This is a genomic window from Actinomadura sp. NPDC049382, assembly GCF_040677125.1.
Lineage (GTDB): Bacteria > Actinomycetota > Actinomycetes > Streptosporangiales > Streptosporangiaceae > Spirillospora > Spirillospora geliboluensis.
The window spans coordinates 224,220-264,610 of sequence record NZ_JBFARO010000003.1 but is presented as its reverse complement, the minus strand read 5'-3'; the positions used below and the strand labels follow the sequence as shown (position 1 = coordinate 264,610).

The window sequence follows — 40,391 nt, the reverse complement described above, 5'->3', positions numbered from 1 at the left end:
AGCTGCGCCAGGCGATCTCCACGCTGGCGCGGTTGGTGATGCTCTCCAGTGCAGCGGACCGGCTCCGGCGCGGGCGGCCGCCGCACCGCGTGCCCGAGGCCCCGGGCGGGCTCCCGCGCGACGGGGACGCGGCCCGGGTCGATGGCCTGGGTGATCTCCTCGCTGCACGCGACGGCGACGATCTTGTCCTGCAGCGTCGCGCAGTCCCGCACGACGGGGCGGACGAGCCGCGCGGCGTCGTCGCCGAACGCGGCGTAGGCGTCCGCGAGCAGCCCGGCGGCGGCGGACAGGTCGCCCTGCCGCGCTGCGGCGTCGCCGGGCCGGACCTCGCGCGGCCCCTCGTGCAGCGGCGGCCCCTCCAGGCCGCGTTCGCGGAACGCCACGGCCGGCTCGGTCCGCCCGTCGCCGCCGGTGAGCGGCGCCTCGCAGGTGGAGAACGCGGCGCGCCAGCCGTCGAGGGGCCGCCCGTCCGCGTCGGTGAGCAGCGGCTTCAGGATGCGGCGCGACGCCCACAGCAGCGCCAGCGCGCGGCTGGCCGCGACCGGGCTGCGGATCTCGTCCGGGGGCAGGATCATCGTCACCGGGCGGGCCGGGTTCTCCAGGACGGCCGCGATGAGCGAGTCGAGCCCCGGCGCCCGCCGGGCCCGCCGTTCGAGGTCCTCGGTCGCGACGGCGTTGCCGACCAGGTGGGTGAAGCTCATCGGCTGGAGCGGGGTCCCGCGGCCGACCTGCCCCGGCAGGCGGCTGAAGATGCCGCGCGGATCGGAGGCCGCGACGAGCATCGCGATCTCGGCGGTCAGCGTGCTGCCGAGGCCGATGAGCGCGCGCGCCACCAGGTGCAGGCGGTCGGCGCCCGCTCCTCTGGCCGCACTGGACGCCGCGTTGCCCGGACTCATCGCCCGTGGGTCGACACTGCGCAGGATGAGCGCCGCCATCCCGTCCGGGTAGGTGAGGTAGACGGCGCTGGACGGCGCCTCCGCCGCCGCCGTCCGGCCCCGCGCCGACACGCCCGCGTGCTTCTTCAACCGGTTGTTCCAGCTCTCGAACTGGGTCCGCGACTCGAACGACCAGGCGATGCCGGTGAGGTCGTAGTCGGGGTCCCAGCGGAACTCGATCTGGTGGATGGGCGTCTCGGTCATCTCAGATCCCCACGTCCTGGGCCTCGGCGGAGGCCAGCAGCCCGGTCATCGCCATCAGCGCCACGAGCGGGCGCAGCACGCGCAGCGGCCGGACGCCGCGCTCGATCGCGTCCGTCCCCGTCGCCGAGACGACGTGCAGGGTGGCCCGCTCGCACTCCTGGTAGGGCCGCGTCCACGCCCCGGCGTCCCGCTGGTGCAGGTAGCCGAACACGTCGGCGCTCTCCTCCAGCACCTCGGCGGCGTCCAGGGCCGGGGCGTCGCGGCTCAGCCAGTGCGCCACCGGGTCGTCGAACTTGTACAGGTCGGCCTTGTTCAGCACGATCGCGGCGCTCACCTTCGACAGCCGCCCGGTGGACCGCAGCAGGCTCAGAACCGTGTTGAACGCCGGGTCGCCGAGGCTGCCCGGGGTGAAGCGCTTCGGGTCCGCCACGAAGATCAGCCCGTCGGCGATGTCGAGGAACCGCTTGGCGTCGCCGACGTTGCTCAGCTCGCCGCCCGCGACGTCGAACAGCGCCATCGCGCGCGGCCGGCCGGCGCCCGACAGCACGAACGCGTCGGCGAACGCGACCTCGCCCTCGCGGGTCGGCGCCAGCCAGGCCGACTCGCTGAACAGCGGATGCACCATGTCGCGCAGGAACGCCTGGTGCCGGTCGAGGTCGACGGGCTGGGCGGTGAGGCCGTAGGCGCCGAGCGCGCCGCGCTCGATCTCCGCGACCATCGCGGCGGCCAGGTGCGTCTTGCCCGACGTGGTGCCGCCGATGAAGCCGTAGACGGCCGGGGACCCGTACTGCCCGTAGCCGGCGGGCAGGTAGTGCACGCCGGTCGTGCCGCCGGGGTTGGGGCAGCGCACCGCCGCCGTGCGCACCAGCCGCGCCCGCTGCTCGGCGTTGGTGCCGCGCGGGACGGCCAGCTCCACGTACTGGGCGAGGTTCTGGTCGAAGGTGTAGAGGGGCAGCTCCCCCCAGTCGAGCCGGCCAAGGCAGATCGGGCAGGAGACCTGCTCGCGCCCGCGCGCCGTGGACCGTGCGGCCTTGGGCTGCTCGGCTTTGGGCTGCCGGGGCTTGGACTGCTCGGCGTTGGGCGGGGCCGCCGTGCGCCGCTCGGGCTGGGGCGGCTCGGGCCGCGGGGCGCCCGGCGCCGCGGGCGCGGGTGCGGGCACGGGACGGATCTCCATCGGCTCGGCCACGAGTTCCTCCGCCGTGTCCAGCAGGTGGGTGACGCGCCCGCTCATCGTGTCCAGCTCGGTCAGGCCGCTGGTGGCGCGCAGCTCGCGCAGGGCGTCCGTCCCGCCCCGCGTGTACCGGCGGGCGAGCGCGAGCGCCGCCGGCAGCGTGCCGCGGCAGGGCGGCGGGTCGGTCCCGTCCCGCCGGAACCGCAGGAACAGGCCCGGCGGCGGGTCGGCGCGGGGGTCCCGCGCCGCGAACGTCTCGAACCCCGGCGCCCATTCGGGCCAGTCGCCCAGCCCGGAGCCGAGCACCGTGCAGATGTCGGCGACCGCCCACAGCAGCGGCATGGTGTCGGGACCGACGGCCGCCTCGACCGTGCGGGGGCCGTCCAGGACATGCGACAGCAGGACGGCGAGCGGCCGCTCCAGGGCGCGGGCCCGCGCCTCGTCGGTGAGGCCCGACCGGTGCGCCATCAGCGCGTTCGGGTTGACCATCGGCGCCCGGCCGGGCAGGTCGGCGGCCGCCCACGTCCAGTCCCGCAGTTCGAGCGCGAGCCGCGGGGTGAGCACCCCGGCCGCGCCGGACAGCAGGTGCGCGGTGGCGCTGCGGACGGGACCGGGCTGGCTGCGCCTGATCAGCACCGCCTCGTCGCCGAGCACGGCGTAGCAGAGGCCGGACTCCGGCCTGCCGCCCTCACCGCACCGCAGCCACGGCCCGACGCGGGCGTGCAGGCGGCGCAGCTCGCCGGCGGGCGAGGCGTCCAGGGAACTGGCGACCGGGAGCAGGCCCGGTTCGGCGCTCGTGCCGAACCGGCTGTTACGGCCCCAGCGGAACAGCGTCTGGTGCAGCAGCGACGTGGCCATCGGTCACCGCCCCAGCATCAGGTAGCCGGCGACGACGACCAGCGCCGCGATCCCCGCCCACAGCACCCACGAACCCGCCGACCCCCGCAGGGGCGCCTGCGCCTCGGGACGGGCCGGGGCCGGGGCCCGGGGTTCGGGCGCCGGTTCCGGCGCGGGCGCCGTATGCGGATGCTTGCGCTGCCGCTGCGCGAAGAACTGCTCCCGCCCCCGCAGGAACGCCGGGTCGGGGGGCAGCGGGCGCGGCGGCGGGTCCGCCTCGCCGAGCCGGTGCAGCAGCGCCTGCGCGGACGGCCGCCGGTCCGGGTCGCCGAACACCCCGGCCAGCAGCTCGGCCAGCTCCGGCCGGTCGGCGAGCTTGTCCCGGTCGTCGAGGTCCTCGCCGGTCAGCACGTGGAAGATGAGCCGCCCGGCCGCCCACACGTCGTCGTTCGGACCGACCGTGCCGCGCTCCCAGCCGTCCGCGACCCGCGGCCGCTGCTCGGGCGCCTGCCACGGCGGCGTGCCCGCGACGGTGCGCGGCGCCCCGATCGGCGCGGCGTGCGAGAAGTCGGTGAGCTGCACCTCGTCGCCGTCCCAGCGGACGGTGTCCGGGCCGATCGCGCGGTGCGCGATGCCGGCCGCGTTCAGCAGCCGCACCGCGCGCAGCAGCCCCACCTGGAAGCGGCGCCGCTGGTCGGTCGGCAGCGTGCCCGCGTACACCGCGACCTCGACGCCGCGCAGCGGCTCCAGCAGCGCGAACGGCTCGGCCGCGTCGGCGTCGTAGCCGATCAGCCTCGTCACCGCGTTCGGGTACGGGGCACCGTCGCAGAGCCGGGCGAGCCGCAGCCCGGCGAGGATCTCGCCGTCCAGCAGCCGGTACCCGGCGGCGCGCCCGCCGGGCCCGCGGTCGACGGGCCGGACGCAGCGGACCGTGCGGGTCCGGTCGTCCAGTTCCAGCTGGAGCCGGACGGCCTCCAGCGGCGGGCGCAGCGGCGGCTCCGACCCGCGCACCTCGACGGCCTTCGCCTCGACGTCCCCGCCGTGCACGTCCCGGTAGCGCAGCCTGACGTTCACGCCGTCCTCCCGTCCCGGCCCGCCTCGACCGATCCGCCGTCGTCCTCCTCGGACCACGTCCACTCCACGACCCCCGCGTGCAGCGGGACGAGCCGGAGCACGCCGCAGTGCGCCGCCGACGGGACGGCCACGGTCCCGGCCGGCAGCGCCCCGGCGCCGCCCGCCGACCGCGGCGCGAACCGGACCGCGCGCGGCTCCGGCGCGGTGTCCAGCAGCGCCAGGTCCTCCGGCGCGCACAGCTGCCACATCTCCCCCGCCGGGTCGTGGCCGGCCTGCTCGGCGGCGAACGCGAGGTCCTCGGCGTCGATGAGCGGCACCGGGCGGGCGTCGGTGACGAACGGCGCCGCCTCCGGGGCGTGGCCCCGCTCGACGGCGTGCTCCCAGCCGTCGAGGAGCCGCCGCGCGGCCTCGCGCACGTGCGGGCCGGCCTGCTCGCCGCGCTCCCCGTGCGGCGCGCCGCGCACCGCCTCGGCGACCAGGTCGCCGAGCCAGCACTGGACGGCCTCCGGGTAGCGCAGCGGGGACCGGGCCGGGCGGCCGTGGTCGTCGGCGTCCAGCTTCGCGGCGCGCTCCACCAGTTCCTCGCGGACGCCGGCGAGCGCCTGCCGCAGCGCGTTCAGTTCGTCGACGACGTCCAGCCGCCGGTTCAGCCGGGCCCAGTCGGTGACCGCGCCGCCGAGCAGGTGCCGCATGTCCTGCAGCGCCGCCTCGGCGCGGTCGAGGCCCGTCTCGTCGCCCCAGCGGATCGCCCGGGACCGCCACGACTGCGCGATGACGGCGAGAGCGCCCGCGACGGCGACGGCCACCGCCGCCGCCCACGCGGCGGGCGGCAGCCCGGTGTCGCCCGCCACGCCGCCGCCGATCGCCCCGGCGAGGGCGCCGAACGCGTTCAGCCCGAGCGCGCGGGAGTGGTCGGCGAGCCGCCCGCCGGGGCCGCGCAGCACCGTCAGCGCGACCAGCGCCGTCCACAGCAGCGCCATCACCAGGCCGCCCGCGACGCCGAGCGGCGACAGCCCGGCGAGCGCGGCGGCGACCGCGCCGGCCGCCGGCAGCCACGGCTGCGGCGGCGCCATCGGCGCCGGGGCGCGCAGCCCGTCGAGCAGGTCGCCGGGGCACGCGGTGCGCAGCCGCCGGGCATGGCCGCCGCGCCCGTCCAGCGCCGCCGCCGAGGCGCGCAGGTCCTGGTCGAGCCGCGGCAGCGACGCGCCCCGGTGCAGGCCGTCGGCGAGCCAGGCGTGCAGCCCGTCCCGGTAGGGCCGGGGCTCGAACGGCTCCGGCGGCGGCGGTTCGACGCCGCGGGCGGCGACCGCGGCCCGCCGGTCGTCGGTGAGCCGGTCGCCGTCCGGGACGGCGCCGAACAGGTCGGCGAGCCGGTCCCGCAGCGCGCCGAGCCGGTCCCCGGCGTCCCGGACCGCCGCGTCGGCGGGCAGCTCCCGCAGCAGCGCGCCGGCGCCGGGCAGCTCGACCGCGGCCTCCCGCGCCTCGGCCAGGGCGCCGTCGGCCTCGTCGAACGCGCGCCGCAGGGCGCTGCCTGCGGTGAACCGCACCGGCACCCTGCTCCGCGTCTGCTCGTCCGCGCGCTCGGGTGGCGCCGGGGACGCCGGGTCCAGCGCGCGGCGGATCGCCGCGCGCAGCGCGAGCAGGAAGTCCTCATGCCCGGTGCCGCCGTGCCCGGCCAGGTGCAGGCCGGGCACGGCCGCGCCGAACGGCACCTCGCCGAGCACCCGGTGGGTGCGCTCGAACAGGGCGGGCAGCCGCAGCAGCTCGGCCAGCCGGGCGAGCCCGTCGCCGTCCCGGCCGTCGCGGCGGCGGGCGCGGGCGGCGGCCCGCAGCGGCCAGTCGACCCCGGTCTCCTCGATCACCCACAGCGCGCGGCGCTGGATGTTACTTGGCAGCCGCAGCACCGCCGGGTCGGCGCCGGGGGCGGCGGGCGCGGCGGGCGGGCGCCCCGCGACCAGGCACAGCAGCCGCGACACCTGCCGGGAGGCGTCCAGCGCCTCGAAGGCCGCCCGGTGCCGGACGACCGCCGCCGCGGTGTCCACGACCAGCAGGAGCTCCAGGTCCTGCGAGGTGTGCAGCAGCTCCGCCACCAGGTCCGCGGCCTCGGCGGCGTCGCGGTCCCGCAGGTCGAGGTGGGCGACGCGGGCGGCGCCGGCGCTCATCGCTCCCACTCCGGCCTGGTCGGCTCCGGCCCTCCGGCGGGCCCGTCGGGGTCGCGCAGGGCGGGTCTCTCCAGCGCCCGCAGGTTCGCCCGGACGGCCGACACCTCGGTGAACTCGGTGTCGAGCGCGGCCGGGTAGGTGCGCACCCAGAAGTCGCGCAGCTGCAGCGCGCGGGCCCGGCTGGAGGAGTGCAGCTCGCCAATCATGCCGTCGATCCGGCGGACCTGCGCGTCCGCCATATCGCGCAGCACCAGGTACAGCTCGCCCGGCGGCTTCGGCATGCTGCCGACCCCGTAGGGCGCCTCCCGCATCAGCTGCGCGCAGAAGTCGCGGCGGATGCCGGCGTTGTCGGCGAACGTCCACAGCTCGTACGCCTGGAGCAGGCTGCCCCACGACGAGGCGTGCTCCAGCGGCTTCAGCTCCAGCGTCATCGACACCCCGCCGGACAGCCGCACCGACACGCTGATCGGGGACGCCGGGTCGCCGTCCACGGTCACCTTGTCGTTCCACATGGCGCACAGCAGCCGGTGCAGGATCTGCACCCGGTGCTCCTCGTGGGTGGCGAGGTAGCCGAAGTCGTAGCCGAGCCGCTGCCGCCACTTCAGGTAGTCCTGCCGCTGCGGCCGGTCCATGGCGTCGGCCCAGGTCCGCAGGACGTCCCGGACCTCGCGGACGTCGGTGATGCCCATCGACGACCGGAACAGCACCACGGTGATCGACTCGGCCGTGGTGTGGGTGAAGTCGTAGACGAGGTCGGGTCCGGCGGGCAGGTTCACCGCCTCCCGCAGGTACGCCTCGATCGCCGGGTCGTCGGCCCCGGCCGGGTAGGACACCAGCACCTTCAGCCGGCCGGTGCCCTGCGGGCTGAAGTTCGCCGGCACCAGCCCGGCGAGCTTGCCGCGGAACTCCTCCAGCTCCGCCTCGCTCAGCTCCCCGGGCGCCTGCCCGGCGGCCTGCGCGAGCAGGTCGTGCAGCGTCGGCAGCAGCGGGGCGCGGCCCTGCCCGGCCATCCGGAAGTAGGTCTTCACCTCGGCCTTCACCCGCTCGCGCAGCTGCGCGACGGCCGCCTCGGGGTTGCTGTCCCACGCCGTCCGGTACGCCTCCCGCCAGCCGTCCCCGCCGATCAGCAGGGCGAGCAGCTCCGCCCCGGACGCGCTCGGCCGCAGCTGCCCCTTGCCGACCAGGTCGTCGGTCATCCGCCGGACGACCCGCGTGTAGAACTGCTCCAGCTCGCCGCCGGGCGGCAGCAGGTACGACACCCCGACGCGGGACTTCGACAGGTCCGCGGCCCGGTCCCGGAACCGGTCGCGGTCCTGCGCGGCCTGCTCGCCGAGCGCGCGGGTCAGGCCGCGCAGCACCGCCTCGACCTGGTCGAGCGGCTTGCGCCAGCGCGGCGCGAGCTGCGACCAGGGCTCCGTCCACTGCACGTGGGTGCGCCAGCGGTACCAGCGGTCCTGGTCCTCGCGCGCCTCGACCGGGTCCGGGTCGGTCCACTTGACCTTCACCATGCCGAGCGAGCGGTCCCGCAGCGTCGGCAGCGGCGGCGGGTTCGGGCCGAGGCCCTCCGGCGCGGGCGGCTCCACCCGGCGGCGCTGCAGCAGCCCGACGGCGCCGCCGCGCTCCACCTCGTCGGCGGCGTCCGGGTTGCCGAACAGCGCCCGGGTCAGCCGGAACGGGTCGGTCGCGGCCAGCATCCGCGGGACGGCGTCGCGCGGGTCGAAGCCGCTGACCCGGTCCGGGATCTCCCGGTCGAGCCGGGTCCGCAGCCGGGCCAGCGCCGCCCGCATCGCCTCCGCCCGGTCGTTCAGCGCCGCGGTGACCTCCTTCGCGCCGGTGACGGGCTCCGGCTCGGCGTGGTCCTGCGCGGGCCGGGTGAAGATCTCGGAGATGTTCGCGACCGCGAGGAACTCCTGGATCAGCGACCGGTTGGACTCCTGGCCGGACGGGGCGCCGCGCAGGTCGTCCACCCCGGCGCGCAGCAGCCGCCCGGCGACGAGGTCGGCGAGCTCGTCCACCGGGACGGTCAGCGACGCGACCAGCGCGGTCGACACCCCGCGCCCGCCGATGCCGTTCTCGGCGGGGATCTGCCGGTCGACGCTGGCGTTGATGAAGCTGTCGGCGAAGGACTGGTGCTGCTCCCCGTCCTTGCTGGCGCGCTGGTCCAGCTCGGTGCCGATCAGCGACAGCATCAGCGAGACCACCGACCGGCGCAGGTCGCCCGGCTCGGCGCCCACCGGGCGGCAGAACAGGAACCCGGTCTGCGCGGTGCCGGGCCGCAGCGCGATCCGGCCGTCCACCGGGTAGTGGACGGCGACCTCGTCGGGGTCGACGGGCGCGTGCGAGGTGTGCCCGCGCAGGTCGCGCCGGGCGCCGCCGCCGTTCTGCCGGTCGACGAGCCGGAACAGGTCGAGCAGCGCCCGGCCCGCGTTGAGCTGCGCGGGGCGGCCGCCGCCGAGGCCGTCCACGAACGCCGACGGCATCAGCACCAGCGGGTAGATCTTGGGCCGCAGGTCGGTGCGCTCGAACAGCTCGCCGATCAGGTGCAGGTAGTCGTAGAAGATGCCGGCGCCGGTGCCGCCCGCCACGGAGAACGCGACGAACACGTCCACCGCGTTCTTGTTGCTCGACCTGCCGCCGATCTTGTAGAGGTCGGTGGCGGCCTGCGGCCCGGACAGCCGGCCGACGGCGTTGTTCAGGTCGGCGGTGGCGTGCGCGATGCCGCTGCGGAACGTCTCGAACAGCGCGGCCCGGCCGATCGTCGGCAGCTGGCCGGCGCCGCGCTGCAGCGGCGTCACCCGCGGCTCCCCGACGTCGGGCGGCAGCCACGCGGCGACCTCGCGCTCGGCGGTCAGCCGCAGGTTGCGAGCCACCTCCGGGTACGTGTCGACCCGCGGCACGAGGCCCCGGACGTAGTGCGCGGTGCGCTGCACCGCCGGGACGTGCTGCGGGCCGGGCACGACGCTGGCCGGCAGCCGGTCGAGGTCGGCCTGGTTGACGTCGGCGTACACGAACTGGGTGCAGTCGGGCAGCTGGTAGGGCAGCGCGTCCTCGCGGACCCGCTGGAACGCGGTGCCGTCGGGGCCGCAGAACTCCTCGCGGAGCCGGCGCTCCAGCTCCGCCCCGATCAGGCAGCCGGTTCCGCCGAGTCCCACGAAAAGAACTGACTGGTAGAGCTTCATGGGGGGGCTTCCTTGTCATCGGCGGGCTAGAGCCAGGGGTCGTCCTCGTAGGCCGGTTTCGCGGTCGTGGCGGGCTCGGTCCGTGCCTCGCCGGAGGTGTCGCCGCCCCGGTCCGGGACGGTGTGGTCGGACGCGGTGCGGTCGGACGCGGTTCGGTCGGACGCGATACGGTCGGCGGCGGTGCGGCCGGGGGCGTCCCGCCGGGTGCCGGTGCGGCGCGCGGCGCCGCGGCCGGGCCGTGCGCGGCGCGGCCGGTCGTCGCTGAAGGCGAGCGTCAGGCCGGTCTCCTCCAGCGGCTCCCCGTCGCCGCCGACGGCGATCTCGTAGCGCGGGCCGTCCGGCAGCTGGACGACGACCTTGCCGGGCGCGCCGCGGCGGGCCCGGACGGGCCGGTCGCCCGCCCTGGGGTAGTCGAGGCCCGGCTCGCCCGCCGTGCCGTCGTGCACGACGAAGCGGAACTCCTGCGCCCACTTCGACGGGGCCTTGAGGCGGGCCAGCTCCTCGCCGTCCTGCCGGAGCGACGCGCGCAGCCACCGGACGTCCACCCCGGCCTTCCAGGCGCGGCGGCGCAGGTGGAGCAGCAGCGCCAGGGCGAGGAGGAGCAGCACCGCGCCCGCGATCGCGTACCGGTGGCGCTCCAGCCAGCCGGGCGGGTCCTCGACGGTGACGGTGAGCTGCCCGTTCGCGTACACCTTCGACAGGTCGGCCGCGTCGACGACCTTGACGGTCATCGAGGTGCCGCCGAGCGCCGCGTCCTCCGGGAACCGGACGGTGAACGGGCGGGTGCTGGTGCCGGTCCCGATCGCCAGGTCGGTACCGCCGCCGAGCGTCGCGCCGCCGGCCTGCCCGGCCCCGTCCATGATGATCCGGCCGCGGACCGGGGCGCCCGCGTTCTCCATCGTGACCTTGCCGCGCACCTCGGCGCCGGGGTGCACGACCGGGTCGGACGAGAACTCGACGCGGCCCTGCAGCACGGGGGCCTGCGCGCTGACCGCCACGGTCACCGGCAGCCTGTCGGCGTGGACGCCGTACCCGCTGACCACCCCGGTGAAGGTGAGGTCGCCGGGCTGGCTCGGCGCGGTGAGCGTGCCCGCGTACCGGCCGTCGCCGGCCCGGTCGTCGGGGGCCTTGCCGTCGTCGCGGATGACGATGCTCTGCGGCGCGCCGAGCGACGGCCCGGTGGCCTGCACGGTGAAGTTCAGCCCGCTGAGCGCCTTGGCGTCGGTGACCGCGCCCTGCCGGGTGACGAGCGAGAGCCGCACGGTGAGCGGCTGCCCGGTCCGCGCGCTGGGCGGCTCGACCACGAGCGAGGCGCTGACCGCGCCCTGCCAGATGGCGGTGGCGCTGACCAGCTGCTTCGCGAGCCTGTCGGGCGCGGTGAGGCGGATCGTCCAGGTGCCGTTGCGCGGGTTGACGATGTGCAGCGTCTCGACGCCCGCGTTCTCCCCGGCCCGCTTGAACTCCGACTGCCCGGACCTGCCGTTGGGCACGACGGCGGCGCCGCCCGGCTGGACGTAGTCCACCCGGACGCGCGGGTCCCCCTTGGCGACGGTGATGTTGCCGTCCGTCGCGATGATGGGGATGTCGATCTTCAGTTCCCGGGTCTGGCCGGGGCCGAGGGTCGTCTCGTCGCTGCGGCTGACCCCGGCGCAGCCCGCCGCGGCGAACGCGTCGGTGAGCGAGCGCACCACGTCCCCGGAGTCGCGGACGACGCGGGCCTTCGGCCGGGACGCGGTCCGCCCGTCGCACGCGCCCTGGTACCCGCCGGCGGCGAACCGGTCGAGCGCCGCGCGGTCGATGCCGTCGCCGAAGCCGAGCGGCCATACCTGGACCCGCCCGGCGGCGGCGAGCGCCAGCTGGGTTTCGACCTGCTTTTGCGCCTCCCTGTTGCGGTCGTTTTCGATGCGTCCGTAATGGGGGCTGCGGTGCACGTCGAGGCGGCCGTCGGTGAGCAGGAAGACGACCTTCAGCGCCCCCTCCGGGCCGCCTCCGTTCAGCGCACTGAGCCCTTTGGCCAGCGCGGCGGCATGATCGGTGTCGTTTCCCTCACCGTCGGCGCGCCGATGGATCTTGCGAATGCACGCGCCGAGCGCGTCCTTCTTCACGGAACTGTCCAGAACGGTCGGCGGGCACGCCTCGGTGATCGCGTTCTGTCCCGGTTCGTTCTGGCTGCCGAACCCGTAGACCGACACGCGGCTGCGGGGGTTCAGCCCGCTGAGCGCGATCGAGGTGGCGGCCTCGATCTCCTCGCGGACGTCGGCGTCGGACAGGCTCCCCGACTCGTCCACCAGGATGGACACGTCCATCAGGGTCGGCTCGGGGGCGGCGGCCGGCCCGGCCGTGCCCACCGCGGCGGCGGGCACGGCCAGCGGCCCCAACTGGACGGCGGTGACCACCGCCGCCATGGTGATTCGCACCGGGCACGCGTAGGCACGCCCCGTCATTCGCATCATTCTCCAGAGCCCCTGCAATGGTGGATCGTCCCCCGTACGCCCCGAACTTTCCCGATGATGGCCGGGCCGCATCTCGCGACTCGACGCTAGTTATCCGACTGTTACGGATTAACGATCTTCCAGATGAAGGAAGATCAAAAGTTGCCTATTGTCCTAATTTTTCCGTTTGCGAGGGAGATTGCCCCGCTTGAATGATTGGCTTATCGGTCTAAATCGGACACCGAATTAGAATCGGTTATCAGAATGACCGCGCCACTGGCCGGATTCGGACGCCATTCTCGGCGGGTCACCGTCCAACGCCGTGCCGTCGAGGACCGTGCCGCCCTGGGACACGCCGCCCTGGGACACGCCGTCCTGGGACGCGCCGCCCTGGGACGCGCCGTCCAGGGCGGCGTCGTCCAGCGCGGCGTCGTCGATGACGGGAAGGGCCGAGAGCTCGCGCAGGAACGCGTCCAGCAGCCGCTCCTGCGCCCCCGTCTCGGCCTTCCTCGCCTGCTCGCGGATCAGCCGCAGCCCCTCCAGCAGATGGCTCTGCGCCGTCGCGAACCGCCGGGCCCGCCGCTCCAGCTGCCCGAGATCCAGGTGCGCCTCCGCCGACGACGGGACGTGCTCCAGCAGGAAGAGCAGCGTCTGCCGCGCCTCCTGCACCGCCCCGAGCGCGACGTGGCACCGGCCGAGCCGCAGCAGCGCCGACGGGCTGGGCGGCGAGACCGGGTCGTCCCGGACGCCGAGCAGCTCCTCCAGGTCGATGCGCGCGCGCTCGAACTCGCCGAGCCGCATCAGCGCCTCCGCCCGGACGTCCAGCAGCGCGGCCCAGCCCTCGCGGTCGTCGGTCGCCACGCCGGCCAGCAGCCGCACCGCCTCCTGCGGCAGGCCCCGCTCCAGCGCGGCCCACGCCCGCGCGACCCCCTCCGGCGGTGCGGCCGCCGCCTCGGCGGCGCTGTCCGGCGCCCCCGCGGTGCCGGACGGCGCCCGGTCCGGGCCGCCGGAGCGGTCCGAGACGTACAGCCAGGCGTCCATCGCGAAGCCCTTGCCGGGCAGCGAGCTGCGCACCCGCCAGAAGTCCTCGGCGCGCAGCGACCGGAACCCGTTGCGGATCACGTCCTGGAACAGGTGGTCCGACACGATCACCGCGAGCTGCGCGGCCGGGTGGTCGTCCAGCGCCTCCTTCACCGGCGGGCTGTCCAGCAGCCGGAAGCAGTCGATCACCGCCGCGCCGTTGAACCCGGCCGGGCCCGGCGTCACCAGCCCGCTGGTCAGCGCGAGCCGCAGCCGGATCCGCGCGTCCTCGGCCAGCAGCCGGTTCTCCTGCCGCAGCGCGACCTCCAGCTCCGCCACCAGCGCCGGGATGGCGGCGGTCTCGTCGATGTCGCTCGGCGGCAGGATCAGCACGCCGTCCCCGCTGCTCTGCACGATCTGCTCCGGCAGCCCCGCCTCCCGGCACGCCGCCATCGCCACCGTCACCAGCGCCTGCTGGGCCCGGATCTGCTCGGGTACGAGCCGGCCGCTCCACCCCTTGATGTCGAGCGCCGCGCACAGCGAACGCCGCGACCGTGCCCCCATGCGTCCCCCTTCCGTCCGTGACCGCAGTGTCGCGGCCCGGCGGACGGAGGAACCCGCACCAGTGCGGGAAAGGCGAGATCGCCTCAGATGCCGCGGCGGCGCATCACTCGCACAACTCGGACGGCGCCTTCATCTCGGCGAGCCGGGCCAGCTCGTGCACGTCCAGCAGCACCACCCGGCCCCGCGCGCAGACCACGAGGTCGCGCAGCGCGGGCCCCTTGAGGGCCTTCTGCACCGTGCCCTCCTGCGCGCCGATCAGCATCGCGAGCTGCTTCTGCCGCAGCCGGACGACGAGCCGGCCGTCCTCGCGCTCGGGCGCGCGCCATGCCTGGTACAGCAGCGCCCGCGCCAGCCGCACCTCGACCTCGTACCCGGCCGCGTCGGCGCGGTAGGTGTTGGCCTGGGCGAGCCGGTCGCCGGTCATCAGGTTCAGCGCGATCAGCGCCTCCGGGTGCCGGTGCAGGCACGCCATGAACGGCTGCGCCGGGATCACCGACAGGATCGACCGGTCGAGCGTGGTGACCGTCGCGGTGCGGACGCCGTCGCCGAGCACCGCCATCTCGCCGACCAGGTCGCCGCGGTGCCTGATGCCGAGCAGCGACACGCTGCCGTTCTCCACCCCGCGCGCGACCGCCACCCGGCCGTCGAGGAGCAGGTGCACCTCCGTGCCCGGTTCGCCCTGCCGCATCAGGGGCCGGTCGCGCTGGACGGTCCGGGGCATGCCGAGCCGCAGGACCGCGTTGCGGGCCGGCGGGGTCAGCCGGCCGAGGAACGAGAGATGATGCCAACCGGAGCTCGTCATCGACGTCTCCTCAGCGCACGTGCGTGTCGCCGCTCCGGCCCCGCGGAGCCGGGCCGCCCGGACGGGCATTCAGTATGGCAGCCTCTTCACCGGCCGATCCGGTCATGAGACACATATCTACGGTGCCTCCCGTGTCCGGGCGAGCGCGGCGGCGAGCAGCGCCCGCGCCCCCTGCCCGTCGCCGCGGCGGGCGGCCTCGCGGGCCAGCACGCGCAGCGGCGCGCCGCCCGCCGGGAACACCTCCGCCGCCGCGTTCACCAGCCGGTCGCCCTCGTCCCGGCGCCCCCGGTGGTAGGCGCGGTCCGCCAGCGCGAGCAGCAGCTCGTGCTCCAGGCGCTCCCGGTCGGGCCCCGTGCGCGCCCGGACGACGCGGAGCCCGTCGGCGAGGTAGGCGGACGCGACGTCGTCGTGCTCCTCCAGGTCCATCAGCGGGTAGGCGGCGGGCGTCAGCGGATACCGGCGCAGCAGGTACCGGCACGTCTCGACGGCCGCGCGCCGCTGCCCGAGACTGCGCTGGCGCCGGGCGAGCGCGAGGAGCGGCTCCGGGCCGGGGCACGGGCCTCGGCACGGTTCCGGGCTGGGGCACACCGGGCCGCGCGGCTCGCCGGGCGCGGCCCCGGCCGGCCACACCCAGTGGTCGGGCCCGCACGCCTCGCCCCTGACCCGCTGGAACGTCGGCATGGACGGCGCGTCCCGGAGCCGCCAGTGCAGCAGCGCCCCCATCACCACGGTGAAGGGGGCGTCCCGGACGCCGGGCCGCCGCAGCAGGCGGACCGCCTCGGCGACGACCTCGGTGCCCGTCCGCGGACCGGCCGGGCCTCCGGCGACCCCGATCCTCGTCCCGTCCCCCGGCGGGCGGCGGCGGCGCAGGCCGTCCACGAGCGCCGGGGCCGCCTCGGCGGGGTCGGCGCGCAGGACGAGCGCCAGCACCTCCCCCGACCCCAGCACCGCCCCGACCCGCCCGGCGCGCCCGGCCCGGCCCGGGAACGCGGCGGCCTCCGCGCGCGCCCGTAACCGCGCCGGGGTGTCCAGCCGGTCCCACCCCCCGATGCGGAACGCGACGCAGGTGATCCGCTCGTCCTCGTGCAACCCGACCTCCCGGTGACCGTGCCGCCTCCCGCCACCGTCTCCCGGCGCGGCGCCGCGCTCCCCGTTCCAATGCGGGCTGGCGCGGCCGGGCTCGGCCGGGCGCCGCCGCGCCCGGCCGGGTCGGGTCGGTCACGGGACGGCGGGCTCCTCCTTGAGGGCGCGCCGCGGACGGGGCAGGAAGGGGACGATGGCCGTGCCGGCGACGGTGACGAGGGCGGCGACGAGGAACGCGGCCGAGTAGCCGTCCACCAGGTCGGGGCCCGCCTTCGCGGCGGCGGTGCTGAGGACGGTCAGCCCGATCGCCCCGCCGATCGTCCGGGACGTGTTGACGACGCCCGCCACGGTGCCGGCCTCCGACTCGTCCACGCCGCTCGTCGCGACCTCCACCAGCGGCGTCATGAGCAGGCCGAAGCCGAGGGCCATCAGCGCGCCGGGGCCGAGGATCGCGCCGAGGAACGTTCCATCGGCGTCCAGCACCGCGGCCTGCCACGCGAACCCGGCGGCGGCCGCCAGCCCGCCGATGCCGGCGAGGAGCCGCGCGCCGATGCGGGCCACGAGGGCGGGCGCGAACCGCGAGCCGAGGATGATCCCGGCGGTGTGCGGGAGGAACGACAGGCCGGTCTTGACGGCGCTGTAGTGCAGGACGTTCTGCATGTAGAGCGACAGGAAGTACCAGAGCGCGAACCCGGCCATCGTCATGACGAGCGTGGCGAGGTTGCCGACGGCCACGCTGCGCCGCCGGAACATCCCCAGCCGGACGAGCGGCTGCGGCGCCCGCGCCTCGACCGCGACGAACAGGCCGAGCAGCCCGAGTCCGGCGGTCAGCGGGATCAGGGACGTCCAGCCGTGGTCCTCGGTCTGCCCGATGCCGAAGGCGAGCAGGCCGACGCCCGCGGTGACGAGGACGGCGCCGGGCAGGTCGAGCCGGGACCGTCCGGCGGCGGGCCGGTCGTCGCGCAGCCAGCGGGCGGCGACCACCGCGACGGCCACCCCGACCGGGACGTTGATCAGCAGGACCCAGCGCCAGCTCAGGTAGTCGGTCAGCAGCCCGCCGACGAGGCCGCCGGTCGCGCCGCCCGCGGTGCCGACGGCGGTCCACATGGCGATCGCCCGCGTCCGCGCGGGGCCGGCCGGGAACGTCGCGGTGATCAGCGACAGCGTGACGGGGGCGAGGGTCGCGGCGCCGAGCCCCTGCGCGGCGCGGGCGCCGATCAGCATGGCGCCGTCCTGCGCGAACCCGCCCACCAGGCTGGACGCGACGACGACGCCGAGGCCCGCCAGGAACACGCGCTTGCGCCCGTAGAGGTCGGCGGCGCGCCCGCCGAGGAGCAGGAACCCGGCGAAGGTCAGGGAGTAGGCGTTGACGACCCACTGGAGTCCGGTGGAGCCGAGGCCGAGGCCCTCGCGCATGTGCGGGAGGGCGACGTTGACGACGGAGATGTCCAGGACGACGAGGAACTGCCCGATGGACGCGGCGAGCAGCGCGGCCCAGCCGGGCGTTCGCCCGGCCTTCCGCACCGCCTCTCCATCGGCAGTGAGATCGGTGGCGGTCATGACGGTCATGCTGCCCTCCGACCCGGTTCGTCCGCGTCGGGCAAGGGGACCAGGCGACCACGTCCGATTGGACTAGGACCCGAGGGGCGGGAGGTATCGGATCGGCGACGGGGGTGGGCGGGGCGGGCCTCGGCGCGATTAGGTGTGTACTGCCGGGCCTTGTCGTCGGACGCGGGGGCTGACCGTCGTGCGGATGCTGAAGTACCTGGGCCGCGCCCTGATCGCGGCGTCGTTATCGGTCGCGGCAGGGGTGGCGGTCAACCAGATCCTCAACAACGGGAAGCTGAGCTGGAGCTGGGGCTATCTGGCCCTCGTCTTCACGGTGCTGGGCGGGCTCGTGCAGGCGGCGCCGCAGGCCGCGCAGCCGCCTTCGGAGGACGGCCCACCGCCCGCACCCCGGAGGCGGGCGGGATCGCGGCGCGAGTACCTGCGGCGGATGCGCTCGACGGTCGACCAGATGGAGACGATCGGCCTGGTCACGCAGGCGGAGTTCGTGCTGCGGACCCGGCAGGTCTACGTCGACGTCATGCTGCGCCCGAGGACGGTCACCGACGTGGTGACCGATACCGGCATCGGCCCGGGCCCGGCTGAGGGGGCCGGTCGGCGGGCGTCACTGGCGTCCTTCCTCGCCGGGGGCCGGATGCTGGCGGTGCTGGGCGCGGCCGGCTCCGGCAAGACGACCCTCGCCCGCCACACGGCGCTGGAGATGGTGGAGCGGCGCCGGTTCGGGTTGCGGCGCCGCGGGCGGCTGCCCGTGCTCCTCTACCTGCGTGACCACGCGGCGTCCGTCCTGGGTGACGAGCCCGGCGGGCTCGCGCAGATCGCGGCGGCGGCGCCCTGGCTGAACGGCGCCGTCTCGGCCGAGTGGCTGGAGCAGCGGCTGGAGCGGGGCCAGTGCGTCGTCCTGCTGGACGGCCTGGACGAGGTCGCCGACGCGCGGCACCGCGGCCGCGTGGTGCAGTGGATGGAGGAGCAGTACAGCCGCTACCCGGACAACGCGTTCGTGGTCACGTCCCGGCCCGGCGGCTACGACGGCAACCGGCTGTCGCGCGCCGACGTCCTGCAGGTGCAGCGGTTCACGTCGCGGCAGATCCGGGACTTCCTGCACGCCTGGTACCGGGCGATCGAGCACCGCTCCCGGGAGGGCGACGCACGGGGTATCGACCTGGTCGCCGCTCGGTCCGCCGACGACCTGTTCCACCGGATCAGCGGCCGTCCGACGCTCTACGACATGGCCGCGAACCCGCTGCTGCTCACGATGATCGCCAACGTGCACCGGTACCGGGGCAGCCTGCCGGGCAGCCGCGCCGCCCTGTACGAGGAGGTCTGCCAGGTCCTTCTCCACCGGCGGCAGGAGGCCAAGAACCTCGGCGCCGGCGACGTGGAGGAACTGAGCGGCGACAAGAAGGAGCGGATCGTCCAGGAGCTGGCCTGGTACATGATGCGCCGCAAGCTCCGGGACATCCCCGCCGAGGAGGCCGAACGCGCGATCCGCACCGTGCTGCAACGCACTGCACCCGACATCACTCCCGAGGCGTTCCTCCGCTATGTCAGACGCAGCGGCTTGCTACTGGAGCATCAGTACCGGCACTACGGTTTCGCACACCTGACCTTGCAGGAGTACCTGGCGGCGGCGTTGGTTCCCGGGCATGCGTCCCGCCGCCAACTGCTCGTGGAGAACGTCAGTGATCCTGCCTGGCGCGAGACCACGCTGCTCTGGGCCGCCCGCGCCGACGCCAGTCCCGTCGTAGAAGCGTGCCTGGAGGCGCGCACGGTGACCGCCCTCAGCCTCGCCTACGCCTGCCTGGACGAGGCGCGCGAAGTCGATCCCGCGCTACGCGCCCGTCTCGACGAACTGCTGAACACGACGTCCGACGACCCCGACGAGATCCGGCTGCTGGACGGAGTCGCCGCCGCGCGCGCTCTGCAGGACACCCACGCCCTCGACGACACCGGCACCCGCATCTGCGCAGACCCCGTCCCCAACGAACTGTGGGCCCGCTACGCGTCGCACGTCGGCAACGACTCCAACGTCCCCGAGCCGGGGGCCGACCTCTGGTCCACCGACATCCCGCCCTTCCTCTTCTGGCTCAACGGCCTGTTCGGTGACGGCACCGGCTACCGCCTCCCGACGCCGTCCGAGGCGAGCCATGCGCTCGGCAGCGACCTCTACCCCGCCGACCGGACGGGCCTCTACGCGGCGGACGGCGACTGGACGAGCGGCCAGGGCAGAACGCGCGTCGTCACCGCCGCTCCTGACCTGCATCCCCACCGCCCGGCACGATGGCAGATCGCCGCCTACCCGGAGCTGATCCTCGACCACACGCACTTCGTCATCAGGGTGCTCGCCCCGTTCGCCCAGATGACCTTCTGGCAACTCGCCGCGTACGCCGGCGACCGCCGTCTCATGGGGACGGAGCAGCGGCTCCTGCACGCCATCGACCTCGCTCTCGATCTCGCCTTCAGCAGCGAGCCCGCCCATGGCCTCACCCGTGACCGCGCCTCGGAGAAGGCCCGCGCGCTCGGTCTCGACATCGACCTCGACGATCGCCCCGCCCCGCCGAGCATCGTCGACATGATGTTCCGCAACGCCATCGGCCGGGCCCTCGACCATGCGCGCGACCTCCACCGCGACCTCGATGCCTACTTCGCCGCCGACCGCGACTTCACCCCGGGCAGGATCGAGGCCCTCCTCCCCGCCCTCGAAATCCTGCTGATGTACGACGCCGGCCACCGCGGCCTGCCCTCCAGCGCCCCGGGCTCCAGCGCCGTCCCCGTGATCCCCACCGCGCTCGCGCAGACCGCGCACCATGTCCCCGTCGACGAACTGAACCGCGCCCTCGACCGCGCCCTCGACCGGGCACTGGGGCTCGCCCACGAGGCCGGGGCCTGGTTTCCCCGCAGCGGCACCGTCGTTCCGACCCGCGACATCCCCCGTGCTCTGGAACGCGCCCGCCGCGATGACGCCCCGGTTCCCGGTCCCGTTCCCATCCTGGTCCTCGCGCGCGACCTCGCTCTCGCTCAGGCCCGTGCCGTCGACTACGACCCCGACGGCGGTCGGCCCCACACCGACTACGTGGCCCGCGACCTCGCCTTCGCCCAGCTCGGCGCGTCCAGCGGTCTCGGGACCCAGGGCGTGGTCGCCATGGGGCTCGCCTGCGCCCAGCTGACGCACTGCTTCACGGCGCACGCGTTCGAGGACGGCACCGGTCGCCGCCGCCGGAGGGAGGAGGAGGCGTCGCTGACCCGGTACCTGGGCAAGCTGCTGACCGCCCAGGACCTGCCGTCGGTGCCGCCCTCCGACGACCCTGCGGTGACGCTCGGCCGGGCCCAGCTCCTCGCCCAGCGGCGGGGCGAACGGGCCCTGGAGACGTTGATCGCGAACGCGTCCGTCCTGTCCGCCCCACTGTGGGACCCGAAGCGCCCCGCGCGGCAGGAGGACCTCGTGTGGGCGGCGACGTCGGTCCTGGCCGCGCTCACCCTCGTGGGCGAGGAGGAGCCGGACGAGGAGCTGGCCGAGGTGCTCCGCAGCGTCCTGGCCACGCTGATCGCCTTGACACCCCAAGCCTCCGGCTACGGCGAGCCGGAGCCCCGGGTGCGCAAGCAGCTCGTCCTGGTACGGGGCTGAGCGGGGGGATTCGCGGTCGTCCGTCGGAGACGTGCCCTACGGTCGGGGCATGGAAGATCAACTCCAGGCGGGCGAGAACGGGTCGGTCATCCCGGACGCTCCTCCGGCCGCCCTGCCCCGCCCGCTGGCCGACCCGCCATGGCTGCGCGCGGGCGAGCGGCCCCGCCCGGTACCCGTCGAGGGCCTCACGCCTCCCGACGGCGTCCGGATGCGCTGGCTTCCGGGGGAACGGGAGGAGTGGTCCAAGACCGACCACCGGCACCACGTACCGTCGACCGACGACTGGGACGCGCTGGTCGACGAGTTCCGCCGCGGGCGGGCCGGCGGCTACGGGCTCGGCGTCCTCACCTACGGCCCGGAGGAGAAGGTCAGGCCGCTGCTCGGCGCCTGGAGGCCGCAGCTCTGGGAGGCCGAGATGTGGCTGCGGCCGACCGTGGCGCGGTTCGAGGCCGACGCCCTCCCCGTCGCGCTGCGGATCGCCGAGAAGGACATGAAGGGTCTCGGCGACCGGGCACTGCCGTTCCTGGACGCGGAGCTGGCCCGGTTGATGGCCGAGCGCCTGTCCCGTCCGAAGAAGGGGCGCGATGTCGCGCTCTCCTGGTTCGACCGGCACGGTCTGGACGCGGTGCCGCTGCTCGTCCCGGCCGCAGTGGGCAAGCCCGGCAAGCCACAGCGCGAGGCAGAGGAGGCCCTGCGCCTCCTGGCCGACACCCACGGAACGGACAAGGTCGTGGACGAGGCGGCGCGCGCGCACGGCGACAAGGCGGCCGCAGCCCTCCACGCGATGCTCGCGATAGACCCCTTGGACGTCCTGCCCGACCGCATACCGCCCGTCCCCGATTGGGCCAACGTGCAAGACCTCCCCCAGGTCAGGCTCCGGGCCCGGAACAGCGCGCTCCCCGCCGACGCCACCCGCCATCTGCTGACAATGCTGGCCATCTCCTCACCCGTACAGGTCTACGCGGGCATCGCGATTGTCAAGGAGGCGTGCGACCCTGCGTCCATCGCATCGTTCTCTTGGGAGCTCTTCCGGCTGTGGCAGCAGAACGGCGCTCCCGCCAAGGACGGCTGGGCGCTGGCACAGCTCGGCTGGCTCGGCGACGACGACACGGCCCGCAGGCTGGCCCCGCTGATCCGGGCCTGGCCCGGCGAGGGCGGCCACGCCAAGGCGGTCGCCGGGCTGGACGTCCTCACCGCGATCGGCGGCGAAGTCGCCCTCATGCACCTCTACGGCATCGCGCAGAAGGTCAGGTTCAAGGCCCTGAAGGCGCGCGCGCAGGAGAAGGTGCAGCAGGTCGCCGACAAGCTGGGTCTGACGTCCGACGAACTGGGCGACCGCCTGGTCCCCGACTTCGGACTGGACGAGAACGGCGGGCTCGTCCTGGACTACGGCCCGCGCCGCTTCCTCGTCGCCTTCGACGAGCACCTCAAGCCATTTGTGACCGACGAGGACGGCACCCGCCGCAAAACGCTCCCCAAGCCGGGCGCCAACGACGACGAGGAACTCGCCCCGGCCGCCCACCAGCGCTTCGCCGCGCTGAAGAAGGACGTCCGCACGGTCGCCGCCGACCAGATCCGCCGCCTGGAGTCGGCGATGACCGCCCAGCGCCGCTGGACGGCCCCGGAGTTCCGCCGCTTCTTCGCAGGGCACCCGCTGGTCTCCCACATCGCCTACCGCCTGGTCTGGCTCGCGGAGGACGGCGGCACCGCGACCACGTTCCGCATCGCCGAGGACGGCACCCTCGCGAACGCCGACGACGAAGCGATGAGGCTCCCGGACGACGCCACCGTCCGCATCCCGCACCCGCTGGAGTTCCGCGACACCCTCGCCGCCTGGACGGAACTCTTCGCCGACTACGAGATCCTCCAGCCGTTCCCGCAACTGGACCGCGCCGTCCACACCCTCACCGAAGCCGAACGCGCCGCCCGGCGACTGGACCGCCTCCAGGGCCTCACCATCCCGGCCACGGCCGTCCTCGGGCTGGAAAGGCGCGGCTGGCAGCGCGGCGCCGCCATGGACGCCGGGCTCCAGTGGTCCATCTACCGAGAGACCCCCGGCGGCCTGTACGTCAACGTCAAGCTGGACCCGGGAATGGCCATCGGCAACCTGGACGACAGGGGCCCCCAACAAATGCAGGTGATCCGCCTGGACGACCACCCGGAAGACGGCTACTGGAACGACACCCGCACGGGCCGCCCCCTAGGCGACCTGGACCCGATCACGACCTCCGAGGTGATGGCCGAACTCACCGAAGCCGCGTCCTGAGGCGTCCACGACGACTCATCCCGCACATCACATGACCACCCCGCCCCACGATGGTTTACCGTGATCGCGTCGCTCCGGGCAGTCATGAGCATGCGACCACAGGAGGGAGGGCCGTGAAAGTCACCCTGCTGTGGACCATTCCCCTGGGCATTCTGCTGCTCGTGGCCGCGGAGTGGGCCTTGCTGGCGAATCCCGGAGGACGGCTCGTCGGGCTGGTCGTGCTGGCTGTACTGCTGGGTTTCATCGGCGTGTTCGTGCTGGCGCCGGTCACCCTCGCGGCCGGTGCCATGGCCGACCGCTGGGGCATCGCGACGGCGATGCTCCTGACGGGCGCCTGCCTTTCGGTGGCGGTTCTGGCCATCATCGGCTCGATCGAACGCGCCAAGCCCGGATACGTCTGGAAGTACGGCACGCCGACCAGCGTCGCCATTCCCTACGACTGGACCTGCTCATTGTCCGGGTACACATGCGCGGGCTCCTGGACGGCCGGCGGAAAGACGGTGCGCGGAGGGGTCACGATGTCCAGGGCCGAGCATCGCACCCTCCGCTCACCGATGGCGGTCACCGCGGACGGCACGTACCAACTGGAGGCGCGCGCCTTGGGAAATCGCGCCAGCACCGTCGGGCTGCGTATAGACCCGGCAAGCTCCGTCGCGCTGGGCAAGGTCCCAGAATGGACGGGCTGGACCGCGGGCGCGGTCGGTATCGGCGCCGCCCTGTTCGCGATCGTCTTCCCCCGGCGCACGTCCAGAACCGCCCCCGAAGAAGGGTGACCCGGCCGTCCAATGCCTGCCGAACTGCGTGAACTGACCGTCCACATCGATACCGGCCGGTGGAACGAGACGGTCCTGGACGCCGTCGACCTCGTCGTCCCGGACGGGAAGATCACCGCGCTGCTCGGCGAGTCCGGCTGCGGCAAGTCCATGGCCGCCGCCGCACTCACCGGCTCGCTCCCCGACTCCGCCCGCACCACCGGCCAGGTGCGCATCGACGGCGAGCCGGTGCACGGACGGCGCCAGTGGCTCCGCCTTCGGGCCGGCACCGTCGGCCTGCTCCCCCAGGCCGGCGTAACGGCCTTCCACACCGAAGACCCCGTAGGCGCACAACTGCGCGTCCTCGAAGAGCGGTATCGGCGCTGGAGCCTCGACCGCGCCTGCGCAGCCGCCGGATACCCGACCGAACTGCTCGATCTCTACCCGAACCAGCATTCGGGCGGCCAGATCCAGCGCGCCGCACTCGCCGCCGCGCTCCTGCCCGAACCGCGCGTCCTCATCGCGGACGAACCGACGGCCTCGCTCGACATGGAGACCGCCTACGGCGTGTGGGTCACCCTCCGCCGCTACGCCGACGCCGGAGCCGCCGTCCTGGTCATCACCCACGACGTCCCGATGCTCACCGCGACCAGAGTCGCCGACCACATCGCCCTCATGCGCAGCGGAAAGATCGTCGCCACGGGCGACCTAGGCGACCTGGCAGCCCTGGAAGACCCGTACATACGCGGCTTCTTCCAACCAACCGCCCCCTGACCATCAAGAGTCAGCCGGACGGTGTACCACGTCGGCGGACCAGCGGAAGATAGACCTCATCAACGTCTCAACGAGGACTTCGAGCGACCGATGTCGGCCACCGCGGGACCGTCTGCGACCGAAAGGGTGAACGGCCGATTCGTTGAGAATTCCTGGTCGTGATCTGCGTCTCTGCGGGGAATCCGACACACCTACATGTCCGCACATTTATGGACAGCAACTCCGAAACCGGTCGCGTCGACACCCGCCCGTTTCGGCAGGCAAGACGGCCGTGAGGCGAAACACATTCAGGTTACGGCCTGTGCGGTACATCCGGAAACCTCGCCATTTGCGACCGAAACGAGGGCAAGTGTTCCCTGGCCGCGACCTTCCCGATGCGCGATAACCCTGGAAGATCCACGATTACCGGCCCATAATGAGGCCTGAATTAGGGACACGGCGACCGCGAGAGACCGGGGAAGGTGCAGCGACATGGATCCCGCGCTGGCAGGGCTCGCCGGCGCGGTCGCGGCGGCCCTCGTGGAGGCCATGACGACCGATTTCTGGGGCACCGCGAGGAGCCGGCTCGCCCGGATCGTCGGTCGCGGCGCGCACACCGCCGAGTCGGACCTGACCCGCGAGTTAGAGGAGTCGGCGGGCAGGGTGAGCCGGAGCTCCCCGCCAGAGCAGGCGGCCATGGCGGCCGAACAGGCGAGATGGACGGCCCTGCTGACGGCTTTCCTAGCCGAGCACATGGATGCTTCGACCGAACTGCAGGACTTCGTCAGGCATGTCCGAGAGTCATTGCCCGACACGGACGCCGTCCATGTCATCCAGAACATCACCACCGGCCGGAACGCCTTCATCGCCGGCAGGGACCAGCACATATCCCTGACCTTGGACGACGATGGGTGAAGAGCTCGAACATCCGGCTCCCACCCAGCAGGTGTGGGCGAGACGCGACGCGTTCGTCGCGGCCCGAGACATCTACGTCACCGCGGTGATGGGTAGCACGTCGCAATCGTCCGCGGCCACGGGAAGCGCCTTCAAGCGCGAACGGCCCCTCTTCGTCCAGTACACGAATCCAGAAATCCTGGCGTGCTACGGCATCGATGCCACCGAAAGGCACGCGGCGCTCACTCTGACCCAGGCACTGGACGCCACCCGACTGGCCCTGCTCATGACCGAACGGCACCTCCTCATTCCCGCGTCCTACATCTTCGAGATCCCCTGGTACCCGATCTTCCTCGGGTGCGTGGAGCCGCTGATTCGGGCGGGTGCGCTCCGCTACGTCGCGCCGGTCCCGGACCTTGCCGACTACCGGGAGACGAAAGTCCACGAGTACCGCCGGGACCGGCACAACCCCTACCGCCACACCGGCTTCCGGGAAATCTGCGCCGATCCCGACTTCCGTTGGGCTCCTCGGCACGGCGGCGGGACGGCCGCCGGAATCGGCGAACTGTGGCGCGCGGCTCTGCAGCCCGGCGGCGAGTTGCACCGTGTCGCGCGCGGAACCGCGCGCAGATGGCACCGGCCGCGGGGACGCGCCGAACGGCTGCTCGCGCGGACCCCCGAACGGCTGGAGGGGCAGGCGTTCATCGCACGGTTCGTGGAGCGCACGCTGCCCGTACCCCTTTCACCCGCCGAAAGCACATCGCTCGCCTTCTTCCTTTCCCGCGCCTACTTGCGCAGCTACCTGATCGACCTGGACGCCGCCGTCCTTGCGGACCTCCCCGCAGGCGACCTGACCTGCGGTCTCGCTCACCGGTCGGCGGGCATGGACGGCAGACTCCCCTCCGCGCGGCGGCTCGACACCGTGCTTCGCTGGCTCGGCATCCGGGACTTCGTCCACCGCACCGCCGAGTGGGACGAACTGCTGCGGTTGCGCTCCCTGCCCGGATTCGGACTCGTCATCGACCGGGCCTACGACGAGACCTCACTGGACGCCCTGCGGATCGCGGTTCTCGCGGTCCGCGAATCACGCGGATTCCGGCTCGCCCGCACCTATGTCGAGGCGAAGTCGAACGTGCAGGCCGTGGCCGGCACCATGGCCGATTTCACGCTCAACGCCAGGACACCATGGAGAGACGATCGATGACCATATCCATATACTGCTCCGGCTCCATCATGAAGGGCACGGGGGACGAGAAGAAACTCTGCTGGTCGGACATCGAGCGGCTGGAGGTCGCAAAAGGCGCCGCACCTCGCGAGGTCGTGTTCCTGAACCCGGACGATCCCATCACCGATCCGTCCAACACGCTCGGCCAGTTCGGCCGCGACATGTACCAGGTGATGGTCGCGACGGCGGTGGTCGTTGACGCCCGCGAACGGCGCGGTATCGGCATCGGCGTGGAGATGACCGCCGCAGCCCTCCTCGGCACTCCGATCATCGTCGTGGCCCCGCGCAACTCCAAGTACCGGGCGGACGAGCTGGAATACCGCGGCGTCCTGGTCCGCGATTACGTCCACCCGCATGTGGCCGCACTGGCCTCCGCGGTCGTCGACGACTTCCTGAGCGCCGGGGAACTCCTTCCGGAACTGGCGCCGCGAAAGGCGCGGGAGACGCCCCCCATACCCGGCTGGCTCGAAGAGGCCATCACGGAGTACCGCGAAAACGTCCTGCCCGGCGACCCGCCCATGCTGGCCGCTCTGGAGCGACTCAACGAGCCGTCGTTCAGCATGGGACGCTGACCGTGATCACCGAGCTGGAACGGAGCAGCGCGGAACGCATCGGGGACGGCCCACGGCTCTACCTAGTCCACAACGACCCTCTTGAGGAATTGCTCTTCGACCGCAACCTCATGGGGGCCGGGTTCCGCCGGGCCTGCCTTCGTTCCAGCCGGTGTTTCATCGCCCATCTAGCCGACGAGTTGAGCCCTGACGAGACCGCCGAACTGGTGATCCTGAGCAAGGGCCTGACGTACCAGCTCGCGGAGGCCGTCTCGGCGGAGACAGGGCACAACCTGCCCACGAACCTCATTGCGACGTCACGAACGGCGGTCGCTCACGACACCGCCCGTATCGAGGTGCCGTACTGCTGCTTCGAGGCACCGGCCGAAACACTGCTCATCGGCGACACCGTCGCGTCCGGCGAGACCATCATCACCGCGCTACGCCGTTTCCTTGACGTCCATCCGCTCCGACGCGTCTTCGTCATCTCCTATGCGGGGACACTCGTGGGCGCCACGAGAATCGCCGAGTTCTGTGCCGACCGCGGCATCGAGGCGACGTTCCTGTACGGTCTCGCAGCGTTCGGCCTGGGAGACAACGGCTTCGACCTGTCGTTCCTTCATCCCGAGACGGTCACGCGGCCCGGGTACGCCGCGCGGGCCCGCGAGCAGTTCTCCGGACGGCCGGTGTCGGCGGTCGGCTGGGACTTCGGCTCCCAATCCATGGCTCCGCGTAAATACCGGCACCTGACCTGGGTCGAGTCGCAGGTCTGGGGCCTCACCGGCGCCGAATGCCTCAAGGTCGCCGAAGCACCCGACGACTGGTCGGACCTCGTCCACGAGCGGGCCGCCTACGAGCATGCCCTTCTGACGGGCGAGGCCGGGAGTGCAGGTTCCTTGGAGCAGTACCGGGGGCGGTAGAGGCCGTGCACCAACCTTCAAGACTCTTGTCAAATGACCAATGTCTTGTAAGTCAGTCGGACGGTGTGCCGCGTCGGCGGACCAGCGGAAGATAGACCTCATCAACGATCTCAACGAGGACCTCGTCAGGGGCGGTAGGGACACCGCGCACCACGAACTCGTTGCGCAGCAGAACGATCGCCACGGTCGCGACGCGCGGATGGAGCGCCTCCGGAGCCGCTTCACCGCGCGCCACAGCACGCCCGAGGATGGTCAGCCAGGAGGCGGCCACGGCATCGGCCGACTGGTCCGGTAGCTGCGCCAGGAGTTCTGACGCCCCGCCGGCCGCCGCGAGCAGGTCGCGCAGGATCGAGCCGAGCGGCGAACTCCAGTGGCGGTTCGCCCGGCGGAGCTGCTCAAGGACGTCGTCCCGCAGATTGCCGGTGTCGGGCGGCTGGACGCTCTTGGTCAGCCGCCGGTAGGCGGCGATGCCGAGGGCCAGCCGGTTCGGCCAGCGGCGGTAGATCGCGTTCTTGTTGGTGCGGGCGCGTTCGGCGACGCGGTCCATGGTCAGCCCCGCGAACCCGGACTCGGTGAGCTCCGCGACGGCGGCGTCGAGGATCGCCTCCTCCAGCACGGCGCCGCGGCGCCGCGTCTGCCCGTGGTCTGGTCGCCTTGCCGGATCGTCCGCCATGCCCTCGTCCCGTATTCGGTACCGCCCGTTCCTCGCCAAGGTTGGCGTCGCCCTCGCACGGAGGGCAACTAAGGTACGGTGAGTACCCTAATCTCAAGAGAGGACACCCCCATGCGCGCCAAGGGCATCACGTACGACACCGGGTTCATCCGCAACGGGCAGAACTCGCGCGAACACTTCGATCCGGCGCTGGCCGAGCGCGAACTGCGCATCATCCGAGACGACCTGCACTGCAACGCCGTCCGCGTCACTGGCGGCGACCCCGCCCGGCTGGAACTGGCCGCCACGCTCGCCGCCGATCTCGGCCTGGAGGTCTGGTTCTCGCCCTACCCGCTGGAGCTGACCACCGAGGAGATGCTGACGCTCTTCGCCGACTGCGCCGAACGGGCCGAGCGCCTCCGGCTGCGGGGCGCGGAGGTCGTGTTCGTGGCGGGTGCCGAGCTGAGCCTGATGAACAAGGGCTTCCTCCCCGGCGACTCCCTGGACGAGCGGGTCGAACTCCTGAGCCGCCCGAAGGGGCTGCGCGAGCTGGTCACCGAAGCCAGTGGCCGCGTCAACGCCTTCCTGGGCGACGCGGTGAAGCTCGTCCGCGAACGCTTCGGCGGCCGGGTCACCTACGCCGCCATCCACCTCGACTTCGTGGACTGGACGCCCTTCGACATCGTCTCCATGGACCTCTACCGCTCGGCCGACATCGCGGACCGGTTCGCCGAAGGCGTCCGCGCACTCGTCGCGCAGGGCAAGCCCGTCGCGATCACCGAGTTCGGCTCCTCCTGCTTCCGCGGCGCGGGCGACGTGGGCGCGCGCGGCCTGGAGATCGTCGAGTACGACGAGGACACCGGCGCACCCGTCCGGCTCGACGGCGAGTACACCCGCGACGAAGCCGGCCAGGCCGCGTACCTGAGCGAGTCGCTGGACGTCTTCGAGGCCGAAGGCGTCGACAGCGCCTTCGTGTTCATCTTCGCCCTCTACGACCACCCGCACCGCCCCGGCGGCGACCCCCGCTACGACCTGGACCTGGCCAGCTACGGCATCGTCAAGGTCCTCGAAGACGGCCACGGCACCACCTACCCCGACATGCCCTGGGAACCGAAGGTCGCCTTCACCGCCGTCGCCGACCACTACCGCTGACGCGCTCAGCCCACGTCCGTCCCGCGCACATCGGGCACAGCCGAGCCTCTCGATGATCAGCGGGCGGACGGCGTCCCAGCCAAGACCCCCATGACCGCATTCTTGGCCGCTGAACCCCCGCGCCGCCATCGCGGACGGACCAACGGTCCGCCGGTACGCCGACATCGGAACCGCCGTCCTGGCCATCACCCACGACGCCCTGATGCTCACCGCCACGGCCGGGGGACCGTGGCACGAGGGTTGTGGGGCGCTCAGGGTCTCGGGGACATTCCGGCGAAGGCGGCGTCGAGGAGACGGTCGATGTAGTCGTGGGTGATGGGTTCCTGGACGAAGAGGAACCGGTAGTACAGGGCGCCCGAAAGCATGTCCATCGCGAGGTCCAGTTCGAAGTCAGGGGCGATCTGGCCCTGCTCCTGGGCCGCCTGGAGACGGCGCAGGAAGTCGTCGGTCTGCTGCCGGATGAAGCGTTCCTTGTGCCCGGCGGCGACGTCCGGGGCGTGCTGGACCTCGCCGAGGAGGGCCCGGTACAGCGGGCCCCAGGGCGGCCGGGTCAGCAGTTCTGTGGCCTTGATCATCACCTCCCGTGTGTCGGCCACGATGTCGCCCGTGTCGCGGTGGACGAGATCCTCGGTGTTCAGGCTGAGGACCGCGTCGAGGAAGAGCATCCCCTTGGACGGCCAGCGGCGGTAGATCGTGTGCTTGCCGACGCCGGCCCGGGACGCCACCGCCTCGATGCTGAGCTTGGCGTAGCCCGACTCCAGGGCCAGGTCGCGGGTGGCCTGCATGATCGCTTCGGTCCGCTCGGCCGAAAGGGCGGCACGGTGGTCGGTCATGCCGCCCACTCTAACGGCACGGCACGTGCCGTGTTGACAGCATCGAGCCGGGTGCGCCACGCTGACCACTACGGCACGGCCCGTGCCGTGCCGCCTCTGGACGACGATGAGAGGGGTGCCCCCGGCGAGCCGTCCAGAAGGCCCCTGATGCAAAGGAGACCCCCGATGGTCACGGAGATGCCGTCGAACCCGCCGCCGATCAGCGCCGCGGCGGCCTGCCGGAGGAGCACCGGCGGCCCACGGCCGGCAGAAGGGCGGGGCAGGTGACGGAGTCGGCGACCGGCCCGGCACCCGAGCCCGCCGGCCGTCCGAGCGCGTGCGGTGACGGCGGCGCGGTGGCGCGGGAGCGCACTCGCATCGCCCTTGAGCTGCACGACACCGTCGCGCACCACATGTCCCTGACCCTCGTCCGGGCCGAGGCGGCGCTGCGGAACGTTCCCGACCTGCCGGACGCGGCGAGGCAGGCGCTGGAGGCGGTGCGGGACGCCGCACGCGCGGCGCTCACCGACACCCGCCGCATCGTCGGGAAGCTGCGCGCCGGTGAGGCGGCCGCCCCGCAGCCCGGCCTCGACCGGCTCGGTGAACTCGTCGGCGCGGCGCGCGGCGGCGGGCTGCTGGTGTCCAGCGCCGTCGTCGGCGTGCCGCGCCCGCTGAGCGCCCGCGTGGACCTGGCGGCGTTCCGGATCGTGCAGGAGTCGCTCAGCAACGCCGTCCGGCACGCGCCGGGCGCATGCGTGAGCGTCGAGATCCGCTACGGAACCGGCGCGCTCACGGTGTCGGTCAAGGACGACGGCGCCCGGACCACCGCTAAACCCGTGCCCGGCGGAGGCCACGGCCTGGCGGGGATGCGCGAGCGGGCCGGGATGCTCGGCGGCACCCTCCAGGCGGGGCCGCGGGCAAGAGTGGGCTGGTCAGTCGTCGCCGAACTGCCGTACGACGAGCCCGGCACGGTCGTCCCCCTCCGTTCGGATGGACGGACCCACGGGCGGGGCCGGTCCGGTCACCGCGATCGCGAGGCCGCCGTGCGCGTCGTCCTCGCCGAGGGTCTCGTCCTCCTCCGGGACGGGCTGGTCCGTCTACTGGAGGCGTCCGGGGCGGAGGTGGTGGAGGCGGTCGACCATGGCCCGTCGCTGCTGCGCGCGTTGACCGTGCACCGTCCGGACGTGGCGGTGGTGGATGTCCAGCTGGCTCCGACGTTCACCGATGAGGGCCTGCGGGCGGTGGCCGAGGCCCGCAGGCGGATCCCCGACCTGCCTGTCCTGGTGCTCTCGCAGCATGTGGAGCTGTTCTCCGCGCGGGAACTGCTGTCCGACGGCAGCGGCGGCATCGGCTACCTACTCAAGGACCGGGTCGCGGACGTGGGTCAGTTCGTGGACGCGGTACGGAGGGTGGCCGCCGGGGGCACCGTCCTCGATCCGGACGTGGTCACCCAGTTGCTGAGCCGCCACGCACACCAGGAGCCGTTGCAGGCCCTGACGACGCGGGAGCGGAACGTGCTCAGGCTGATGGCGGAGGGCCGCTCCAACGCCGCCATCGCGGCGGCGCTGTTGGTGACCGAGAAGACGGTCAGCAAGCACACCGACAGGATCTTCGGGAAGCTCGGGCTGCCGCCGTCCGAGGACGTCAACCGGCGCGTGCTGGCGGTGGTCGCCTACCTCGACGCCGAACGCCCCGTCCCGCGCGAACCCGCCACCGGCGCCCCCGCAAGGGGACACATCACCCCCTCACTCCGGACGCCGGGCTGGCACGACCTGGCACCAGCGCAATGACAGCCCGATAGCCAGACAAAAGTGGCGACACGGCACAGCACACCAGCCGAACAACAGCCGCGCGGACGGACGGGCGGACGGGCCTCAGCACGGCGTCCAGGTCGCGGCCCGTTCCCGCCGCCCGTGCAAGGCCACCCCGACTCCGGGACATATGGCGGGTTTCCGGAGATCACCAGTAGGGGTCGACCTGGTCCGCCACCGAAAACTCCGTCCCGCACTCGGGACATGTCGCCGCACCGAACAGGCAGGTCAGCCGTACCGCCACGTCCTCCTGGCCGTGAGCGCGGGCAGTAGCGTGCAGGCGCTCGGCCAGGCCGCCCAGGGACTCGGGCTCCGCCCGGCGCAGCGGGAGCTTGCGGACGTCCGCGTCCACGGCATAGTCCCCGCCACAAGAGAAGTAGCCGTAATCGCCGAAGGCGACGAACAGCGTCACAGTGCATTCGGGGCATTCGATCTCGTACTCGTCATCGTTGAGACCCTCGAGCCGATGCCCCCAGCATTGGACGCCCTCGAAGGCCAGCACGGACTGCAGCAGGTACACGTACGTATGACGGTCGGGCGCCGCAGGCAGCATGCGGGTGGCGATCCGTCCGAGCTCGGCGATGTCCGCCGCATGCCGCGCCCGGACGTCACCGGCATCGTGCGGCTGGTCTTCACCGGCCACGATCGCGGCGGCCAGCACGACCGCCATGGCGGCGTCGTCGTCACGCACTCCCTCGGCGGACGCGATGACCCGAAGCCGCGGCAGCGCAGCGAAGCTCGCGGAGTAGACCGTGCCCTGATGGCACAGTGCCGACCACAGATCGTTCCAGACCTGACCGCCGCCCTCGGTTCCGACCTGATCGAGGAGCCCAGGGATGTCCTCGGCGGAGCCATAGGCATGCGAAAGCCGCGACCAATCAATCATCAGGCGAGTAGATCACGGCGAACCACCTTCTCCCGAGCGGCGGCGGCAGAGCTGCGGCGCTTCGCAAGCGGGCGGGGCGCCGACCAGAACTCGGGTCCGGCGGCACGTACCCCCTTGTCCCCGGACCCGACCGGACGACGTTCCCGAGCCACGGACACATGGTGGACGCGCCGCCCTGTTAAAGATGTGGAACATGCGACGGCCCAGGTATGTGAAGTTGCTGGGGCCGGGCGGAGAGGGGGCGGACGGGGCGGTTAGCGGGTCGGGTGTCGCTTGACCTGCTCAATTAGACCGGCGAACTGCGCACCGGACAAGGTGAGGTGTCCCCCGTCCGGGACCTTGCTGTCTCGCACCCCGATCCCAGCCCCTGCCCCAAGTCGCCCCAGCTCAACGCAAGCCTTGTCATCGACACCGCCACTGTGAGTGCTCCTGCGCCACTGGACTGCCATGGCTATCGCCCCCGATGCTGCTTGACTTGCTCGATCAGGTCGGCGAACTGCACAACCGACAAGGTGAGGCGCATCCCATCCGGGTCCTTGCTGTCCCGCACCCCGATCCCAGCTTCCGACACAAGTCGTCCCAGCTCAACGCAGTCTTCGTCATTGACCCCGCTGCTATGGGTGCTCTTGCGCCACTGGACGGTCATGGCTAACGCACCCGATGCTGCTTGACCTGCTCGATCAGGCCAGCGAACTGCACAACCGACAAGGTGAGGTGCCCTCCATCCGGGTCCTTGCTATCCCGCACCCCGATCCCGCCCCCTGACCCGAGTCGTCCCAGCTCAACGCAGTGCTGATCGTCAACACCGCTGCTGTGAGTGCTCTTTCGCCACTGGACTGCCATAGCTACGGCACCCGATGCTGCTTGACTTGCTCGATCAGGCCGGCGAACTGCGCAACGGACAAGGTGAGGTGTCCCCCATCCGGGTCCTTGCTGTCACGCTCCCCGACCCCCGGCGCAAGTCGTCCCAGCTCAACGCAGTGTTCGTCGTTGACACCGCTGCTGTGGGTGCTCTTGCGCCACTGGACTGCCATGGCTACGGCACCCGATGCTGCTTGATCTGCTCGATCAGGCCGGCGAACTGCGTAACGGACAAGGTGAGGTGTCCCCCATCCGGGTCCTTGCTGTCACGCACCCCGACCCCCGGCGCAAGTCGTCCCAGCTCAACGCACACATCATCGTTCGCGGAGCCACTGTACGAACTCTTGCGCCACTGGACGGTCATGTGTAGCTCTCCAAGTACTTCTTGATCAGTTTGCGCGAGGCGTCCTGAGAGTCTGCCTTTGCGCCGATACGTTCGAAACTATCAACAACCTCCTTGATCTCGTTAGGCATCTCGATCAAGCGTCCACCGCCGTGTGCCCCCGCGTAGGCGATGTCGCGGTCGGAAAGACCGATGAGCTGGAAGAACCCGTCCGCCCCCTCATGCTCACCAGCCGAGAAGGGGACGATCCGTAGGATCACGTTCCAGCGTTCGCCCATTTCGAGGAGGTGTTCGAGCTGCGGCTTCATGACCTCGGCTCCTCCGACACGACGCGCAAGAACAGCCTCGTCCAGCAGAGCCCAGATGTACGGCGGGTCCTCTCGTTCCAGAATGGCTCGCTTTCGTGCGATCCTCCCAGCAAGGACCGCTTCACGGTCTTTCGCCGTACTCAGCCGACCGTACCGCCGCGTGTAGTCATCGGTCTGGAGAAGCAGCGGGATCAACTGCCCGTGGAAGACCTTGATCTCAGCTGCTTGACGCTCGTGCTGGCTGTATTGCTTGAACCAGTTCGGGTCGTGCGCCATACGGGCGTACCACAGCAGCAGTTCGAAGAGTCCGCCAGTCTCGAATTTCACGTCGAGACGCCGCGCATAGTCAACCTGTAGCTTCGCACGCCCGGCTTCGATGTTCGAAACGCTGGATCGAGCCATCCCGATGATCTTCCCCCACTGCGCGAGCGACAGCCCCTCCTTCTCTCGCATGAACCGCAGGTAGTAGGCCAGGAAGTGCCACATCGAGATCTTGGGGTCGAGGGGCTCACGAACGATCTTCATCGGCCCTCCGTGTTTTTGATTGACGTTGATACAGGCAAAACATAGAACGCTGCGGCAATCCTTGTCGCAGGAAATCGGAATCTCGGGCAAGGACGGGACGATGGCGATGACGGCGACCGCAGAGCCGATCATGCCCCTTATGGGCACACCTTCCGCAGTGGGGCAAGCTCGCACATTCACGGACACACAAATCCGCAAATGGGACTACTCGCACATTCTCGACAGCGCGCTTCTCATCGTCTCGGAACTCGTCACGAACGCGGCGCGGCAGACGCCGGACGAGGAGATCCGTCTCCAGCTCAGCCGGGACGCCTACGGGATCATCATCGCCGTCTGGGACGCCGACCACGAGCTGCCCGCGGCCAAGCCGATGAAGGAACTCACCCTCGACGACCTCGACCTGTCGGAGGAGGCGTTCGACGACAACGGCGGCTGGGGCCTGCACATCGTCCAGGCCATGTCCGCCAAGTGCGGCGTCACCGCCGACCCGGCCGGCGGCAAATGGGTCTGGTCGCGAATGCACCCGTAGCCGACCTCGGCTCCGCCCTCATCCGCAAAGCCAGTCCAGGCACACCCCTCGACGGGAGGTACCACGAAGATGGCCACCGACCACCTGACGACCACGAGCGGTCGACGCCTGTTCCTGACCGCCCTCGATCAGGCCGTGCGCGAGCGCGGCGGGATGTCGTGCGGCATCGTCGCGCGCAGCGGCACGCCCGTCCTGCACGTGATCAACGCCCAAGCACCCCACAGGTTCACCGAGATCGGCGCCGACTTCATCGCCGGCGCCTGGGTCTTCACCTGGGCCGGTACCGGCAAGGCCATCGGCGCGGCCGACGCCCCGGCCGCCGCAGCCGACACGATCGCCCACGCGGTCGGGGCAGCCACCGGAATCCGTCCGTGATGGAAAGCGAGTTCCCGAACTCCTCCGGCACTACCTCCTGTTCGGCACCTAGACCCCTCCGAACGGACGGCATTCCGGGCGCGGCACATGCCCGTCCGTCCGGAGGTTCAGTGCGGTTCACCAGCCGCAACGACACAACGAAGGAGAAGATGATGGGCGACCGCGACAAGGGAAACAGCGACGAGCGGACCACCACCGACGGGGACAAGCCGCAGGGCGGGTCCCGTGGGACCGGCGACAGGACCAACGGCAACCCCAACGACGGGAAGCGTTCGTGACCGACTGGCACGAGATCATCGGCTCGATGCCCCGGCGTTCGTTCACACCCGACGTGGTGTGGGCGGACCTGGGGCCCGGCCCTTGGGCACGGCTCGACCGCACCGCCGACCCCGACAAGTGGGAAGAGGTCGTAGCGCTCGACCAGCCCTTGGTGACCCAGTTCGAGGACGGCCGGACCGAGGGCGAGGGACTGGCCAGTTCGTCGCTGTCGATGCCGACGTTGGTGGTCGAGTTCCTGGAGCAACTCGACCCGTTCGACCACGATCGCGTACTGGAGATCGGTACCGGCTCCGGATGGACGGCCGCGCTGCTCTCGGTCCGAGTGGGCGCCCACAACGTGACCACGATGGAAGTCGACGCGGGCCTGTCGGTCAAGGCCGCCGAACGGCTCCGGGCCGCCGGCCACAAGTGCCGCGTCATCGTGGGCGACGGCGCGGACGGCTACCCCGAAGGCGCTCCCTACGACCGGATCCACGCGACATGCGCAGTCTCACGCGTGCCGTACGCATGGGTGGAGCAGACTCGGCCGGGCGGACGGATTGTCACCCCGTTCTCGGCCGGGTTCGGCTACGGCACCGTCCTACGCCTGGACGTCCTCGACGACGGGACGGCCCTCGGCAAGTTCGCCGGATCGGCCGACTACATGGTGCTGCGCGCTCAACGCCCGGCCTACGGACCAGCCCGGACATGGGCAAAGGCCATGGAGAGGGAAGTCCGAGTAGGCCGCACCCGCCTGGACCCCCGCTCACTCTCCTACGGGCCGGTGAGCATCGACCTCACCGTGGCGGCCCTCGTGCCAGGCGTGGTCTCAAGGTTCTACTCCGACGCCACCGGAGCGACCGCATGGGTCCTGGACCGCGAATCCCATGAAGGCGCGTGGGCCTCCGTCGACTACGAATCCGGCCAACCCGACTACGAGGTCCAGCAGGCAGGTGACCGCTCCCTCTGGGACGAGACCGAAGCCGCCTACCTGCAATGGCTCAAATGGGGACGCCCCGACATCACCCGCTTCGGCATCACCGTCACACCCGACGCCCAAACAATCTGGCTGGACACCCCAGCCAACCCCATCCACTGAGCCACAACCCCTTGCAACCTGCCCGACCACCCCAACCGGGGCAGGTTTCGGCTGCTCCTGGTCGGGGCCGCGTGAGTCGCCGGGCTCCGCTCCGCGCTACCAAAGGAGCACCCCGAGGGGGCGAACGCGGCGGCTGGACTCAACATCCCAGATGACGGAAAGCGTGCCTCCGTACCGATCGTCCCCGGCCGACCATGGCACCCGGCCATGATGTCGGAGCGGTGGCGTTCGGCCCGGACGGCACCATCCTGGCAAGTGTCAGCAAGGCAAGGGCAAGAGAACCCATCCCACACGACTGAACACACCTAACTGATCCGTTCAGCAGTGTCTCCCGTTGGACACATTTTTCCTATTCGGGTTGCAGCCGCCCGGCCCTGATCCACTACCAATTTGGGATGGGTACTGGGCTGAGCGTCACCATCAACGAGACCCCCGACGGGCGCCGCATCGTCCACTACGACGGGCAGTCCTTCGAGCTGACGCCGTCACCCGGCGAGGTGATCTGCCCCGCGAGTGACGGGACGGCGCTCCACCACAGCCGGAACTGCATGCACATGCTCGGGCACGAGGACGGGTGGAAGGTCTATCCCGACCCGGCAGGCGACCTGTGGCAACGGCTACTGGAAGCCGGGCCGGCGGACGACGTGCGGGGGCGGCAGGCGTTCGCGGCGGGAGCCGGCCTGCGAAATGGGGCAGGCCGACCGGTGTTCAAGCTCTGCCAGACCTGTACGTGTGTCCCGCTCCCCAGCGTCGGCGGCATCAGCACGCCCGCCAAGCCGCTGTCGAGGGCCCTCGCCGAGTTCGACAGATCCGCCCACGCGGACCAGATCGCCCGAGCGGACGCAGAGATCGCCCAGGTACTGCGCGACTTCCCACTGGACTCATGGCCGACCATGCCGCTTGAGCGCTACGCCCTCGGCACGGACGTCTACCAAAATTCCTTCTGCCATCGCATGGAGTTCGGAACGGACGCTCTGTGCAGTATGAAAGGAGGGAGCGCCGCCAAACACATCATCTTCCGGCGGAAGAAGGAGGGGATATGGAGATATCCCCTAGAGTACGACGATGAGCAGGCCGCCTGGGAGAATGTGCGGGCAGGGTTCGTCGAAGCATTCGAGATCATCCGGGGAGGTCGGCTCAGCGACATCGACACCATCGATTCGCTCCGGCCAGGGCCGGCGCTGACGGCAAAAGCGATCTCCTGCTACTTCCCCGGTGCACTCATTCCGGTCACGAGCCGCCAGCATGTGCGTGCGTTCATCTTCCACCTGTCCGGAGAGCACAACAATCTTGACGCGTTCGCCGCGCACGAGCGACTCAAGCAGGTGGTCGGTGACGACGGGCGCTTCGCCGGCTGGCATCCGTACGAGATCGGAAAGTTCCTGTACGAGTGGGCGGATCCGCGTCCGGCCACCACGACGATCCTCAAGGTGGCCCCCGGGGAGAACGCCAAGTACTGGGATGAATGCCTTAAGGGCGGCTATATCTGCATCGGCTGGGACGAGGTCGGAGCCCTCAGCGAGTACGACTCGGAGGAGGAGTTCCGCGCCGCATTCGAGGAGGCATATTCCGTCGAATACAAAGGTAACAAGAGCAAGATTTCAGCGAAGGCGAACGAAGTCTGGCGGCTGTACCAGTTGAAACCCGGTGACCTTGTTGTGGCCAATAAGGGCACCAAAGAAGTCCTCGGGGTCGGCACGGTGACCGAGGAAGGCTACCGGTGGCGTGACGAACGCCCGGTCTTCCAGCACACCGTCTCCGTCAGCTGGGACACCGGTTACGCGCAGATTCTCGCCGCGCCGCAGAAGTCGTGGGGCACGGTCACCGTGGCCAAAGTCTCGGCAGAGCTGTGGAAATCCCTCCAAGTGTCCGGGACAGTGGGGCGGCCAGAGAGCAAGATCGTTCCCGCGGATCCGCTGTTCACCGAGATCGCCGGACTTCTCAGGCGCAAGGGCCAGGTCGTCCTGTACGGGCCACCGGGGACGGGGAAGACGTACACGACCCTGCGCTTCGCGCTCTGGTGGCTGGCAACCCAGATGCCGGAGTTGGGGGTTGACGCTCTCGCCACTTACGGCACGGCCGGGTTCCAGCGGGCCCTGAGCACGTTCAATCGAGGCGGGTATCTGACACAGGTGACGTTCCACCCCGCGTACGGGTACGAGGACTTCATCGAGGGTTTCCGTCCCGCCGAGGGCGGCGACGGCGGGCTCCAGCTCGTACTGCGTGACGGAGTCTTCAAGCGGGTGTGCGAAACGGCCTGGGCGAATCCCGAACGGCCCTACCTGCTGCTGATCGACGAGATCAACCGCGGCGACGTCCCGAAGATCCTCGGTGAGCTGATCACGCTGCTGGAGCCGGACAAGCGGGGGCTGCAGGTCACGCTGCCCACCGGCGGGCGCTTCGCCGTGCCGTCCAACGTCCACATCCTGGGGACGATGAACACCGCCGACCGCAGCATCCGACTGCTGGACTCGGCGTTGCGGCGCCGGTTCGCTTTCCATGAGCTGCTGCCCGACACCGACGCCCTCGACGGGCAGAAGGTCGGGGACGTGGATCTGGGCCTGCTGCTCCGGGAGCTCAACCGCCGCGTCGTCAAGGAGCTGGGGCGGGAGCGGCAGATCGGGCATTCGTTCTTCATGCCGGGCGGTGAGCCGGTCGACAGCGAGGCCGAACTGGCCGCGATCGTGCGCACCGAGGTGCTGCCGCTGCTCCAGGAGTACGCCTACGACGACTACTCGATGCTGTCCCGGTTCCTCGGCCAGGAGATC

The 40,391-nt window shown here is 72.0% G+C and carries 34 protein-coding genes and 1 pseudogene (1 of these 35 only partly in view); 16 read left to right on the top strand and 19 right to left on the bottom strand.

What is annotated here, in order from left to right:
* The 10 genes from AB0K34_RS03735 to AB0K34_RS03690 form a co-directional block, all read right to left on the bottom strand.
* Positions 1-1,139 (bottom strand): hypothetical protein (locus AB0K34_RS03735; protein ID WP_364545120.1); only part of this gene is annotated, 1,139 nt, incomplete at its 3' end.
* Between the two features lies 1 nt (position 1,140).
* The gene (locus AB0K34_RS03730) at positions 1,141-3,168 is read right to left on the bottom strand and encodes a hypothetical protein (RefSeq protein WP_364545117.1); all 2,028 of its coding nucleotides are present in this window, start codon (positions 3,166-3,168) and stop codon (positions 1,141-1,143) included.
* A 3-nt stretch (positions 3,169-3,171) separates the two neighbouring features.
* Positions 3,172-4,221 (bottom strand): hypothetical protein, encoded by a 1,050-nt coding sequence (locus tag AB0K34_RS03725; RefSeq protein WP_364545115.1) that lies wholly within the window; start codon positions 4,219-4,221, stop codon positions 3,172-3,174.
* Positions 4,218-6,383, bottom strand: coding sequence for a hypothetical protein (locus AB0K34_RS03720; protein WP_364545112.1), 2,166 nt, complete (start codon positions 6,381-6,383; stop codon positions 4,218-4,220). The genes AB0K34_RS03725 and AB0K34_RS03720 overlap by 4 nt, the downstream gene beginning before the upstream one ends.
* Positions 6,380-9,562 carry a tubulin-like doman-containing protein gene (locus AB0K34_RS03715; RefSeq protein ID WP_364545110.1) on the bottom strand — a complete coding sequence of 1,061 codons (3,183 nt, stop codon included), beginning with the start codon at positions 9,560-9,562 and terminating at the stop codon, positions 6,380-6,382. The genes AB0K34_RS03720 and AB0K34_RS03715 overlap by 4 nt, the downstream gene beginning before the upstream one ends.
* Before the next feature lie 26 nt (positions 9,563-9,588).
* Positions 9,589-12,006 carry a vWA domain-containing protein gene (locus AB0K34_RS03710; RefSeq protein WP_364545108.1) on the bottom strand — a complete coding sequence of 806 codons (2,418 nt, stop codon included), beginning with the start codon at positions 12,004-12,006 and terminating at the stop codon, positions 9,589-9,591.
* A gap of 234 nt (positions 12,007-12,240) precedes the next feature.
* The gene (locus AB0K34_RS03705) at positions 12,241-13,578 is read right to left on the bottom strand and encodes a tetratricopeptide repeat protein (protein ID WP_364545105.1); all 1,338 of its coding nucleotides are present in this window, start codon (positions 13,576-13,578) and stop codon (positions 12,241-12,243) included.
* Between the two features lie 103 nt (positions 13,579-13,681).
* Positions 13,682-14,380, bottom strand: a complete 699-nt coding sequence (locus AB0K34_RS03700) for a Crp/Fnr family transcriptional regulator (RefSeq protein WP_171069376.1) — start codon at positions 14,378-14,380, stop codon at positions 13,682-13,684.
* Between the two features lie 117 nt (positions 14,381-14,497).
* Positions 14,498-15,469 (bottom strand): hypothetical protein, encoded by a 972-nt coding sequence (locus tag AB0K34_RS03695; protein WP_301174400.1) that lies wholly within the window; start codon positions 15,467-15,469, stop codon positions 14,498-14,500.
* A gap of 129 nt (positions 15,470-15,598) precedes the next feature.
* Positions 15,599-17,023: an MFS transporter gene (locus tag AB0K34_RS03690; protein WP_301174401.1), complete on the bottom strand. Its 1,425-nt coding sequence runs from the start codon at positions 17,021-17,023 to the stop codon at positions 15,599-15,601.
* A gap of 193 nt (positions 17,024-17,216) precedes the next feature.
* Between AB0K34_RS03690 and AB0K34_RS03685 the strand changes: the two genes are divergently transcribed.
* The 8 genes from AB0K34_RS03685 (at position 17,217) to AB0K34_RS03650 (ending at position 28,012) form a co-directional block, all read left to right on the top strand.
* Positions 17,217-20,651 carry an NACHT domain-containing protein gene (locus AB0K34_RS03685; RefSeq protein ID WP_364545102.1) on the top strand — a complete coding sequence of 1,145 codons (3,435 nt, stop codon included), beginning with the start codon at positions 17,217-17,219 and terminating at the stop codon, positions 20,649-20,651.
* Between the two features lie 49 nt (positions 20,652-20,700).
* The gene (locus tag AB0K34_RS03680) at positions 20,701-22,917 is read left to right on the top strand and encodes a DUF4132 domain-containing protein (protein WP_364545099.1); all 2,217 of its coding nucleotides are present in this window, start codon (positions 20,701-20,703) and stop codon (positions 22,915-22,917) included.
* Between the two features lie 113 nt (positions 22,918-23,030).
* Positions 23,031-23,690: a hypothetical protein gene (locus AB0K34_RS03675; protein WP_364545096.1), complete on the top strand. Its 660-nt coding sequence runs from the start codon at positions 23,031-23,033 to the stop codon at positions 23,688-23,690.
* Between the two features lie 12 nt (positions 23,691-23,702).
* Positions 23,703-24,443 (top strand): ATP-binding cassette domain-containing protein, encoded by a 741-nt coding sequence (locus AB0K34_RS03670; RefSeq protein WP_364545093.1) that lies wholly within the window; start codon positions 23,703-23,705, stop codon positions 24,441-24,443.
* Positions 24,444-24,914: 471 nt separating this feature from the next.
* A complete protein-coding gene (locus AB0K34_RS03665) occupies positions 24,915-25,337 on the top strand; it encodes a hypothetical protein (protein WP_138635895.1) in 423 nt (140 codons plus the stop codon).
* Positions 25,330-26,520, top strand: a complete 1,191-nt coding sequence (locus tag AB0K34_RS03660) for a hypothetical protein (protein ID WP_364545090.1) — start codon at positions 25,330-25,332, stop codon at positions 26,518-26,520. Before AB0K34_RS03665 ends, AB0K34_RS03660 begins: the two co-directional genes overlap by 8 nt.
* Complete coding sequence (locus AB0K34_RS03655; protein ID WP_364545087.1) at positions 26,517-27,113, top strand: hypothetical protein; 597 nt, start codon at positions 26,517-26,519, stop codon at positions 27,111-27,113. The genes AB0K34_RS03660 and AB0K34_RS03655 overlap by 4 nt, the downstream gene beginning before the upstream one ends.
* Positions 27,114-27,115: 2 nt before the next feature.
* Positions 27,116-28,012, top strand: a complete 897-nt coding sequence (locus AB0K34_RS03650; protein ID WP_364545084.1) for a hypothetical protein — start codon at positions 27,116-27,118, stop codon at positions 28,010-28,012.
* Between the two features lie 52 nt (positions 28,013-28,064).
* Here AB0K34_RS03650 and AB0K34_RS03645 read toward each other — a convergent pair whose 3' ends face one another.
* The gene (locus AB0K34_RS03645; RefSeq protein ID WP_364545081.1) at positions 28,065-28,685 is read right to left on the bottom strand and encodes a TetR/AcrR family transcriptional regulator; all 621 of its coding nucleotides are present in this window, start codon (positions 28,683-28,685) and stop codon (positions 28,065-28,067) included.
* Between the two features lie 111 nt (positions 28,686-28,796).
* On the opposite strand from AB0K34_RS03645, the gene AB0K34_RS03640 reads away from it, so the two are divergent.
* Positions 28,797-29,816, top strand: a complete 1,020-nt coding sequence (locus AB0K34_RS03640; RefSeq protein ID WP_364545079.1) for a hypothetical protein — start codon at positions 28,797-28,799, stop codon at positions 29,814-29,816.
* A gap of 251 nt (positions 29,817-30,067) precedes the next feature.
* On the opposite strand, the gene AB0K34_RS03635 is transcribed toward AB0K34_RS03640, so the two are convergent.
* A complete protein-coding gene (locus AB0K34_RS03635; RefSeq protein WP_301174411.1) occupies positions 30,068-30,649 on the bottom strand; it encodes a TetR/AcrR family transcriptional regulator in 582 nt (193 codons plus the stop codon).
* 263 nt (positions 30,650-30,912) lie between these two features.
* Between AB0K34_RS03635 and AB0K34_RS03630 the strand changes: the two are divergent.
* Both AB0K34_RS03630 and AB0K34_RS03625 read left to right on the top strand, forming a co-directional pair.
* A pseudogene (locus AB0K34_RS03630) lies at positions 30,913-31,575 on the top strand (histidine kinase); the annotation flags it as partial.
* A gap of 96 nt (positions 31,576-31,671) precedes the next feature.
* Complete coding sequence (locus tag AB0K34_RS03625) at positions 31,672-32,418, top strand: response regulator transcription factor (RefSeq protein ID WP_364545123.1); 747 nt, start codon at positions 31,672-31,674, stop codon at positions 32,416-32,418.
* A 169-nt stretch (positions 32,419-32,587) separates the two neighbouring features.
* Here AB0K34_RS03625 and AB0K34_RS03620 read toward each other — a convergent pair whose 3' ends face one another.
* The 7 genes from AB0K34_RS03620 to AB0K34_RS03590 form a co-directional block, all read right to left on the bottom strand.
* Positions 32,588-33,325, bottom strand: coding sequence for a hypothetical protein (locus tag AB0K34_RS03620; protein ID WP_364545076.1), 738 nt, complete (start codon positions 33,323-33,325; stop codon positions 32,588-32,590).
* 254 nt (positions 33,326-33,579) lie between these two features.
* The gene (locus AB0K34_RS03615; protein WP_364545073.1) at positions 33,580-33,774 is read right to left on the bottom strand and encodes a DUF397 domain-containing protein; all 195 of its coding nucleotides are present in this window, start codon (positions 33,772-33,774) and stop codon (positions 33,580-33,582) included.
* A 2-nt stretch (positions 33,775-33,776) separates the two neighbouring features.
* Positions 33,777-33,971: a DUF397 domain-containing protein gene (locus AB0K34_RS03610; RefSeq protein WP_364545070.1), complete on the bottom strand. Its 195-nt coding sequence runs from the start codon at positions 33,969-33,971 to the stop codon at positions 33,777-33,779.
* 2 nt (positions 33,972-33,973) lie between these two features.
* Positions 33,974-34,168, bottom strand: coding sequence for a DUF397 domain-containing protein (locus AB0K34_RS03605; RefSeq protein WP_364545067.1), 195 nt, complete (start codon positions 34,166-34,168; stop codon positions 33,974-33,976).
* A 2-nt stretch (positions 34,169-34,170) separates the two neighbouring features.
* Entirely contained in the window at positions 34,171-34,359 is a 189-nt protein-coding gene (locus AB0K34_RS03600; protein WP_364545064.1) for a DUF397 domain-containing protein, read from the bottom strand.
* A gap of 2 nt (positions 34,360-34,361) precedes the next feature.
* Positions 34,362-34,550 carry a DUF397 domain-containing protein gene (locus tag AB0K34_RS03595; RefSeq protein WP_364545061.1) on the bottom strand — a complete coding sequence of 63 codons (189 nt, stop codon included), beginning with the start codon at positions 34,548-34,550 and terminating at the stop codon, positions 34,362-34,364.
* Positions 34,547-35,494 (bottom strand): helix-turn-helix transcriptional regulator, encoded by a 948-nt coding sequence (locus AB0K34_RS03590; RefSeq protein WP_364545058.1) that lies wholly within the window; start codon positions 35,492-35,494, stop codon positions 34,547-34,549. The genes AB0K34_RS03595 and AB0K34_RS03590 overlap by 4 nt, the downstream gene beginning before the upstream one ends.
* A gap of 25 nt (positions 35,495-35,519) precedes the next feature.
* Here AB0K34_RS03590 and AB0K34_RS03585 point away from each other — a divergent pair, with 25 nt between their 5' ends.
* The 5 genes from AB0K34_RS03585 to AB0K34_RS03565 all read left to right on the top strand — a co-directional run.
* Entirely contained in the window at positions 35,520-35,891 is a 372-nt protein-coding gene (locus tag AB0K34_RS03585) for an ATP-binding protein (RefSeq protein ID WP_364545055.1), read from the top strand.
* A gap of 69 nt (positions 35,892-35,960) precedes the next feature.
* A complete protein-coding gene (locus AB0K34_RS03580) occupies positions 35,961-36,266 on the top strand; it encodes a hypothetical protein (RefSeq protein WP_364545052.1) in 306 nt (101 codons plus the stop codon).
* A gap of 110 nt (positions 36,267-36,376) precedes the next feature.
* Positions 36,377-36,544, top strand: a complete 168-nt coding sequence (locus AB0K34_RS03575; protein ID WP_165965513.1) for a hypothetical protein — start codon at positions 36,377-36,379, stop codon at positions 36,542-36,544.
* Entirely contained in the window at positions 36,541-37,623 is a 1,083-nt protein-coding gene (locus AB0K34_RS03570; RefSeq protein WP_364545049.1) for a methyltransferase domain-containing protein, read from the top strand. The genes AB0K34_RS03575 and AB0K34_RS03570 overlap by 4 nt, the downstream gene beginning before the upstream one ends.
* Before the next feature lie 395 nt (positions 37,624-38,018).
* A protein-coding gene (locus AB0K34_RS03565) for an AAA family ATPase (RefSeq protein ID WP_364545046.1) crosses the window boundary here: on the top strand, positions 38,019-40,391 show its 5' portion. The gene runs 93 nt beyond the window's last position; the window shows 2,373 of its 2,466 coding nt (coding positions 1-2,373); the start codon lies at positions 38,019-38,021; its stop codon lies beyond the right edge, outside the window.

Bases quoted from the DNA above. Each gene is read 5' to 3' on its own strand.
- AB0K34_RS03690 (WP_301174401.1), bottom strand. From the start codon at position 17,023: ATGACCGCCACCGATCTCACTGCCGATGGAGAGGCGGTGCGGAAGGCC.
- AB0K34_RS03615 (WP_364545073.1), bottom strand. From the start codon at position 33,774: ATGGCAGTCCAGTGGCGCAGGAGCACTCACAGTGGCGGTGTCGATGAC.
- AB0K34_RS03600 (WP_364545064.1), bottom strand. From the start codon at position 34,359: ATGGCAGTCCAGTGGCGCAAGAGCACCCACAGCAGCGGTGTCAACGAC.
- AB0K34_RS03730 (WP_364545117.1), bottom strand. From the start codon at position 3,168: ATGGCCACGTCGCTGCTGCACCAGACGCTGTTCCGCTGGGGCCGTAAC.
- AB0K34_RS03645 (WP_364545081.1), bottom strand. From the start codon at position 28,685: ATGGCGGACGATCCGGCAAGGCGACCAGACCACGGGCAGACGCGGCGC.
- AB0K34_RS03635 (WP_301174411.1), bottom strand. From the start codon at position 30,649: ATGACCGACCACCGTGCCGCCCTTTCGGCCGAGCGGACCGAAGCGATC.
- AB0K34_RS03660 (WP_364545090.1), top strand. From the start codon at position 25,330: ATGGGTGAAGAGCTCGAACATCCGGCTCCCACCCAGCAGGTGTGGGCG.
- AB0K34_RS03640 (WP_364545079.1), top strand. From the start codon at position 28,797: ATGCGCGCCAAGGGCATCACGTACGACACCGGGTTCATCCGCAACGGG.
- AB0K34_RS03665 (WP_138635895.1), top strand. From the start codon at position 24,915: ATGGATCCCGCGCTGGCAGGGCTCGCCGGCGCGGTCGCGGCGGCCCTC.
- AB0K34_RS03700 (WP_171069376.1), bottom strand. From the start codon at position 14,380: ATGACGAGCTCCGGTTGGCATCATCTCTCGTTCCTCGGCCGGCTGACC.
- AB0K34_RS03720 (WP_364545112.1), bottom strand. From the start codon at position 6,383: ATGAGCGCCGGCGCCGCCCGCGTCGCCCACCTCGACCTGCGGGACCGC.
- AB0K34_RS03670 (WP_364545093.1), top strand. From the start codon at position 23,703: ATGCCTGCCGAACTGCGTGAACTGACCGTCCACATCGATACCGGCCGG.
- AB0K34_RS03580 (WP_364545052.1), top strand. From the start codon at position 35,961: ATGGCCACCGACCACCTGACGACCACGAGCGGTCGACGCCTGTTCCTG.
- AB0K34_RS03715 (WP_364545110.1), bottom strand. From the start codon at position 9,562: ATGAAGCTCTACCAGTCAGTTCTTTTCGTGGGACTCGGCGGAACCGGC.
- AB0K34_RS03655 (WP_364545087.1), top strand. From the start codon at position 26,517: ATGACCATATCCATATACTGCTCCGGCTCCATCATGAAGGGCACGGGG.
- AB0K34_RS03590 (WP_364545058.1), bottom strand. From the start codon at position 35,494: ATGATCGGCTCTGCGGTCGCCGTCATCGCCATCGTCCCGTCCTTGCCC.
- AB0K34_RS03680 (WP_364545099.1), top strand. From the start codon at position 20,701: ATGGAAGATCAACTCCAGGCGGGCGAGAACGGGTCGGTCATCCCGGAC.
- AB0K34_RS03620 (WP_364545076.1), bottom strand. From the start codon at position 33,325: ATGATTGATTGGTCGCGGCTTTCGCATGCCTATGGCTCCGCCGAGGAC.
- AB0K34_RS03685 (WP_364545102.1), top strand. From the start codon at position 17,217: ATGCTGAAGTACCTGGGCCGCGCCCTGATCGCGGCGTCGTTATCGGTC.
- AB0K34_RS03605 (WP_364545067.1), bottom strand. From the start codon at position 34,168: ATGGCAGTCCAGTGGCGAAAGAGCACTCACAGCAGCGGTGTTGACGAT.
- AB0K34_RS03610 (WP_364545070.1), bottom strand. From the start codon at position 33,971: ATGACCGTCCAGTGGCGCAAGAGCACCCATAGCAGCGGGGTCAATGAC.
- AB0K34_RS03595 (WP_364545061.1), bottom strand. From the start codon at position 34,550: ATGACCGTCCAGTGGCGCAAGAGTTCGTACAGTGGCTCCGCGAACGAT.
- AB0K34_RS03710 (WP_364545108.1), bottom strand. From the start codon at position 12,006: ATGACGGGGCGTGCCTACGCGTGCCCGGTGCGAATCACCATGGCGGCG.
- AB0K34_RS03705 (WP_364545105.1), bottom strand. From the start codon at position 13,578: ATGGGGGCACGGTCGCGGCGTTCGCTGTGCGCGGCGCTCGACATCAAG.